Source organism: Enterococcus sp. 2STP (assembly GCF_032465635.1).
GTDB classification, from domain to species: domain Bacteria; phylum Bacillota; class Bacilli; order Lactobacillales; family Enterococcaceae; genus Enterococcus_B; species Enterococcus_B lactis.
In genome coordinates this window covers 57,672-99,018 of the sequence record NZ_JAWDJH010000025.1, presented here as the reverse complement: position 1 = coordinate 99,018, position 41,347 = coordinate 57,672, and the positions used below count along the sequence as shown (strand labels likewise).

The window sequence follows — 41,347 nt, the reverse complement described above, 5'->3', positions numbered from 1 at the left end:
CTTTTATAATATGTACACAGCATATCTCTAATTCTCATATGCCAAAAAATATATTTTTATTTATTTTTGTTTCTTTATTATTAATATTGCCTCTATTTATTGGAGCGGTATCTCCGTTAAGTATCTTTATTGCTACTTTAGCCGAAGATATTTATTTTATTTATCTCGGATTCCTAACAACTAAACCAATACAACAAATAAATTTGAGTGCGCAGCATTTCCTTGTTAAGAATAAAAACTTTGGGATAACGGTGATTTTAGGAGCAACAATTACCCTCATCGGTAACGTGTATAATTTCTTTCGTTGGCCGATATCACAAAACTATTTTTACTTCTTACATGGTTACAATATAAACAATGATATTCTTTCAATTTTACTATGTTTTTGGTTATTAAATTTTTTCATACAAAAAATTCACGTAATTCCTGCTACTATCTATAATACACAAAGTTTTGATAAGTTTTGTTCAGAATTTACGCTAACCTCCCGGGAGAGAGAACTTTTGGCTGAATTATTAAATTCGCTAACTTACCAGGAAATTGCTGATAAATTATATATATCAAACGGAACAGTAAAAGCTCATTTTCATAATATTTTTATAAAGACAAATACAAAAAACAAACACAATTTACTACAGTTTTACCAAAAATATACTGATAAATTTTCTTGATAGAAATATATTAGTGATGTTAGTATCATATCTTAAACATCTTTTCGTAAAGACAGAAATAAATTAAACTTATCTACGAGAAGATGTTGTAAACGGCCAAGTTAAAATGTAGAAAAGGGGGGGACGTTTTCTTGCACCTTCATTCTATAAAATACCTAACTGTTTACGATAATCTATCGAGCTAAGTCCAACCAGCGAGCATTTGATTTGTTTCTGATTGTACCAAAGAATATACTCGTCTAACTCAGCGATGGATTGATCAATAGAAACCAAATTCCAATCATGACTATAAAAAAATTCATTTTTAAGACGACCTAAAAATCCTTCACAGGCTGAATTGTCTGGAGAATATCCTTTCTTTGACATTGAACGAATTAATTTGCCTTGTTTCATTCGTTCAATCCATCTTGGCCAGCGATAATGTGAATGAACAATAGGAGAGTTCCCTGGACTCAAAGTAGCCACGGCGTTGTCTAACATAGAATTGACCATTTCAGCATTCGGTTTTGTACTTATAGTCCAACTGATAACCGCACCCTCAAAACAGTTGATTATAGGGGATAGATACACTTTTCCTGAAGAAATGTATTGTTTATTTTTCTCTGTAGATAATTTATTTCTAGCTGAGTAATATAATGAATAAAAAATAGAGATCAAAAACTTAAAAATTTTTGACCTCTTTTTTATTCCTCATTTCATAGCTCTTTTAGTAGGTCAATTAATTAGGTCAGAAAGTTACTTTTTTAAAGGTCAACAGAGTATACCCTGTTGGTCGCACTTCTTATTCTAGTAATTCTGTTTTTTTAAATTTTAATCCTTCCTGGTATCCATGGAAGTAAGCTTCATTATCTTTTACTTTGTGCGAAGTGTCTTTTCCAGGAACTAAGCCGAGATCTTCCATGTAAGTCTTATTGCTGGGCTTTGGCTAACGCGCTCATTGATTCCTCATCATTTGCATCCGCCGCAAGCGCCAGTAATTTTTGAATCTTTTCTTTTCTCTTGTCTGCCATTTTCTACTCCTAAAGGTAAGCGTGTGTTAAGCTTACTTCTTTTTTCTGAACGCTACTTTCCATTGTTGCTAGTTCTTTTTGTGCTTTTTTCGTTCGTTTTAGCCCTTCTTTATACACCGTTGTAGTCTTATTATAACCTAACAATTCCAACTGTTCTAAGTCTTCCTCTAATTTCTCTACCCACATTTTTTTATGGGCTAATAAATTGTATTTCATGGTGATCTTCCTTTCTTCCTTTACTTGCACTAGCACTCTGTCTATAAAGCCAGTTCCCATACCAGGTTTTTATCCTCATAGAATTTTGGATCGATATATCGGGTTAACTTATCGGATTCAAGCGTAAAGCTTTCTTCCTCGAATACAATAGAGATATTGTCCAATACAGTTCCTTCAAAGGCTAGCGCACCTAATCCTGTATGATTGTTTACCCAAACGACTTTTTCTTCAGTAATTCCAAAGTAATCACGTACTCCATCGTAGCCACAAAGGCAAATGACCTTTGCTTGGTCAAAGAAGTAAGGCATTTTAAAGTAACGATCATCTACTACCGCAATTTCAGATCGTTCAAATTCTACAACACCATCTTCAGTTGCGGTTAACTGTGTTAAAATATCTGCTAACGATAGTCTGGTTTGTTTTTTCTTAATTTTTATCTCCACCTTTTCCATTGTTTTAAAAGTGACGTCACTTTCTGAATACTAGTATGTCAAATCCTACTTTTTTATCCTTTCAATAAATACCGCCACCGTCTTCTTTCTTTGAGTTCTTTTTGATAACTATTCACCAAAATATTTACCCGTATTTCTACATTTTTTGATAAAACAAATATCTTATATATTTCATGCATGATAAAAAATGATAGATACATAGGCATAGCCAAAACTAAGGCTTGCAGTATAGTTACTCCATAATCTATAGACAAAATACTGATTGATAGAAGGCCATAGCATATCAGAGAAGTAATGATCGTTATGTTGGTAACCTTATCCTTATATTCCATCATTCTTAATAAAATAATTTTAGTTAACTTATGTTTTCTTCTTTTTATCTTTTTTAGCTTGTTTAAGTCACTTTCTAACTTCATATTTTCCTTAAACACTTCGTTATAACGGCTAGATTTGGTATTTAGCTTATCTAAGTGATATGAAGATATTGCTATTAAATTTAGCAATTCAAACAATGAAAAAATAAGCCAAAGAAGAATATATGAAGAACATTTTAATGAATAATGGACATATTCAACGTATCGATCCCCAGCTAATCCTAAAGAGTGAACCTTGTACTCAATAAACTGCGTATATGCCACTCTATACAAATGACCACTAATTATCATGCCTACAAGACAAATAATAGATAGTATACTAAGCTTTAATTTGTACGAATTCTTTTTAGTTTTTAACATTTATTTCCCTCCTTGCTAAAAGAGATATCACTTATATGGATCAATTTAAAAAGTGACGTCACTTTTTTAGTGCTGGTACATCAAATCCTGCTTTTTCTTGCGCGATCAGTAGATCTAACGCAATACACATAATCTTAGATTCACTTTTCCCGTACTTCTGCTTTAGTTGCTGCAATTCTTTTTGTCTCTTTTCATCTAATGTCACGGATAACCGTTTATTTCCTATTGCAATTGGCATTGGTACTCTCTCCTTTCATCGAAATAACCCTATGAAAAATATAGCTGCAATCAACTTGAATATTAGACTCACAAGGGCTAACACAAAGCGCCAAAAGATCAAACAAAATATCAGTATTCCTAAGAATACTACGAAATTTAAATGTACAGCTGCACCATGACGCATAAGTATCTCGCCAATACACAGTACGAACAACAGAGGAATGATTTTATTCATATGGATCTCCTTCTTTCTCTTAGGTTATCGGGCTTTGCCCGCTTATTTCGCACCACCTAAGCGGCGGGGGCGGTTGGAGCGATTGGTGCGAAATAAGAACCATTCCCTTAATTTCAAGGTTTTTGTTCTTATTTCACACATTCTCACTTTTCGGTATAAATGGTTATTGACCTTTTTTCCTTTCAAATCGTTGATATGGCATTCGTTTACGGTCAAGTTCATTTTGGATTTCTTCTGTATCGTCGTAAGTGTAGGTGTCTAAAAAATCAGTTAAAGTCGTGTACCAGTCGTCGCCTGGGTTATCTACTTCTTCTACTTCCCTCAAAAATGCTTCGGGTACAGCGAGTTCATAATCCATTCCCATTAACACGATAGATTCCGTCCCACACGTCAAAAATCTAGTAAATACAAGGTAATAATCGTCTACCGTCGCATCTTTGCTGTTTAGCTCTTCCATTTCTTCTTCCATTAATTCCATGCTCTCAAAAATTGAATAATATTCTGATTCTGAGTAATAGTGTTTCCTGCAAATCGTGTAGCTGACAAAGTTTTCGACCAGCTCACTCCTTTCTAGGTAAACATTCATGATGTATTTTTCTGTTTCTAGTCGTAGAAGCTCCGTTCCTTTTATTACCGTTTCAGGACGACGTTTGTACACGTCTAAATGATTATGGCTGACTGTAACCTTCGTTTGACTCGTTTCGCTTTCCATATACAACTGCTCTTCCACTCTTTGAATAAAGTACTTCATTTCTTCCATACAACTAAAGTCCTTTTGAATCCGCCTGATTACTTCGTTCAAATGTTCTTTGCTTGTTAAAAAGTGAGAAACATCTTCCATTGTTAGTTGATAAACCACATTACTCATTTTCGTTGTCCTCCTTTTTCATGATGTAACATGCGCCATACTTGTTGACATTTTCAAAGTAGTCCAACCATTCACTTGAAACAGTCTTGGCTTTTTTCGTTTCGACAAATTTCCCATACGTTAGTTCTAAAGCTTGGTATTCAGAAGGTTTGATAGTGTTTGGCTTGACGCCTGCTTCCAAGCATAGTAAGGCTTGGAAAAACCATTTTCCATTTTGCTTTTTCAGTTCTTCAAGCGTTCGATAGTAGGTCGCAATGAGATTCATTTCGACACCCGATTCAATCATTTCTTCCACAGCTACCGACAATCTTTCCTTATAATGTTTTTTTGGAACACGTGTCTCATTGTATAGGAATGTCATATCCTCCATTTTTTGTGCCATTTTATCCAAAGGTAATTTGACAAATTCGTCATAGTAATTTTGAGCCATATTTTTTTCTCCTTTTTAGTTCTCTAATTTTGTTAACCAATATTCGTTCTCATAAGTTTCCATGTTTTCTTGATAATGCAGTTCATATCCTGCAATCTTCACTAGGTCTTCAAATAGCATAGTCGGTGCATCCTCTACTAAAGGGGTTTCTATCGTCCAGTACCGCGGAATAAGTAAAGCTTCTGCTACTTTTTCAGAAATGACTTCTTTGTCCACCAAAATTTGAACGACTTCTTTTACAGTCAATAATTTGTGTTGTGTTTTCATCAACGTTTCTTTCCTTTCTCATCAATCAAAATATAATCGCCATAAGACAAGGTATATTTTTTCCCGCATGTTGGACATTGATACAAACGATAGCTTCTGATACATTTCGCTCTTTCTCCACAATCGCATTCGACAGTATGTGGTGCATGATAGTTTGGGAATAATTCGCTGAAGGGAACACCCCAATAATCAAATTTCTTTCGCATGATTGATTCTGCCTCCTCTTAGGAAAGGTTTTACTTCCTTTCGTTAGTTCTTTCTTTATTGATTTGTTGGCCAGAATGAATCAACTAAAAGCGACAAGGACAAGGGCGCGCAGCGTGCCATTTACCCTTGTCCTTGTCGCTTTTTGGTGATAAAAGGCAACTTGTTGCCGGTCTGGCAAATCAATAAAGAGATAACGAACAGGAACGAACCTTTTGGTGAGAGGAAGTTTTTTCTATTTTGTCTTGCTTTGCAAGACCCTTTATCTTAGTGAACGTTGTACGTTCACTTCCTTTCTTCTCGAACGGCGGTGGCGGTTGGAGTGAGAGAGAGGTTTTTTAATTGAGAAGGCGCTTGCGCCTTCCTAAAAAGGCCTTTTCATTTTTCTTGTTTCTATGTAAAACAAAAAGAGCTGCAGTCCTACATTAGGATTGCAGCTCTTCTTTTATATGCCCATCGATCGCGTAAAATGATCGGGGTTTCTAATTTGCATCGATTCAATGACTAATTGATTCCGTTTATTGAAGTGACCTGTCACTGAAATAGTATACTTTCCTTCTTCCAAAATCAGCAATTTATCCGCTATTTCTATATTGGCCACCACACAATTAATCGGTTCATGATTTGTACGTAATGTAAATCGCACAAGCAATGGCTGTGTCTTGATTACCCGAATTTTATCCAGTAAACCAGTATAATGTTCCATCGCGATCACCTCGCTAAAATTATAGCAAAAACAGCTAAAATTGAGAATTTTTATTCGATTTTAGATATACTATAATAGTCAAGACAGTAAAGTTTGAAGACGGTGGCGACTTCTGGAAAGGTGGTGGTGCTTATGAATGTAAGTGCTAAAATCTATGAAAGGAGTAAGCCTTTTGTCCGCATATGAGACAATTCAAACCATTCTTGGTTTTGGTATGTTTACCATTGCTTTGATTAGTTTGATTGTAAATATGCTTAAAAATGACAAAAAGAAATAACCGTCTACTTTAGCAGGTCAGCGGTTATTTCCAAATAACTAATATTCTGCCACCGTTCTTTAATCGGTGCTGTTAATGAGGGGTTGTTAGCGCAACTCCTCTTTTTCATGTTCATTATAGCAATATTTCGCAAGAAGTTCAACGATTTCCCGTTAACCCTACATATAAAGCGGTAGAATAGCCGTAAGTATAACAGCTGTCGCTGCTATTGTGACTTTAGTCAATCGCCAAAAGGAATTATCCTTTCCTGCTCTTTTTAAAAGATAAGAACAGACAAGATACACGAATACAAGAAATAGTGATCCTTTCGCAATTCTATTTACCAAAGGATCTTCAGTGATACCCAAAGAAATCCCGTCTATAAATGCAATAACGGGTATCAATAGATCCATCGTTAGACTAATGTTTTTTGCCATGCTTACTCCTTCTTTCTCGAACTAAAACGGTAGATCATCATCGCTAATATCGATTGATTGTCCACCAAATGGATTCTGTGAAGCGTTCAATCCATTGTTATTAGGCGTCGCTGTATCCCGTTGTTCAAAAGTGGTGGTGCTTGGACTGGTGGACGATTGATCAGCGTGCGCACGGCTTTCTGTCGCTGCTTTGCTTTCTAATAGTTGGAAATTATCGGCCACAACTTCTGTCACATACACACGTTGTCCTTGTTGGTTATCGTAGGTTCGGATTTGAATCCGTCCGACAACGCCGATCAAACTGCCTTTTTTAGCTAATGTCGCCATCGTTTCTGCTGGTTTGCGCCAAATCACACAGTTAATAAAATCAGCTTCTCGATTGCCGTTTTGATTCGTGAAATTGCGGTTAACAGCTAGTGTAAAAGTCGCTACTGCAGTACCACTTGCGGTATAACGTAAATCTGGATCTTTGGTTAAGCGTCCTACTAAAGTTACATTATTGATCATCTTTATCTCTCCATTTCTCTGTTCATCTGTTGGTGTCTTTGATAAGCTAGTTTTCGCTCTTTTTCTTCGACGTGAATCACTTTTTCCATCAAATTACTAATCGAATCCATTGTCTCTTTATACGTGATCGACGCAGCATAAGGATTGCTTTTTTGATATTTCTTCCAAGTATCTTTTAGCTCGTCACTATTTTTCAGTACATCCATATCCTTTTCATAGTAAATCTTTAACGGATCAGTTTTTCCTCGACGTGTAAATGTATTTCTCACACTATCTTTCAAGGTCTTCTCATCGATCTTCTCCATTTTAGGAATAGTATAGAGATCATAAAAATCTTTTCCTCTTAAATTATCTGTTAAAAAATCAAAGGTTGCACTTAATTTTTCAGCAATAATTTGTTCTGTAGGATAGGATTCCAAAGGAATCGTTCGATCCTCAAACATCAATTTATGACTGTGAGTGATCGTTGCAGGATAGATCGAGTCACCTGTAGTAACATCTACCTTAAAATCTGGCCGCATGTTTTCCAAATGTGCCAGTACACGTAAGCTAAACCCTGGATAATAATCAGCTTCCCTCGTTTCTTTCATTCCTTGAATCTCAAATTGAATGCCTTCTTTCGTCGGCGTTGAAAAAATATCGTTTAGAACCGTTGTCAATGTTTCTTTGGTTACTTTCATTTCCCGTAAAGTCGTATCAATGTCTTTAGTTGTACGATTTTCAATGCCATACTTTGAGCCAATCAAGAAGCCGCCTTTTAACACAAAATTTTCACGATAAGGAGACTCTGAGATTTTTTCCAAGAATTTTTCCATCATAAAATGTCTTAAAACAAGCTGCGGATCAACTTCTTTTTCTCTAGAAATATTCTTCACTTTTGCTTTTAATTGCGTAGGTGTCATGTGTATTCTCCTTTAATTTAAAGCCATAATATAAGAGCGCATCGTTTTATCTGTTGGCAAAATTCGTCGATACTCATTCAATTTTCTAAGATTTTTTCTGTCCGACTCCATGTAGTTTTTGATTGCTTTTACTTTGATTTCATCCTCAACGTTATACCAGGGATTCCAAATGTCACACAAGGTTCTTTCTGGATCATAAGCTATAACAGGATTCCCATAGCGACTCTTTATTTCGATCTTGCCTAATTCATACCATTCCGCTTTTGAATAGTGTAACTCAACCGCGAATTCCTTCAACCCCTTTTCAGAAACGTGATAACCGTAAGGTACGGTTAGATCGATCTGTCTAGGGATCATATCCGTTAAATCATATAAATCCAACGCGGTGATATGCGAAATAATGCCGCGTTCATATTTTTTTTGCGCCATAAACAATTCATCAGGAAATTGACCAGGTAAGGTGAAAAAACCTGGATACTCTCGATCCAGCTCCCCTCGATCTACCATACGTTTGATCGTAACAGGAGAAATGCCCGCTTTTTTAGCATCCTTCAAAGCCAAAGTTCCATTAAATTCTTCTAGTAGCTTATATACCATTGCTTTTGTCATTTTCTCCCTCCTTTGTATACGTATAAACTTATAAATATAGTATAACATAAGTTTATACGTATACAACAGTCAGGAATATTTTATCGATCTAATTCGATTTCTTTTTGAATCCTCTGCTGGTTCTTCAATTGCTGCAGTCTTCTTTTCTTGGCACGTAATTTCTCTTGTTCTGAACGAATTTTTGCTTTTTGATTTTCGATTTCTTGTTGTTTGTGTGTTGTATTTCGCATAAGATAACCCCTCCATTATTTTGTAGTGCGGCGTGTTCTTTTCTTATAGTTCGTTTTTTTCTTTTCAGAAAATTCAAAGCTCGTTGTGAAGTTTTCTTTTAGAACAATCGTTGCTTCAAACGAACCCTTTTGACCTTTTAATCCTTTCACTGGTTGGCTTGTTCGGCCTTTTTGAATGATCTCCTTCAGCTGTGTCGCTGTTAGTTTCTTTTTGGCAATCGTTGTCCAACATTTAAAATCACAGGCTTCAGACGTACAAGCTGCCACCTTTTGATAGAGTAAGACTTCTTGTTCCTGGCATTTTGGACAAGTTCCTAAATGACGCGCGGCTTCTTGCTTTTCACTGGCTGCTTTCACTTCTTGTAACGTCGATCCAAAATCAGTGGTTTGGATTTGCCCTGGTACGACTTCCAATAAGTGAGAGACAAATTTTTGGATATTGGCTAGAAAAGTGGTTTGTGTTCCTTTTCGTTCACCGATCTTTAACAAGTAGCTTTCCCATTTGGCGGTCATTTCGGCGCTCGTAAGTAGCGGCTCTTTTTCCACAGCTTGGCAAAGCAAAATCCCTTTATTCGTCACTACGAGCTTATTTTTCTCTACCTTGATATATTCCTTTTGTTTCAAAGTTTCAATAATATTCGCCCGTGTCGCTTCTGTACCGATTCCTTCTACTTCTTTCAATATGGATTGCGCTTCTTCACTATCCACGGTTTTCCCAGCTGTTTTCATCGCAGTGATCAACGTACCTTCGGTATAAGGTTGTGGTGGCTTGGTTTCTTTTTCAAGGACTTGTAGATCTACCGTCACCGTTTCTCCTTTTATCACTTTAGAAAGTAGCGGTTCTTCTTCCTTCTCTTTTCCGTCGCTCTCTTTGCCAAATAACTTCTTCCAACCTAGATCTATCGGTACTTTTCCGATTGCCTTTAACTGAAGCTGCTGAACTTGCGTCAAGATCGTTATTTCTTCATAAGTATATTTTTCCGCAAACATGGCCACCGTTGTTTTTAACACTTGTTCATAAATGGCCTGCTGCAGTGGACTTAATTGTTCAAAAGCCGCTGCTGACATAACCGTTTTTGTAGGAATGATCGCGTAATGTTCCTGGACTTTCTTATTATTCACATACCGACTATTCGGTGTATGAATAGGGGTTGGAATTTCTTCAGCCCTCAAAAAATCCTTGTATTCGTCTAAGTGATCCAACAGATACGCATATTCCCCTTCCGTAATATAAGGGGTATCCGTTCGCGGATAGCTTAGATATTTCCCTTCATACAACCCTTGCATGGCTTCCAAAGTGTCTTTGGCACTAGCTTTCATGAGTTGATTCATTTTAGACTGAAGGCTAGATAGAGAAAAAAGACGTGGACTTGCCGCGCTTTTTTTCTCTGTTTCAACTTGGCGAATCAAGCCTGGCTGTTTTCCCAATTGAACCCCCTTTTCTTTTAAATAGGCTTCAAATGCTTCTTGCGTCGCTTGGGTTTCATTCGGATCAAGCTTCGCATCAAATGTGCCAATTTGAGTGATTACTTGGGCTTTTCCTTCAAAATATGGTTCTTTCTTGAAGTTTCTAATCTTTTCCTGCAATTGATAAATCATGTAAAGCGTTGGGGTTTGGACTCTGCCTAAGGAAAAGCTTCCTGGTATGCCTTTTTGCTGCAAGAGTAAACTATACAGTGGGCTGCCGTTCATGCCGATCAACCAATCGGCGATCTGGCGTGCTTGTGCTTCTTCAAATTTTGGATAGGTCTCTTCTGCGTCTCGTAACTGTTGGAATCCTTGATAAATGGCTTCTTTTTCTAAGGAGTTGATCCAAAGTCTTTTAAAGGTCTTTCCTTGATTGGCGCCTGCTTGTTGAATGATTGACCAGGCAATCAGCTCCCCTTCACGATCGCTATCAGTCGCGATCACAATCGTATCAGCTGACTGCAGCTGTCGTTTGACGACACTAAACTGCTTTTTCTTATCTTTAGGAACATGATAGTGGTATTGATTGGGGAAAATAGGCAAATGTTCTAATACCCATTGTTTCCATTTTTCATCGTACATATCGGGCGAATCTAACTCGACTAAATGACCAAAACCATACGTGATCACAGTTTCTCCTGTAAACAATCGATCTTGGATCTCAAAATACCCATCTTTTCGGGTAGCTTTAAAAAAGCTATCGGCATAAGCCTTCGCTTGTGACGGTTTTTCTGCTAAAATGACGGTTTTCATAGTGACGACTTCACTCCCTTTCGTGTTGTATGCCTTGTTGAAACAACATCGCACGTTTTTGCTTTCTGATTTCTTGTTGCTGGATCTCATGCTTCAATTGATCATTCCAATCCTTTTTCACTCCAGGTACAAATTCATGTTCATGCTTTTTATAGCCTTTGTAGTATTGTTCTGCTTTATAGGAAAGAAGGATTCCTGCATTAACGTCTTTTATGTTGGCTTTTCTACTATAAAAACGATCAAAGTTGTATGTTCCATCTGCGCGTTCACATACTTTCAGTTCCTTCGCGACCGTGGTACATGATTCTTTCAAATCAATTGTTTCTATTTGTTCGTCCTTCGCCAACATCTTTCCAAACGTAGATTGAACATCATGAGCAGACACCAATTGATTTGTCAGCTGTAAATTAGTTTCAGTTTTGTGTATGGCCATAATTGCTTCAGGTTCAACATTCATTTCTTTTGCGACTGCTTCATAAGTAGCTTTGTATTCTTTAGGTACTTGCCAATCATTTGGAATTCCTCGCTCACAACGAATTTTCTTATTGGTAAAAGGATCAACGATTCCCTTCAGCTGTTCTTTTTCATAAAAAATATGTCCTGCACGATCATTGTCCACACATACTTCAATCGATTGAGGAAATGTTTGTTTTCGACTTAATTCAGAAATCGACTCTTCAACGTAATGACTGATTACATGATGTTTTAACCCGTCCATCGAAACTAACCAGGCATCTTGTAGTTTCTCCCGATTCAATGCAGCGTAACTTAACAGATCAATACTACTTTCAAAGAATTTTAAATGCTTCGGATCGCCTATTTTTAAATTAAATCCATGATTTGGCGTAGGATTCTTGTCAATATGTTTATACGTTCCCCGTTTACCGAAACGATTAAAATCGACGATCGTTCCTTGATAACTTGCCCCTACTGTCTCTTTTGTCTGTGAATCTTTCCATAAAAAAGCAACCGCATGATCTAAACGGTCGTCTCCAACTAAAAAATTTTGCCGTTCATGTTTCGGCTTTAGTTCAGCAATTAATCCTTCTTTTTCTGCATAATCAATCAGCCAATCGGGCAATTTTCGTTCTTCCTTCAGATAACTTCTTCCTTTTTCCGTGAGTGGTTGATAATCAATCGGGTGATCTTTGTACTTTTCTGTCTCAAAATGAAGATTCTCCACGCGTTCGAGTTTATTTTCATTTTTCAGAATAAAGTTTGTTGCTGCTTTGAAGCGTTCTTTTTTATCTGTAATTGATGGATCGACAAAAAATAGATCTGCTAGGTCGATAATATCTCCATGAATATTACGACTGTTCCAGCTAAAATACTGCTTTTTCCGCTCAAAAACAAAAGAAAGGTGATCCTCTAATCGATAATCATTTCCTTTATTAACAACAGCTAAACCATTATTTCTTGCAAAATCTACAATATCAATTTGTTTGCATCGATCAATGAGACTCATTTTTTTCTCTGTCATTTTCAAACCTCCCAAAAGAAAAAAGACTATCCATTTTTCAGATAGTCTTTCTTGCTTGTTTTATACGCGTTCTTTTTGTGACAATTGTTGTTCATAATAGATTTCATTTTTTCGTTTGGCCACTTCTGACACTGTCTCAAGTGAAAATCGGAATGGATTTCCTAGCGCAAATTCTTCTGAAGGTAACGCCGTTTGGATCTCTTTTCCATAACTTTTTCCTTTTAAAATTACTTGATTATGCTGCGGATCTTCAATAAACGCCGCATCCTTCAAATGTAACGTTCGACCCGTATCTTCTTCCATTACTTTCCCGTCTTTCTTGTCGATCCAAAGTGAACCAACAGGAACAATATTCTTTTGTTCTGCCGTTTCTACAGTATTTTTATGCTCCTGCTTCACTTCTGCTGGTTGGATCTCTGGTTCTCTTTCTCTGTATTGATTGATTTCATTAGAAATGGTTTGAATGAATTCATTTGCGACACGGCTGACATCATTCATGATTTTCCCACGTTCCGCAGCTTCCTTATCGTCCAACGTCTGACCATTCTTCGTCCATGCTGCAATATAAGGAATAGCTTTCTCCGACGTGTCCATTCCAAAATGTTTGCACACAATATAAGAAGTCATTTCTGCCTGCAATTCTTTAGTTGCGGTATCTAATTCTGAAAATTTGTGCATTCTTGCATGGGCTAATTCATGAATACTTGTAGCTAAATGCTGCGTAGGAGTATTTCGAGTATTCATGACGATTTCTTCTTCGCCAGTAAATTCGTTACGAACATACGCCCCACGTGCTTGTCCTAACTCTCCTTGATAAACTTCACTTTCCGTCATATCTCGAATTTGAATTCCAATATTGTTGGCTACCGCTTGAATCCCAGCTTGAAGTTCTGACTGCCCTGTTTTATCCAATTGAAAATCAAAGACACGGTTCGGGAAGATTTTCGGATAGTCTTCAGGTTTTAACTGAGTTTGTGTGATATCAAACACTTTTTCAATCGTGTAGTAAGGTTTTTTGATCACTTCGATTTGACCACTTTCGATTCGTTTTTTATCTTCTGGTGTAGCTTCTGTTTCTCGAACAAAGCCACGTCCTTTCTCATAAAATCCTTTGACCGTTTTTCTGACAAAGATCTTGTTCCCTTGTTCCCCTTTTTTGATATAGATTCCTTCTTTTTTCAACGCGGCACGACCTAAACAAGCCGTTGCACCTGGAAATTGTTCCTCAATCAGTAACTGATTTCTAAAGGATCGTTCTGGAAAACGAGACATAAAGTTCAAAAGTTCTTTGACGTCTTCAGGAGAATGGGTATGTTTTTTCACCGCATCCAGTGCCTGTTGCGAAAGGGATTTAACTTCTTGTTTAATCTCTTCTGCCGTTCGTTTTTGATAGCCCTTTTGTTTTGTTTTTGTTTCTTTCGACTGCATTTGTTCTTTCGAAACAGGTTCATTTTTGACCGATTGTTTTTGTTCCTTCTCAGGTACTTGTTCGCACAATTTTGCTAACTCTAAATAGATTGGTTGATTACTGTTGACGCCATCCCCTAGATCCATTCGGATCTGATCGACTACTTCTCCGTTCTTCACTTCTTCAAAATAGAATTTATAATAACCTGCTTCTGCGGCGTATTGGTTATCCAATGTTTTGAGTTGATCGATCAATTCGAATGTTACGATCTCCCCACCGTAACTTTTCAATCCTTTTTCTGGATCATTTTCGTTGAATTCTACTCGATAAAAATGATCGTTTTCTTTCTCCTTCAAAGAATCAGTTGGTACAGCCTCTTCAAGTAATTCACGAACAGCTGCTTTTTCCTCTTCCGACGTGGCTTGGTATTTTTTAGATTCCTCAAATTCCCCGTTTTCATTCAGTTCTAAAGCGACTTTTCGATAGCCTTTCAGAAAATAAATGGTCGGTTTTTTTTTCCATTGCGTCACTCGTCCACTGTCAATGATTGCTTGTACTTCAGGAAGAAGGTTTTCTTTTCCTTTTTCTGATCTTTCTTTCAGCTGTTCTAATGTTTCCAATTTCCGTTGGTATTTTCGGATCGTAGCGGCTGAAAAAGTCGATTCACCTTTTTCAAAGCGTTCGATTTCTTCTTTGATTCTTGGAATATTCTCAATCGTCATATCCAGTCCGCCGTACTTGTTATAACCCATTTCCTTTAGCTCTTCTTGTCTTTCAAGTTTTTCTACCTGTTTTTCTTGTTGCTTGATCTCTTCTCTCAGACTATGCACTTTATTTTCGATTCGCTCTTGTTGCCTAAACCAAGAATGCCCATTTCTCTTATCGTTCATTGGTTGACCGTTGGTCTTTCTTTGGTGTTCAACCATCTTTTCAATTTGTTCGTTTAATTCATTTTGCAATCGTACTAATTTTCTTTTTGATTTTCCCAAACGACTATTGTCTAGTGGTTCTTTTTCTTCTGCCATGTCCGTTTCCTCCTAAACAAATGGATAATCTTCTGCCGCATCGACGAACGTCTTCGTAGTCAGATTTAACGTTAAAATATCGCCACTTTGATAAGCTTTTGCCGCTTTGTCTGTGACGACAAAAGCTCTGTCCGTTTGAATTTCTGTCACAAAAACGAGATTGTCTCTGCTTTTTTCAACAACAACTCCAATCGTTGAATGAACCATTTCTGCTTCCTCCCTTCTCTTTCTTTTGATATAATGTAGTCGCAAATCGCACCACTCAATGAATTGGCGGAAAACAATTCATTGAAAAAAAGAGTCCTGGACAATTACGTTCAGGACTCTTTTACTTCTTTTATTCACTTAACAACTAACATTCTGTGAGTGAAATAGACTCTTCAATGCTTTTACACGGGAAGTTATTAATCCCCTCTTCATTCATTTCCCAAGTAGTATAATAAGGCGCTAACTTGCCCTCATATTCTTGAATGATAAAATATTTTTCACCCTTCACATGATTACAACAGTACACACCAGTAGCTGGGTACTCAACGACTAAAAATTGATTTGGATCAAACTGTTCGTTTCTCAACATTTCTCTTATCTGGAACAAATGCTCTTTTTCTAAACAATCGGGAAGTTGTTCGATTCGGTCTTCTTTTAGTGATCCTTCTATAACTTTCCATTGATCTAAATATTGTTTCATTGCTATTCCTCCTACTGTCTTTCTTGTTCCATTTGGATTCTTCGTTGTTGCTCTTCATATGCTTTGCTTGCGTGGTATTTTTCTTCATGGGCATTAATCGTTCGATTTAATTGACGCAAGCTACGCTGCGTAACAACTCTTTGTTGGAATTGTTTCCTGCGTTTCATGAATTCTTCGTAACTATACTTGTATTCATTCGTTGGCAACTGTTTAAGTGTTTGAAAGGTTCGTTCATTGTAAACAGATTGAAGCTGATCGACACCTTCTATTAACGGTTTTATTTGACTATCCTGTCGCTTTAGTTCTGTTAGGATGGCATTTCCTGTGCGCTTTTTTAAATCAAAGAGGGCATTTTTCTCTGCATCCTTTGATTCTCTCTTGCTTTCTCCGTAAAGACTTTTTGCTTCTTCTTTCAATGCTTTTGAAATCTGTATATATTCTTGATATCCAGGTTCTTTTGTTAAAACATATTGGGTTAAATCATCGAGTTTCTCTCTTGTGTATGGTGAAAGTTTGGTTCGATTTTCATCCCCATAATTCCATTCTGAACGCTTTTTAGGTAAGGTTTTATATACTTCATTTAATAAATTCATTGCGTGTCGATCATAACGCACTGGCTCTTTCACCACTTTTGTTAAGGTGTTACGCAAATCACTTTTCCGCGTCAACAAATTTCGTTTCTCCATGACAATCATTCGGTCTTTTTCATAAGAAAAACGTTCTAACTCATGTACATAATTAGTCTTCATTGCGTCTAATGTTGCTTGCCTTCTCTTTCCTTTCGGTACAACATAACTCACCCCATTTTCAACTTCAGTGTAAGGTTTACGCGTATTTTCTTTTTCAACAACAGCAAAATGAATATGGATATGTTTGGTATTGCGGTGAATCGTTGCCATCCAGTAGCCTGTTTCATTCAGTTGCTCTTTCTCGAATAATGTCTCCATCATTTTCCTTCCAGCTGCTTTTAAACCTTCTTCATCTAAAATATCTGTTTTGGGATCGTACAATCCTATTTTTTCAAGATACGAATTATCATGAGAGACAACATCTTGATAAATGATTGAACCTTTTTGTTGTCCTCTTTGGAAGATTTGCTTGATCTCCTTCAGATCACTTCCTTTCACTTCGTCTGAAGCCATAGAAAAAACTCCAGGAAGATTTCCTGAAGCTTTTTTGTGTGGCTCTGTTTGATATTTTTTTATTGCTTGGTTCAAGTGTTTGTATTCTTTTTGTTCACTTTGTGTAAGTTCTTTCTTTTGTTCTAACGCATAGTGACGTGTCATATAAGAAAGATATTTGGTAAAATCTTGTTCTTCTAACTTGTCAAAGTTGATCCCATTTCCCATCAACGATTGAGCTTCATTCGACGTTTCACTGAATTCTTTTTCAGTTTTACTCTCGGAAAAAGTTTCTCCTTCAGGAATATAGAAATCATTCAATGCACTTTTTATTCGTTGCAATTCTTGTTTTTCTTCTGGCGTACGTCGTTCTATTTCTTCAAGAGCCTGTTCCCTGGTCATATAGTCAATGTAAGTAGAAAATGACTTTTTATTCGGCAAAGTAAATTGACAAGTGAGAACCACTGCAGGCGATTGAGTCATTAGTATCCTCCTTCATTTTTATCTTTTTAAAAACTTTGTTGGATCAAATGGATCTACTCTGGCATGAACAGATTCATTTATTGGTTTCTTGATCTTAGGAGAATATTTCTTTGTTTGATTGGATTTAATTTTCCCTTCCACACGTTCTTTTGCTTCTTGATAAACAGTTGAATTAGTACCAATTAATATTCCTGTATCTTTCAAATGAATATCCGCAAACTCTGAAACCATTTCTGTTAAAATAGAAATTTCTTTTCCCATTGCATTCAACTTTGCATTCGTCATATTATTATTCTTTTCAATTTCTGGGTCGTAATTCATACATAAAAATCGAATTGCTTCAGAATAGTTTTTAACCGTAGGTTGAGTTTCCATAATATGTTTTAAAACTTCATCGTGCGCTTCATAAAATGTAATATGCTTTTCTATCGCTTTAACCATAGAGCATTATCTCCTTCCTAATGCGCGATTAATATTTCAATTAAATTCTTAACCTCGTTCGTGTATGCTTCCAAAACTTTTGTATTATGCAGCTGAACATCTGTAAATTTTTCCAATAAACGATCAAATTGATCTTTCTTGTAGTCCATTAAAGGACGCTCAAAGTCGTTTTCAATCAATAATTTTAAGTAGTCATTTCTGCTCCATTTTGAGTCTGTTTTTGTCCTTAACTCTTCACAACGTTTATCAATTTCATTAATGTACTTGGTATTAATATCTCTGATAATGATATCCATATGATTCTCCTTTTTACATTATGGATAGTCTATGGATGGTATCCATAAGCTATCCATAATATGGTTGTTTGCTATCCATAGACTATCCATGAAACTCAATTTTTGATATCAGATTTTTCCCTTAGAAACGTGGTAGGCACAGCCTACCTAGCACCTTTCGTAAGAAAGTGATATTACGTTTCCTTATGCTCTTTACAAAATAAGGTGTTTAAATGGAATTTTATGTTTTAGATTCCTTGAATTGTTCCCACTCATCAATCAATTGGCTATAAGTAGCCATTAATTTTTCTTGCTTATGTTGCTCTCGAATCGACAAAAAATCAGTTTGATTCGTTAATTCTAAATATTCTGTTCGGTATTGAATGTTCATCGTACCCGTTTTACTACATAGTAACTGATTATGATGTTCTTTCACTTTGAATAACTGCTCCTTCTTTAAGATTTTTAACTCCGTGCCAACTATAAGCACAATTCTGTAAAGAAGAATCATTTTCAAAAGATTCTCCTTATTTATTCATCTTTCATAGGAAGCTCTAAATCACCACTTTTCCTAAAACATATGGTTTGTTTTGTTGATTATTACTCCCATCTAACCTCAATTTCCCAATGCCATATCGTAGACTTGCTTCAACTTCATAAAAATTGTAGACCTCTTTTCTTCGGTCGATTGTTTTCGTCTCCTGTCCATCTTTTAAAGTAGATCTGATGCCCTTAACGGTTACTTCATGGATACTCGTGTGAACGATATCCGTATGGATCAACTCCTCATACTTTCCAAAATCAACGTAATACTCATAGCCGCTCAGCGTCGGAATCAGATCAATAACCATTTCTTTTTCGATTGATCTTTTAATGAGTTTTATAAATACACAACCAAACAAAGTGAGAATAAAGCCTACTTCAAACAAATACATATATCCATTTATAAATTGATCAATCGTCGTTAAGAAGTTCTTTATCCCCTCTACCGTTTTTCCAGATTGTTCGAACCGATCTGTTAGAGTCGTTAACATACTGCCTAAGATAAGTAAGTCCAATAAACTTTTGAAAAGTTTACTCATTGTTAAATTTTGCCTGATAAATTGGACGAGTAAGTAATTAAAAATAGAAAAGCACATGACACACATTAATGTCATTACTGCCGTGAAAATATTTGACGCCGCGATCTGTTTTGGCTCACTTAACAAGTAATAGGCCACCCCATAGACCACCACCAAATAGCCGATTAAAGTAACCATAAGTGAAGCCATATAAATAAAAAGTTTTCCTATTGGCCATAATTGCAATGCCCAAAATTCCTTTCGTTTGCTATTTCTTTTCAAAGGAAGCCATGTGTGTTCGATCCAGTCATTGGATTTTATTTCGATTTCTTCCTTAAATTCTTTCTTCTTTTCTTGCCAATGAGGGGACATAATTTCGTTGAGCTGTATACATAAATAAAGTAACATGACACACGATAACGTACTCATTAACCCCTTAAGTAACAGATCTTCGTCAGAGAACAAAAGAAAAAGCGTTCCGACGATCACGGACACACTGACGAGAAACCCAACGATAAATAGGGCGATATAGCTAATCCATAAAAACTTTTGATACGTTTTTTTCACATAGAACCCACCTTAATTTTTTATTTATTATCAGCTGTAAAATATTTTTTAGCAGCTATATATAGAGATTCAAAAGATCTCAATTTTAATGTGTCTAAATTCTTTCTACCATTTTTCAGTTCAGATATTGTCGTGTTAGACAAATTCACTTCTTGACATACATCTTTGACTTTTACAACTTTGAGATAGGCTTTAATCAATACTTTCTGCTCAGCGAAAATATCTTTGCCGACCAAGTTCGCTCGCTTCATTTCTTTCACTCCACCTGTTCTACTAAATATTTTCTTTTGTCATACGATCAATTTTTTCTTGAAGTTTTTGAATGATCTCTTCTTGATCTTTCATTTGCGTTTTCGATGTTTCAATTTCTTGCTGGTAACCATTAATCTTATTTTCAGTATTTTCCTGATCATCTGCGACTTGATAAGGCAACTGATCTTTTAATTTCTTCACTAATTCTTCATTCAAATCTATGGTTGCTTGGAAAGATTCAATTTGTTTTTGTGCTGCTTTTTGTTCTTTCTTGTATCCTTTCACTTTGTAATTGATCGAATGTTGTTCATAATCTTCGTCTTTCACGTGATCTTTGACCTTATCTTCGTGAATATAAAAAATCAGATCTTGCGGTTCTTGCATATCCACCTTTGGATCAATTTTTTCAGGAATAATGGTTAATCGCATAGCAATATATTCTTCTGGTACATGCGATAGCTTCACTGCAAAATAATCATCAGACACCTTAATCACTTTGGCTTTTATTGCTTGATAATCCCCTTTAGCTGTCTTTACTTCTACGCGATAATTAAGATTAGCCAGTTCTTTTAATAAGCTTTGATCTTCATCGTCGATCGCAAATTCAAAAACTAATTGCTGGTTCGCTCCTTTTTCTTTTGAAACCATCGTCAGTTCCTTCGTGTTTAAAAATGCGTTCGTGCTTACCTCATCTGGTATGTCTACCTTCTTATGCGTATAAATCGGACTAGCAAGAATTAAAAAGCCGAGAATCATAAAGATTCCCAGCCATCTAAGATAACTTTTCCGTTTTTTGAAACGTTGTCTTGCTCCTTTTTTCTTACTCATTTTCTTCCTCCTAACGAGTGAAATGACTAAAGTCTGTGACTTTCCATTGACCATCTACTTGTTTTTCAGTGACAGTTAATCCACCTTTTATTTTTTGCGGTTTGACATCTTTGAATTGAGGATTGCAGATTATATAATCAACAAATACGACAAAATTTTGTTCCTCTTTTACACTGCTTGTTTGAGCGTAAGTTTGCACGTCACCTAATGTAAAGGAGTAACTTCCGTAATCATCATGTTGGTGATCATCGTCTGCAGGACTTAATTTGTCGATCACTTCTTGGGTTGCTACATCTTTTAGTTTTTCCGTTAATTCATTTTTACTTAATGATTTATCAATGGCCAATTTACCAAACTCTTCTGCCGTCTTTCTTTGTGCTTCAGTTACTTCCTCTTTTGCTTTTGTGCCATCTTGTTGCTTCAGCTGATCGATTTCTTGGTTTTTCTCATTGATGGTTTGATTTAACTTGTCGATCTTCGCCTGTGCCTCAGAGGAATTTTTTTTGAGCTTCTCAGACGCGTTTTTAGCCACTTCTTCAATTTTATAGGTATTTGTCGCTTGTTCCTCTTTCAGCTGCCAAAACAACGCGATATTGCCGATTAAACTAACGCTAATTGCAGCTGTTAAGACGATTTTTAAAGTTTTATTTTCCATATTTTTTCTCCTGATCTATTTTTTGCTGCTATTCAAAAATGGTAATGGATCGATCCATGTACCATCATCTGTGAATGCGTGTCCTTGTGCTTGACGCCAATCCATGCGAGTGAAGCCTAAATGCAAGTGTGCTGTATCTCGTATCCCGATTACTTGACCAACTTTCACTTGATCGCCTACTTTCACACGAGAATTTCCTGTACTATTTGCAAATTCTTGATACACCATATTCAAGCCATCGTAATTAATCACGATCACACACGCGCCCAAACCTGAAATACCAGGATTGCCAACGTACACGACTTTTCCGCCATGAACCGCATGAATCTCACTTCCTGGATGATCAACTGAACCAAAATCTAATCCGTCATGGAAACCATTTGGTCGGAACTCTCCCCCTGGATTCGTTCCAAATAATTGCCCACCGCTAAAGGAACTTTTATCTAAACTGCTGCCAGGGAATAGATTCGTCCATTCACCAGTAATTGTGCCATTATCATTACCACCTTCACCCCAATGTTTCTTCGCGAATTCATCATATTCGGTTAATTTATTAGAAGTGATAATTGACATACACCCTGTATAATACGGACTATCTTCAGTAATTCCTGCAGCGGCATAACCGCCTCGTCCTAAGATCAATAAGCTTGCGCCAGGGCTTTTATTTCCTACACAAGCATTAAAATTTGATTGTGTGGCTACCATAAATCCGTAATATGAGAAGGCAGCTTTTGAGTTGGGAAACTTCATGTACCAGCCACCTTCAATGCCACCAATTCCACGCGCAGTTCCTTTTGGAAATAAACAGCCATCGAACCAAGTAATCCCAAAATAATTGAGATCATTTCTTGCAGACGCCGACGTACCAAACGCTGATTCATAACCGTATTGCGAAAGGATCACACTTGGTAATAATTTATACTTCACTGCTGCACCTACAGCATATTGCGCAATCTCATCAGAAAAAGGACCTCTTCCTTTGATTTCTTTATAAATGGGTAATCCTTCCGAATATTCTCCTGTAAAAGCTTCGCCACCACTACTTGAATCTGAATCAGAATTATCAATCGAACCCGCCGCAAGTATTAAAAATAGGGTCACGAACACCGTGATCAAAATAGTTATCAAACCTGCAGAAGTACCAAACAACCACAAAAATAAGCGTCGCTTTACACGACGCTTAACATACTGCTTGATTAAACTTTCATTTTGGTTTTCCATTATTTTCCTCCATCAAACAATTTTAATTGACGTTTGTTCGGACTAAAATGAACACGAATGGTTTCTTTTGAGCCAAAATTGATCACAGCGTCTCCTTGATTTTGTTGAGGAATGGATTCTAGTTCTGAGTTCGTCATTGATTTACCAACTAATCCTTCTATATGACGTAAAATAGATTCATCCATACGCATAAAAATCTTCGTAGAAGAAAATTCAAAGACTTTCTTCAGTTTCGAGAAGTTATCAGAAGACATATTTTCTGGCACCATTTCTTGGGGGGGATTGTGTAGCTAAAACAGTCATTGCTTCTACTTTACGCATTTCTCGTTGAAAGTTTGTGACATAATTTACCGTTTCAATAAAATCTGGATTAATCGCATTATGGCACTCATCAATCATCGCCAAGAAGCGTTTGAAGTCTTGTTCTTCCATTTGTTTTTCTTTAATTAAACGTCGTTGTCTTCTTCCTTGAATCAATGCCTGATTCCAAATCAACGTCATAGCCATGTACATTTGACATTGTTGTACCCCTCGATCTAAGCCTGTAATAGAGTCAATGTCAAAAAAGACCAACTGTTGTTGGTCAAGGTGTCGAATCGTACTATGACCATCAAAAATCATGCCGTACGTCTCACATAAGGATTCTACGATGGATTCCATTTCTTCTTTTCGATTCTTTTTCTCTTGGGAAGCACCTGGTAATTCCAGTTGTCCTAAAAAGTCTAAAAATTCTTTGAACGTCGGATAAGCTTCTGGATCTTTACCTGTGACTTGCGTATCAGTATTTAAACGCGAATTTGAGGAAGTAAAGCCGCGTGGTACTGTTCCATACTCTTCATAAAAACGATTTAAGTAGGTCTTAAATTCTGCTTTCATCGTTCCTTTTAGCTGAGGACTCACTAACTGTACCTGATAGACTACTTTGTCTAAGTGCGTTTGATAGGACGCTGCTTCATTGATCTTCAAATCTTTGACTGATCCATCGTCATATAACCTGGATGCTTCATCATACGTCCGTGTGGCAAATATCTCTAAAGGATTGATCATCCCGTCAGATCCGTCTAAACGCACCATAATACCGTTATATTCCTTTAAGAAAGGAATAAAGTCTTTTCCCTTTTCAAAGCCCCAAATAAAGTCTCCTGCAGCTAAATGGGCTTCCGCGATCATTTTAAGAACGGTCGATTTACCAGCTCCCATCATTCCTAGAAGCAAGGTATTAGTAGACAACCGTACACTATTTTTATACGTTGCATTCCAGACAAATGGGCCGCCTGTCATGGTTTCCCCATATTGTGTGCCTCCTGGATCTTTTAGCGTTTGGTGGTGGAACGGGAAACCTCCGCCAATGTTTAACGATGGTAGTGATTGCCCTTTGATATTTCCGAACCATTCAGCTTGTTCATCAAACATGGTAAACATCGATTGCCAATCTCGTTTGGTTTTATGCAGATAAGTCACCGCACGATAATCCATTCCTTTGAGATTTTCGATCAGTTCCTGCGCTCGTTCATCTACTTCTTGAATCGTGTTTCCGTAAACATGTACTCTCACTTTGACTTGCTTAGAAATTTCACCATTAGAAGTCAATTTTCGAGCATATTCTGCTAGTTCCAGGTATTCTTCTGCGCTTTTATTTCGGTCAGTCGCTTTTCGTTCGTTATCTGATCGATCATTTAATTCATCTAAGGCACGATTGATTTGATCAATCACTTTTTGCTTTTCATCTGTGCTAACATCTAGTGTGGCCACTGTATGAGGATTGTTCATGAGATTGGCCAACCAAAAAAGAGCAGGATTTTTTGTGTAGTGATAAACTGTCACACACCGTGAATAACCATTTCCATAGGTTACATACTCTTCATCGAAATTTAATCCACCTTGTGGCAACACTTGTTTTAAAAAATCTAAATCATATCCTTTGGATTTTAAAATTTCTATTTCCCGATTTCCTAGTTGCTTTAATGGATCAAGTACTTTTTGATCATTTTGTGGTGAAAAAGCTGTTTTAATCGCTTCTAACATGTACAGTCACCTCTTCTTTTTTGATTCTCTACTTGGTTAAAAGATTGCCCTTTTCCCAACTTACCCAGGCTTAAAGTGTGAGGAAATTTTCTAGTGATCTCTTCCTTCGGAACATCTTTTTCTAACCATATCAACGGATATTTCATTCTCTCTTCTCCATTCCTACTCATCATTCATATTGTTCATTCGATAAAGAATCTTGATCAATTCTTTTTTGTAGAGTGGTTTTAACCCTAAAATGCCACTAGATCGCATTAACTGACGGTTTCTGGTTTGTAAATCCTTGATTGTCTTTCCTTCAATGATGAAAAAGAAGCTTAAGTCAGGACGTTCTTGTTCTGCTCGTTTCAATTCCTGGATTTCCTCTACTAATTTCTTTTCATATTTTCTTAATCGCTGTAGATTTCTTCCTAAGGATTGTTCCATACGATTCTTATCTAATAACTGCCGCTTTTGTACGATTTGTTCCGTTAGATCCGTCTCTGTGGTCAAACTAACTAACTTAATTGTTGGCACATACGTACGCATGACGGTGGTTAACTGATTCATTCGTTCCAGTTTCTCTTGTTCATTTAATCCTTCCACATCTGTAGAAACTACACGATAATAACGTTGAAAATGATCTTCTTTAGTAATTAAGACTCCCTCTTCTGTACAGGATTTATAAGGAAATAAGTCCAAGATAGAGCGTTCTTCTGGTTTTCCAAACTGCAAAATGGATTTTCTGTCAACTGAATTTTGACCTTTGACTCGCATTTATTCATCCTCCTTATACGTACCATGATAATTTCGGTTAGGATCTAACGCATGATAATGGTTCTTGTCCGTAAAAAAAATAGACTCGATAATCGCAAAAATCTGGCGTTGACCTGGGTTATTATAGGGTCGCCAAACAATCACTAGAGCTATCGCAATCCATAAGCCATAATTCAAGAGTGCAAAAAAGAGTGGTAAGTGGACAAGATTATTGACTATTTTCGCCCAAAAAAAGCAACCACCCAGCGTTAATAGATCTAAAAATAAAAAGGCGAAAAACTTCCATTCCCCACTAAATCTTGGAGGATTTTTCATGTTAATATATTTATCCATAAACGATTTCTCCTTTTCATACATAGAAAAAAGGCCTAACTCGTAGGCCTTTTATGGTTTGATATCCTTCAATAATTGTTCTTTCAATTCATTGTTCCTGTTTTTAGTTTCTCGTGTCACATTTATTTTTGTTGGTGCAGTAAATGCCACATTTGCTGGCTTGTAACCCGTGTGAACTTTTTGAATAGGTTGTGGTGCAGCTTCTCTTGTCACAACATTTTGAACGGACGCATTCCCTGTCTCCCCACTTTCAGATAAATTGTAAGAAACAGTTGTCAGATTTCCATTTTCAGGCAAACGACTTGGTTTCATTTGAACATTACCTGCAGTTGATTGATGAACAAAACTTTGATCATTCTCCTTGAATTGATTCAAACGACTATCTTTCATTGGTAAATTTTGTGTCTTAGGTAAACCAATTTTCGTTGATTTTTCAGTTCCAACTTCGATTCCATTATCATTTGGCAGATCGATGGAATCATCATCCGTTTGTACTTCTTGATTTCGTTTTGGTAAATCTGAAATGCGCTTTTCATTTTCAGAATTAATGTTAGATTTATAACGATATTGTTCTGGATCTGTTTTTGGTAATTGACCATTTTGTTCTTCTTCTGAATTTTCGTTAGAATGCGATCCATCTTGGTGATCTTTGGCTGAAGAAATCGCTGCACCTTCTTGATTTTCTTTTTCACTTGTTGTATTTGCCTTCACTGCTGCATTGACTTGTCCTTCACCATACGCATCTTTTAGCCCTTCTTTGACTTCTGAAGCTTTTTCTTTTTGTTTTTCTAGTGCTTCGGATGGATTCTTCACAGCTTCAGCAAATTCTTTGGCTCTCGTGCCGTCTAATTTCTCTTCTAAGGTGTCTTTGGCTTTTTCTGTAAGATCTTCAGCTGTTCCTTTTAACCCACGTTCATTGACGTAACCAAGACCTTCTGCGGCTTTAGAAACACCATTCTTCGCTTTCCCAAACATTTCCGAAACTGTCTTTTTACTATTTGGCACAGTTGGCGCTTTATCGTCTGGTTGTTCTTCCCCGTTATCAGGAGTAACATCTTTTCGACTGCCAAATCCATTTTTACGAATATCATTTAAATTGCTTAAGCCACTCTTACCAGCACTTGCAAGGTTTTTAGCCCCGCTGCCTACATTTTTCGCAATATTTCCTAAGGCAAACATGCTAAGAAGAGAATTGCTGCCGTTTTTCAGACTCGTATCAACACCGAAAATCTTCGTAACTGATTGAGAGCCTTTGAATAGCGCAATGGTTAGTACAATTAAACCAACAACATACAAGAATCCATTGATCTTTCCTGCCGCATGCAAATCACCGATACCTGAAAGCATTAATGTGTAGATTCGTAATTCTAAAATCGTAAACGCCAATAACAGGAAGGATTGAGAAATATCTTCTATAGCACTTTTCATCCGTTGGCCTGTCTCAAAGTCCGTTGACGCGGCAATCACTAAATAGAATTTTTTAAATACCAGCTCAATAATGCAAGTAACGATCGTAAATAGGATAAATAAATAGGCCACCGCCAAAGAAGATTCACCAGCTAAAATAATCCCTGGACTACTAATGTATCGACGATACCCTGAAGTATATACATATTTTGCTAAGCCTTCATCATTAATTTTAACAGGGATTTCTTTTCCATTATCATCTAGTTCCAGTCGGTATTGTAACGCTCTTAACCGATCCTTTTGTAAATCTGACAATCCACTTTTATCACTATCCGCCATTTCAGCGGCTTGATCAGGAGTAATAATCCCATTGATATTCGCTGTTTTAAAATTTTTCGCTGTTAAAGCATTTCTTTTGTCTGTTGGCAAGGATTCTACTTTATTCGGGTCAGTTGCTAGTAATGTACTTACATCGATCACATTATTTTGAATAATTTGAAAAGCAGGTGAACCCGTTTTATCTGCTTTATTTGCTGCAGTGACGTCTCCATAAAAGTTTTTACTGATATTTAACCCTTCATCGATTAAAGAACTACCACCAAAAATCAAGATCATGGCCATAAATAAATTAACCAAGATATTTTTGACTTTTGGTGGGTGTTTACTCATAAAAAATTTCAAGCCTAAATAAATTAATGTGACGACACAAAAAAGGGCCAATACCTTACTAATCAAACTTTGAAACAGTTCATTAACACCAGCAGCGTTCAATAAGTCTTTTAAATCAAAGCTTTGATAAATAGTTTTTTCTAGTAAAGTATTGAGATTATATAACCCTTTGATCAATCCCCATAAAAAAGTATTACAAATCCAACTGAATACATCTTGATACTGCAGATAATTACCATAATCTTGTAAGACTTTTGTTACGGTTTTGGGGTCTGCATCCCCTTCTCCAAATAAACCTGACCACCAGTCGGCTATGCCAGAAAAAATTCCTCCAATGATCATTCTTTCACCACCTTTTCAGATTCCAATAACAATCGTTTCCCAATCATTTCAGAAATTTCTTCATTTTTGATCAACTTTTCAACATATTCTTGAAGACGATCCGTTGCTTGTTCTTCGTAAAATTGAATTAATAATTTTTGGGCTGTCTCATTTTCAAGAGATTGAACAATTTTATAGAACATGTTTTCTTCGATTTTTTCTCCCAATTGTTCATGCAGTCCATGATAGAGATCTCTAGCATCTTCATCTGGTAAGAAATAATCATAATCAATCTGTAAGGACTTCAAATCGAGATCTGCGTGAGTACAATAAATATCAATATCATGAATGGTTCGACCTAAGGTATCGAAATCTTCAAGATATTGATAAGCATAAGGACTATTGGATTTTTCAGAATTAAAAATTGGATACGGCCTTATCTTATTCCCTTTTAGATCTCGCCGTTTCAATGGCGCAAGTACAATCGTTTCTCCTTCTAAAAAAGTAGAAATTCTTTCAGGAGTTAAGATACGATCTGAATCAACATTACGATTGATATGTGTATTCATACCTAAAGAATTTACAGTACTATTTTCTTGTTCAACCGTTTTATTTCCTACTTTTTTAGAGAATTCTTCAATGGTGTTATCGTCTGTAGACATAATATATACATGTGTTTGACAATTTTCTTTGATAATATCTGCATTATCTTCCCCATACTTCGCACGTAGTTGTTTATATGATTGAATAAATAGATCCCATAACATATTACGACCTGCCGTAACTGTCATGATTCCTTCCATGTTATCCATCGCTGGCATATTCCCAAATTCATCTAAAATGAAATGAATTCTTCGGTGACATTTATCACCTTTGGTCTTAACACATTGCGTGGATAACTCTTTATATAACTGGCTCAGAAAGATACTAACTACGATGTGGTTAGATGGATCATAATCAGGTGTAAGCATAAAAATAGCCATTGGCTTGTCGGTATAGTGCATCCGAATAGACTCTACTAGTAAGGTACTTTTACTTTCATCTTGTGTGAGAACCGCTTCTTTTTCCCATTCTGGCAAATGGGTTTCTCCCCTTTTTTTTCGATAAACGATATTACCCTCTTCGTCCCTCAATTCTCTTTGAGAAAATTCATACCAAGCAACATATTCTTTTCTTTGGTGATCATACTTTAAACAAACTTGATCCCCCTGCTCTAAATGACAATCAAAGTTGATTTCACAAAAACCTCGATAACCAACTTTTACTCGTTCTTCATGAAATTTCTTTCCTTTATGATAAAATTCCACTACGATTCGTTGATTTAAAAGACTTTCATGTAATTTCAAATCCAAATATTTGGGAAAACCAACCGATTTATAATCAATGGTTGATTGAGAAGTCATTTTCGCAATTTTTGTTAGGGTAAATGGATTCAATCCTGTGATCGCTGTTGATAGAATATTGCCTTTTGCTTTATCAGAACCAATTTTTGTTGCCCCATATTGTTTTTTCGCTAGATTTCCAGGTGGTAACTGATTCATAAATTCATCTAAAGCATTGAGTTGCTTAAATTCATTAGTAGGATCTTGATAATTAAAACCGCCAATTTCAGAAAGAAGCTCAACAAGATTATTGGGTGTTAATTTGGAGTAATCTCCTGTTTGATCGGCTTGTTCTAACAACGCAAAAATAAGCGCATTGACAGCTTTCTGCGCGTTTTCGTTAAAGTATTTGTTATCTGAAGCATTGGCATCATAATAAATCGTATTTGTAAATGTATTTGCTAGTTGCGTAGCGGTATCCACGTCTCCTCGTTGCCAATATTTCACAATTAAAGCCAAAGGATTATCACTCATTGACTGTAACGGTTCAGTTAGATTATAAGCATAAACATCATAGCCTCTGACTTCTAATTCGTCTTTGCTGGCTACATACAACTCATTTTTAGGATCATTGACAACCATTGAACTTTGTTTTTCTGCACGAGACAAATTATCAATAGTTGCTAATACTTCAATTTGTCCTTTCCCTGATCGAGAAGTACCAACAATACAAGTATTAACGGTATCTGTTTGGATATACCAATATTTTTTATAGTGAGTGATAGGAATGCCACCATATCCAGGGAAAGTACCTTTCGCGTCTGGTATTTGAGGATAGATTTGTTGAATCTCTTTTAGTGTCATTAACCGATTATCCCCTTTTTGTCCATCCGCTAGCGGACGAAACCACATGTCCATTTTCAAGCCCATAAGGACAGCTGGAACAACACAAATCGTAGAAACAACTAAGCGTGTACCTAAACTCGTTGCTGGGGTCAAAGGATTCCAAAAACCAGCTGAATCAAAATGAAAGACCTGTGGCATTTCCTGTAATTGAAACAGATTCACTCCTTGTAAGCTTCCTTGAATGATTTCAAATCGACTGAAAGCTTCAGGTATTCTTGTCACTAAATAATCTAAAGGGAGATAGACTAAACCGCTATACATTAGTTTTTGTTTGACTCGCTTATCATGCTTACCTGGTAATCTTTCACCTGCTGGTGCATAGCGATAAAAATGTGATAGATATTTCTTTTTTTCTAAATTAAAAGGCTTGTCTTTTCGTTTCGTTGTTTCTCGAATCCGCATTATTTCACCTCATTTGATTCTGAACTTTCGGAAGAGTTTGATTGTACAGTTGAATCGCTTGATCCTTCTTTGGTCTTATTAGAATCACTCTCTTTACTGTTTTCCATACTTGGCTCTGTTGTTGACTGATTGGTACGATTCAACAATTCTTCTAATTGTTGTTCATACTCTTTTCTTGCTTGTTCCTGGGCTTCTTCCTTGATTGACTCCGTTGTGGCTACAGAATCAGCCTGTGAAGATTGATTGATATGATTAAAAGCAAATACTGTCCCTCCACCTAGAAGCAAGCTTAAACTTGCAATACATCCCACCATCCATCCGTTAAAGGAACGCTGTGGGGAAGGAGTTAGATTTGTTTGGTTGTTCATTGGCGTTTGAACAGCAGCTACTGAAGGCATTGGTTGAGGTTGTGCTAGATAATTTAACTGTGCTTGTCGCAATGTATCCATTTGTTCTTGACGTTCCTTACGAGCAGCTGCTTCTTTTTCCTTTTCTTGCTCTAATCGTTGTTTTTCTATCACCATTTTTTGTTCCGCAAGATCCTGCTCACGTTTTTTTAGTTCTAATTGTTCGCGCTCTTTTTCTTCTTGCCGTTGTTTTTCTTCTTGTTCTTTCAATTCTTGTTGTTGAATTTCGTACTCTTTTTTCCATTTTGGAATTTGTGTTTGTAATTCTTGCTGGATCTGTTCGTGTTTTTCCATGAGAGCTTCAGCCGTTATTTGATACAGTTTATTCAGTTGCTCATTTAATTCTTTGCTAATCTTTAGCTTGTCTGTACGCAAACCTCGATAAAATTCTTCTTTTCGTTCTCTTATGCGTTCTTTTAACAAGTTTTCTTTTTCTTTTGATAACGCTTCTTGATTCGTCTGAGTAAAATTGTTGATCTTTTCTACACACAAGGAATAAGCATTGTCGCGTTTCTTTTCGTACCGCTCTTTGATTTTTTGTACTTCTTCTTCAATCACTTGCTGTTCTTCTTTATTTAGTTCCTCTTTTGCTTTCTCCCAATTGGAAGACTGTTCCGCCGCATACTCATTAATTTCTTGATCTGTTTCCTGTTGGCGTTCTTCAAAGGTGGCTAATAGATCTTCTTGTGCAAGCTCATGCCAATTTGTTGATTGGACAGACTCTAACTGTTCTAAAAGTGTGCCTTTCCCCTGTGAAATTAATTCTTCTTTACTCTCTAAAAAAGCTTGATAGGTTTGGGGTAATTGATATTTCGAATAAAGCTCATTTAAAAATAATTGATTTTTTTCTTTCATCCATTCATGCTCTGGCGGATATTGATCCAAAATATAATCAAATACAGTTGCCTTTTGTATCTCAGATTCGTTTTTCTCTACCTCTTCACTGATAAGTGGTTCAATATATTCCTGAGAATCCCCTTCAGTCCATGTTGGCTCTTCATTCGCTTCGACTGGATCAATCTCTACTTCGGTCGTCTCTTCCATTGTTTCTTCAAAGGGATCTCCATCCAATTGATCCATTACCTCGTTCTCTTCCTCAAATATCGATTTCTGAGTCGGAATATCAGCTTGTTCGTCAACATTGTCTGTCTCTTTTTCTTTTGATTCATCCTTTGGAAAGATTGGGCGTTCCCATGGAACTTCTTCGTTTACTTCGACTTCACTCACTTGATTCACTTTTCTTTGGTCGCTCTCTAGCTCTTCTTCTAACACTTGTAGCAATTTTTCATTTCGATAAGACTCTTCCACACTCATGGTTTCATCCGTTTCCTTAAACACATCAAGGCGGATCAAATCCATCAATGTAGGATAGAAACCTTCTGAAATTTGATAATCCAGCGGTCCAAAAACGTATTCTGTACCAGCTTTCTCTATTTTTCCTTCTGTGTCATGTAACGTGAGAGTCAACTTAACAGAAGATTGACTTTCTTGTTCCAGTACTTTCCCTAACACATGTAGTTGTTCTTCCGTTTCAATGACAGAATATTTCATTGTTTTTGGTAAAAAAGAAATCCGCTTTCCTACTTCTTTCGTTGCTTTTTTTATTAACTCTTTATCTTTTTTGGTATTGCCTGCAATCGTAAAGTACATGAGTATTCTCCTTTCATAAAAAAGGAGTAAAAAGTACATAGCTACTTTTTACTCCTTCATTTTGTTTTTATAATCCCTGTGGGGTTTGTCCAAACATTCCAAATAACGAAACCACAATAGAGGCAGCAGCTAAAATAATTCCTACCCCCATCAATACATAACCGACGTGCATCTTCCCGTTTTCAGCACCTCTTCGTCCAAATAAGAAGAAAAGCCCCCCAATAACAATGGAAGCAACGGCCGCAACACCAGCAAAAATCATCAGATTATTTTTTAAGCTAGTAGCTGCACCTTGTAATGCTCTAAAAATATCAACCGCAGCTACTACTTTCGGTTGAGTTAAAAAATTCATTGTGATTGATTCAAACATAAGATTATTCGCTCCTTTTAATGTTTAATAATTTCATCGAAAACAAGTTTTTCGCGTTCACGTTGGTAGATATATCCTTCTAAGTCCTTATCTTTTCCCCGTAATAGGTCAAATTGTGCTTTTTCAAGAACTTCTTGTTTCCACTGTGTTTCAGAAACACCGCGACGTTCTAAGATTTTAGATGCGGCTTTTTCAAATGGCGTTTTCGCTTTAGCCACTGTGATTCCTCCTTCAGGACAAATAAAAAGACTAGCAATCACTCACTAGTCTTTTGTAATTTGTATTTATTTGATTGTGATCCATCATGAATTAATTTCTCTTTTGTTCGTTTTTCATCATTACTAGATCCAAGAAAAACAATTTTCTTTACGCCATCCTTCTCATAAGGAACAACAATAAATAAAGAATCAGGTTTATTTATAAATTGTCTTATGTCTGCAGAATCTATTATTTTGTATCTTTCTAAACCTTTATAGTCTTTTTGTCTCTTAACTGTTATTTGTACAGGGTCTGGATGCCATACACTCTCAGAGTATTCCCAAGTAGTATCATCTATAATTTTTAAATTATGAACAAGACTACCTACTTCTTTCTTCCAGACAGTTCCTGGTTTTAATACACCATTACCTTGGCTAGCTTGCTTATTTTTTTCACTGCCACATCCGCCTAAAATAACAATTATGGCAAACAAAGAAGTAAATATCGTTATTAACTTTTTCATTTTATTCCTTCTTTCGTTGTTTTATTTTAGTATATCAAATAACGAAAGTAGCAACAAACCTCATTTTGATACACGGGGAACGGATACTCATAATTTCCCACCTTTCTATAGAAACTTTTTCTCTTGATATTGTGATTTATTACAAAAAAGAGCTATAATAAAGAAAAAATCAAGAGGGAGCATTGCAATGTACGCTGATAAAGAGAAAATCGAATGGTTACTATTTGAAACTGGCAAGACAGCATATGAAATTAGCAAACATTCTTCAGTCGCAGAATCAACGATTGCGGATTTAATAAAGAAAAAAAGTGCGATTGAAAAAATGCGATTTGATAATGCTGCCAAACTAACCAAATACGCCGAATCCATTTCTTCATAGCATATAAACAGCCATCCTTACACTTTTCATAGGACGGCTTTTTTATTTCAAAATTTCCACGGTATACCGTTGACTACCTCGGTACACCGTGGTATATTATGAATGTAAACAAAATATTTAATCATTTAATAGGAGTTGAAAACATGAAATTATTAAACCCAAAAACTGTTATAGCTATTGGAACATTTGCTGCCACACTTGCTCTTGCTGGATCTGCTGACGCTGCTTCAACTAACGTCATGTATCGCCTTTATAATCCAAATAACCATGAACATTTTTACACCTCTAGTACAAAAGAACGTGATCATCTAGTGAAGATTAAGTGGGGTAATTATGAAGGCCCCGCTTGGGAAGCACCGACTAGCGGTGGTCATCTTGTCTATCGCTTATACAATAAAGGTCTTCGTGATCACCATTACACAGCTAGTTGGGATGAAGTGAAATGGTTGACCAAAAATTACGGTTGGACTTACGAAGGGCCTGCATGGCGTTCTGCCGAAAAAAATAATAAACCGATCTACCGCCTTTTCCTTCCAGGTGTCACCTCTGGTTCGCATCACTACACTGCAAGTTGGAAAGAAGTACAATGGTTAACCAAAGACTATGGCTGGAAATACGAAGGTATCGGTTGGTATGGCGCTGACACCTCTAAACCCAAAGTGAATAAATCGGCTCTAGAAGCTCTTTATACGAGCGTTAAGGGAACGAAAAAAGGTGACTATACCGACAATACCTGGAACGCATTCCAAACCGCTTTAAACAATGCTAAAAAAGTGTTAAATGACTCAAAAGCGACTCAAAAACAAGTGGATAGTGCCAAAAACACATTAGATTCTGCTTACAAGGGATTAAAGAAAAAACCAGCTCCTACTGTGAACAAAACGGAATTACAAGCCTTGTACAACCAAGTAAAATCAACTGCTAAAGGAGATTTTACAGAAGGATCTTGGAATAATTTTCAGACTGCTTTATCCAATGCTAAAAAAGTACTAGACGATTCTAAAGCTTCTCAAACCCAAGTAAATAATGCTAAAAATAGTCTTGATTCTGCATTTAAAGGGTTACAACACAAACCTAAACCTTCAGAATATGCGGTAACTGTCCGTCATATGAATCGACAAACTGGAACGCTGCTAAAAGAAGAACATGTCTCAGTAAAAGCTGGTACAAGTTACACTGCAAAAGCTAGAACCGACTTGACTAACTTTGAAGCACCACAGTATCAAGTAAATGGGAATGAAACACAAACACAAACGATTAACACAAATACCACATTTACTTTTTACTATGATGAAGTCTTTCTAGTTGAAGTGAAAGCTCGTCCAAATAAAGTCTCGGATACTGATCCAAATATCCAAGAACTCTATAATTACAGTAAGAGTTATCCCGTCGTTTATGGACAAAGCATCACAATTGAAGCACCTACGTTCACTAATTTTGTTCTTGACCCTAGAGAAAGCTCTAGCAACACTGTGACTTTAAACAACGTTACAAGTAATCAAGGAATCAATTTTGCCTATACTCATCAATACAACGTCACTGTGAACCATATAAACGTTGACACAAACGCTGTTTTATCTACTGAAACACAAACGGTTTACGAGGGAGATCGTTTCTCTACTTCTTGGAAAAATATGACCGATCAAAACTACTTCTTGTGTAGAAATGACGATTCATCTGTTACCGTTGATAAAAATGGACAACGTGTAATCAATAATGTTGACCAAAATCGAACGATCACTTTCAAATACAAAAATATCTCACTAAGTGATTTAAACAACTATGTGCGTCAAAAAGAACTTGCTTGGTTAAATAGCTACCGTCAACAAAATGGCGTTGCCCCAATGCAATTCAATGATATCGTTCAACAAGCTGCAGATATTCGTGCAAAAGAATTACAAGTAAGCTTCAGTCATTATCGACCTGGTGGCGGTACTTTCCAAGATCTCTTAGAAAGTTTAGGCTGCTATGGTGCTAAAGGAGAAAATATCAATAGTTTCTACCTTTACATTGACGAGATCCTTTCAGATACAGGAGCAGTAAATGCTATGGTTATGTGGAAAGATAGCGCTGCTCATAACGCAAACTTGCTTTACAACAATCAAAGCATCGTTGGTTTATCCCATGCTTATGAAGTTTCTGCAGACGGATCACTTTCTTCAGATAATGTATTTATTAGCGCCAACCCAATTTTCAAATAGAAAAACAAGGCTGATTTTCAGCCTTGTTTTTTTGCTTAATTAAACTTAAGAACCACATAACTTAAAGTAGCTAACACAAGTAATAGTAAGCTGACCACTAAAGTTGTTACTAAATGTGTAGAACCTGTTTTAGGAACAATGACCTGTGGCAAGTTAGGATCAACCCCAATTGTCACTACATTCGTTTTATTTGAAACATTATCTACTGCTGCTACAGCTTGATTATCAATATTTTTTTCTGATTGTAATGGAGTTTTAGCTGTAAATATCAGCTGAATTTCTCGTCCATCTAAAAGATTGTTACTTAAGAAATCAGCGGAAGCTTCCCACTTCAATGTTCTCGAATTGCTATCATAGGTTAGTGTGCCTTCAGAAGTAATATCTTTTCCTGTACTCTTATCTATTACTTGCGCAGAGCCTTCTTTATACGTCAAACGAGCTTCAATCGGATCTTGAATACTAAATTGCTTGTAGTGATCTGACGCAGCGTCTACGCCTTTTGTATGCCATTTTTGTGTGACTAGATATTGTACTTCAGACCCTGCATTTAAAGGAGCTGTAGGTGTACCCTTCTTACCGTCATTTCGTCCGTTTACATCTTTTCCATCTTGTTGCACTTCTTTCACTGGAATTTTAGGGAAATAAACGGTAATGATATTTGTATCCTTTTCTACTTTATTAATGATCGAAGTTCCCTGATTTTTGGCTACACTATTTTGATTGGCCAATTCATTAACTTTTACATTGATCACTAATTCGTAAGTTTCGCCGTTATACTTCATTCGATTTTTTAATGTATCAGCTTTCGCTGCATATTTTACCTGGTGTTTTGTTTTGTCATAAGTCACTTCACCAGATACATCGAATTTTTTATTTGATCCACATTCTACGTGTGCATCGACGTAGTCTACTTCTTTTGGTAAATTATCAATTAACTCAAATCGATCGTAAACCGCAAGTAAATCCACTCCTAAACGATTCACTTTTTGTTTGATTCGATATTGAATTGTATCTCCTACTTGCAACATTTTATCGTTCACGTTATTTCCGTTTTTATCAACCCCTGTTTTTTCAGGTTGATCAGGAACAACACTAAAGATTGTTGCAGAAGATAAAGTAAACCAGGTTTGAACATTAGAAGAACCAATCACAAACGTCGGATTTGCTTCAGATATTTTAAAGGACACAGTACCTTGACCAAACTTCGGATCTCCTAATTTATCATGCAAATTATTGAAATCATTATCCGCTTGTGTCAGCTTAGAGCTTCCTCCTGGGTGGCCACCTACCACGTTCAGATTGTTGTAGAAAGATTTAAATTCTGAAAGAACTGTATCTTTTCTGACATACCAATCTGTCGTATTCATTTTGTCATAGTGGGCATATTCTCCTTTAAGATCCGTGCTTTTTCCTCCTGCAGGGTTCAAAGAGTTAAAACTGATAAATGTATCTCCTGAAAATTGAACGGGGCTACCGTCCTCATATGTGGCTACTAGCTGCACATTCATTTGTGTTGCATGGTAAACAATTCCTGAGAAAAGGTTGTCTGAGATCCAAAGTACTGTTCTTTTTTTAGATTTACTCATTGCACCATTTGCATTTTTATAGCCATCGTCTCGAAAATGAGTCTTTGTATAGTTGTTATCTAGAATATTCCATGGCAACGTATCTGAATATAAGTGGATATTAGATAGAACTAACTTGATATTCACTTTTTTCCCGTTATACGTACCGATTTTTCCGTAGTCAATATTGACTTTGGTGTTGGTTGTTACGCCTTCTAAAACAAGGTTTGTTTCACCGTATTCTTTTTGGAAAGAAGGGTAACGTATATTTTTGTTTCCCTCCACTAATCCTACGTAGTCGTCCGTAAAACCACCTTTGTTGGCATCAACATGATATTTGTAAACTTTGGACGCTCCGCTTACAGTAATATTTGTTTTTGCATTAGGTACATCTTTTGGAATAATAAAATTATTCTTTACATTCTGAATTGGATTTGACGGATCGACAATAACTTTTTCAGCAAAGACATTGGCTGTTTTTAACCCAAACAATGTACCTAACATCATCATTATGGGAAAAACATATTTTACCCGTCTTGTCCACGAGTGTTTAAAATTCATTCCTTCATCCCCTCTTTTTTATAAATGACTAGTGAAATTCCGACAACAACGATCAAATTGATCGTTGTAAATAATGGATTCCTAACGAGCTTTTCCATAATATCTAGCGGCATAGAAGCAGCTGGTATGTTTAAAATTCTCATTAGGTATGGTTGGTAACTTGGTAAAATAGATAATTGAGAAAATAATAAACCGCAGTACAAAAAGACTGCGGTTAAACAAGAAAGATTGAATAATAATAATTTGATCCATTTCATCTTATTTCTTCCTTAATCCCTAGAAAACAAGTGAGTAACAAAATCCCAACAATGTTCAAAGAAATTTTTCTTTACGCCAGTAGAAACGATTTTTTTCACTTCTTCTTTAGGTTGCGAAGCTTCTGATTTAGGATAGATCCACACATCCTTTAAGAATTCACCGTTTTTATCAGAAACAGGTGTTAATAGAAAAATATCCTCGCTATTAGAAATGTTTTCAGGACTTGATTCATTGACAATATAATAAGCTTGTTTCTGATTTGCCTGTACTTCTACCGAGAATTCAAAGACACCTGTTTGTTGATCAATTGTCTTTGTTTCTCCATTAGAAACTAGCTTCAATTGATCACTAGATAGTTTTTTCACTCGATCTTTTAATTGGGATTCAATTTGATCAGTTGAGAGATCCTTAACATCCATCTTTTGTAAAATGTCCGATACATCATAAACAGAAAACTTCGCGCCATTTACTCCTTCTTGTTTTTCAAGCTTTTGCCCCTGGTTGTCTAATTGTTCGGAAGAAATAATCTTTTGAACGTGAATGGTCTGTTTAACTATTTGATCGTCTTCAGCAATTTTCGGTTCTTCGGAAGAATCAACTGTTGACGAATCGACGGTTTCATCGCTGCTTTGAATCGTGCTGCTATCTGACGTTTGGATTGTTTGTTCTGTGCTATCCGTGCTTTCTTGACTGTCTGCAAACGTTAACTGTGTGTAGGCAGAGAAAGAAAAAAGAGCGGCTGCACAAACAAATAGCCATTTTCTATTTCTCATGTTGGTTACCCTCCTTTATTTTTTCTTTTTATAAACAAATAGCGAACCAATAATCATGACTGAAAGAAAAACAGTACTTCCTAAAAGCCATTTCCAAGATAATTTTTGTTTTTTATTTTCTTCATCTTTTAATTCTGATTTTGTAAAGGATACTCGTTTCCCATACACTAGGAAACGGTGTGTGTTGATTCCCTTAGGCGTACATGTCATTAGCGTTACTCGATCTTCATTGGGATTTGGTTCTAAGTAAGTGACAAAGTTTCTTTGTAGTTCATCTTTTTGCACTTCCTCAATCCGATCGATTTGATAAGCGTGCTGCTCACCATCAACTTTGATATAAAACTTTTCTCCTTTTTTTACTGAAGGTAAATCATCAAAAAGATTATCTTTATAAAGTCCACTATGACCTGCGATTAAAGGATTTTTACCGTTTCCTCCTGTAATGTCACCAGTTCCTTCCGTAATACCTACACCATTTTCTAAAATTTTGTCGGACGTTCCGTCATAAATTGGTAGTTTTAAAGAAATACTTGGAATTGTAAGAATACCAACGGGATCACCTAACTCAATCTTAGCAACATCCAAAGAAGAATCCGTGCTTGCTGCCGTTCCTGTTCGATCGATTGCGGCAATCTGCTGATTTTGCTGGTATTTCGCCACGCTCGCTTCAGCAGGCATCAAAAGTAAGACACCTGCAGCTGAAAGTAACCAGAAAGCAATGATCCATTTACCCATGATTCGCTTTTTCTTAGGCTTCCTGATAATCATTGGTTTTGATCCTTCTAGGCTTTCTTTTTAAAGTAAACAACTGCAGAAAGTGCCCCTGCTCCTAGCAACAAGCAAGAGACCAATACATACGTTTGAAAACCGTTGCTACCAGTCATTGGTACGGAAGCTTTTTGATTGTTTTTGATCGTGATTCGGTTTTCTTCTTTGTATGAATCTTTGTCTACTTTGAAAGAGATCTCTTTCGTTAATTTTTGATAGTTTTCAGGCGCTTTTGTTTCTTCCAGTGAATATTCACCCTCAGTTAAACCAGTGATTTCAAAGTGACCTTCTTTATCTGATTTTAGGATTGCTGCATTTGCTACATCGTCTACCCATACTGCTTCTTTGACACCGTCTTTATCCGTATCAACTAATCCACCATAATATTTTCCTTCTGCGTTTTTAGCAGCAAATTCTGCACCTTCAAGCGGTGTTGCTTTGATTCCTGTTCCAAACAGTCCGCTATCAACTTTTAAGAATTTTGCGCCATAAGTCACAACGTCAGCTTTCGTTTTTTCGTGGTGTTCTTCCTGATTAAATGGATTGTTGTTATAAACGAAATCCACGCTATTTGTTAATGGATTGGCAACAGCTGCGCTGTCATTTACATACATGTTATAAGTCATTTGAAGATCTTGTCCGTGTAAACTTGCGACAGTATCACTTACTTGGCCATTATTCACGATAAAATCGATCACAAAGCCATTTTCTGAATTTTGGATCTTATAATCTGTATTTTCTTTTAATACCACTGATCCATCTTTATTTGTTACTTTGATATTTGCTTTAGCAGCGACATAAGAAAGTCCTTGTCCTGCTGTATCCCCCCATTTAAATACACTGTAAGGAGAAGTTTCGCTTTTCACGCCGTTTAC

At 36.4% G+C, this 41,347-nt stretch carries 46 protein-coding genes and 3 pseudogenes (1 of these 49 running past the window's edge); 4 read left to right on the top strand and 45 right to left on the bottom strand.

Annotated features, from left to right (window positions below; translation table 11 throughout):
* Nucleotides 1-671 (top strand): helix-turn-helix transcriptional regulator (locus RWU19_RS12075; RefSeq protein WP_316032196.1); only part of this gene is annotated, 671 nt, incomplete at its 5' end.
* Nucleotides 672-815: 144 nt separating this feature from the next.
* On the opposite strand, the pseudogene RWU19_RS12070 reads toward RWU19_RS12075, so the two are convergent.
* From RWU19_RS12070 to RWU19_RS12015, 12 genes and pseudogenes are all read right to left on the bottom strand, one after another.
* Nucleotides 816-1,292 (bottom strand): annotated as a pseudogene (locus RWU19_RS12070) (transposase); the annotation flags it as partial.
* A gap of 290 nt (nucleotides 1,293-1,582) precedes the next feature.
* A pseudogene (locus RWU19_RS12065) lies at nucleotides 1,583-1,681 on the bottom strand (DUF2786 domain-containing protein); the annotation flags it as partial.
* Nucleotides 1,682-1,690: 9 nt separating this feature from the next.
* Complete coding sequence (locus RWU19_RS12060) at nucleotides 1,691-1,897, bottom strand: hypothetical protein (protein ID WP_316002558.1); 207 nt, start codon at nucleotides 1,895-1,897, stop codon at nucleotides 1,691-1,693.
* Between the two features lie 41 nt (nucleotides 1,898-1,938).
* Nucleotides 1,939-2,340 (bottom strand): hypothetical protein, encoded by a 402-nt coding sequence (locus tag RWU19_RS12055; RefSeq protein WP_316002557.1) that lies wholly within the window; start codon nucleotides 2,338-2,340, stop codon nucleotides 1,939-1,941.
* Between the two features lie 62 nt (nucleotides 2,341-2,402).
* The gene (locus RWU19_RS12050) at nucleotides 2,403-3,083 is read right to left on the bottom strand and encodes a hypothetical protein (RefSeq protein ID WP_316002556.1); all 681 of its coding nucleotides are present in this window, start codon (nucleotides 3,081-3,083) and stop codon (nucleotides 2,403-2,405) included.
* 58 nt (nucleotides 3,084-3,141) lie between these two features.
* The gene (locus tag RWU19_RS12045; RefSeq protein ID WP_316002555.1) at nucleotides 3,142-3,321 is read right to left on the bottom strand and encodes a hypothetical protein; all 180 of its coding nucleotides are present in this window, start codon (nucleotides 3,319-3,321) and stop codon (nucleotides 3,142-3,144) included.
* A 15-nt stretch (nucleotides 3,322-3,336) separates the two neighbouring features.
* A complete protein-coding gene (locus RWU19_RS12040; protein ID WP_002338055.1) occupies nucleotides 3,337-3,537 on the bottom strand; it encodes a hypothetical protein in 201 nt (66 codons plus the stop codon).
* 163 nt (nucleotides 3,538-3,700) lie between these two features.
* Nucleotides 3,701-4,405: a hypothetical protein gene (locus RWU19_RS12035; protein ID WP_316002554.1), complete on the bottom strand. Its 705-nt coding sequence runs from the start codon at nucleotides 4,403-4,405 to the stop codon at nucleotides 3,701-3,703.
* The gene (locus RWU19_RS12030; RefSeq protein ID WP_316002553.1) at nucleotides 4,398-4,835 is read right to left on the bottom strand and encodes a hypothetical protein; all 438 of its coding nucleotides are present in this window, start codon (nucleotides 4,833-4,835) and stop codon (nucleotides 4,398-4,400) included. The genes RWU19_RS12035 and RWU19_RS12030 overlap by 8 nt, the downstream gene beginning before the upstream one ends.
* A gap of 15 nt (nucleotides 4,836-4,850) precedes the next feature.
* Nucleotides 4,851-5,102, bottom strand: coding sequence for a hypothetical protein (locus RWU19_RS12025; RefSeq protein WP_002287517.1), 252 nt, complete (start codon nucleotides 5,100-5,102; stop codon nucleotides 4,851-4,853).
* Nucleotides 5,102-5,308, bottom strand: a complete 207-nt coding sequence (locus RWU19_RS12020; RefSeq protein WP_316002552.1) for a DNA helicase UvrA — start codon at nucleotides 5,306-5,308, stop codon at nucleotides 5,102-5,104. The genes RWU19_RS12025 and RWU19_RS12020 overlap by 1 nt, the downstream gene beginning before the upstream one ends.
* Nucleotides 5,309-5,751: 443 nt before the next feature.
* The gene (locus RWU19_RS12015) at nucleotides 5,752-6,012 is read right to left on the bottom strand and encodes a hypothetical protein (protein ID WP_070828439.1); all 261 of its coding nucleotides are present in this window, start codon (nucleotides 6,010-6,012) and stop codon (nucleotides 5,752-5,754) included.
* A gap of 154 nt (nucleotides 6,013-6,166) precedes the next feature.
* On the opposite strand from RWU19_RS12015, the gene RWU19_RS12010 reads away from it, so the two are divergent.
* The gene (locus tag RWU19_RS12010) at nucleotides 6,167-6,289 is read left to right on the top strand and encodes a putative holin-like toxin (RefSeq protein WP_002295624.1); all 123 of its coding nucleotides are present in this window, start codon (nucleotides 6,167-6,169) and stop codon (nucleotides 6,287-6,289) included.
* A gap of 158 nt (nucleotides 6,290-6,447) precedes the next feature.
* Here the strand turns inward: RWU19_RS12010 and RWU19_RS12005 are convergent, their stop codons facing one another.
* From RWU19_RS12005 to RWU19_RS11870, 28 genes and pseudogenes are all read right to left on the bottom strand, one after another.
* Nucleotides 6,448-6,705: a hypothetical protein gene (locus tag RWU19_RS12005; RefSeq protein WP_081129236.1), complete on the bottom strand. Its 258-nt coding sequence runs from the start codon at nucleotides 6,703-6,705 to the stop codon at nucleotides 6,448-6,450.
* Nucleotides 6,706-6,726: 21 nt separating this feature from the next.
* Nucleotides 6,727-7,212, bottom strand: a complete 486-nt coding sequence (gene ssb, locus RWU19_RS12000; RefSeq protein WP_316002551.1) for a single-stranded DNA-binding protein — start codon at nucleotides 7,210-7,212, stop codon at nucleotides 6,727-6,729.
* Nucleotides 7,213-7,214: 2 nt separating this feature from the next.
* Nucleotides 7,215-8,114 carry a nucleotidyl transferase AbiEii/AbiGii toxin family protein gene (locus RWU19_RS11995; protein WP_316002550.1) on the bottom strand — a complete coding sequence of 300 codons (900 nt, stop codon included), beginning with the start codon at nucleotides 8,112-8,114 and terminating at the stop codon, nucleotides 7,215-7,217.
* A gap of 12 nt (nucleotides 8,115-8,126) precedes the next feature.
* Nucleotides 8,127-8,723: a type IV toxin-antitoxin system AbiEi family antitoxin domain-containing protein gene (locus tag RWU19_RS11990; protein ID WP_002293530.1), complete on the bottom strand. Its 597-nt coding sequence runs from the start codon at nucleotides 8,721-8,723 to the stop codon at nucleotides 8,127-8,129.
* 80 nt (nucleotides 8,724-8,803) lie between these two features.
* Entirely contained in the window at nucleotides 8,804-8,953 is a 150-nt protein-coding gene (locus RWU19_RS11985; protein WP_002359413.1) for a hypothetical protein, read from the bottom strand.
* Nucleotides 8,954-8,968: 15 nt separating this feature from the next.
* Nucleotides 8,969-11,173: a DNA topoisomerase III gene (gene topB / locus RWU19_RS11980; protein WP_316002549.1), complete on the bottom strand. Its 2,205-nt coding sequence runs from the start codon at nucleotides 11,171-11,173 to the stop codon at nucleotides 8,969-8,971.
* A gap of 10 nt (nucleotides 11,174-11,183) precedes the next feature.
* Entirely contained in the window at nucleotides 11,184-12,653 is a 1,470-nt protein-coding gene (locus tag RWU19_RS11975; RefSeq protein ID WP_316002548.1) for a toprim domain-containing protein, read from the bottom strand.
* Between the two features lie 60 nt (nucleotides 12,654-12,713).
* Entirely contained in the window at nucleotides 12,714-15,086 is a 2,373-nt protein-coding gene (locus tag RWU19_RS11970; protein ID WP_316002547.1) for an ArdC-like ssDNA-binding domain-containing protein, read from the bottom strand.
* Nucleotides 15,087-15,098: 12 nt separating this feature from the next.
* Nucleotides 15,099-15,293 carry a hypothetical protein gene (locus RWU19_RS11965; RefSeq protein WP_316002546.1) on the bottom strand — a complete coding sequence of 65 codons (195 nt, stop codon included), beginning with the start codon at nucleotides 15,291-15,293 and terminating at the stop codon, nucleotides 15,099-15,101.
* Between the two features lie 145 nt (nucleotides 15,294-15,438).
* The gene (locus tag RWU19_RS11960) at nucleotides 15,439-15,774 is read right to left on the bottom strand and encodes a hypothetical protein (protein ID WP_316002545.1); all 336 of its coding nucleotides are present in this window, start codon (nucleotides 15,772-15,774) and stop codon (nucleotides 15,439-15,441) included.
* Nucleotides 15,775-15,785: 11 nt separating this feature from the next.
* A complete protein-coding gene (gene mobP2 / locus RWU19_RS11955; protein ID WP_316002544.1) occupies nucleotides 15,786-17,378 on the bottom strand; it encodes a MobP2 family relaxase in 1,593 nt (530 codons plus the stop codon).
* 18 nt (nucleotides 17,379-17,396) lie between these two features.
* Nucleotides 17,397-17,819, bottom strand: coding sequence for a hypothetical protein (locus RWU19_RS11950; RefSeq protein WP_316002543.1), 423 nt, complete (start codon nucleotides 17,817-17,819; stop codon nucleotides 17,397-17,399).
* A 17-nt stretch (nucleotides 17,820-17,836) separates the two neighbouring features.
* Nucleotides 17,837-18,115: a hypothetical protein gene (locus RWU19_RS11945; RefSeq protein WP_181915541.1), complete on the bottom strand. Its 279-nt coding sequence runs from the start codon at nucleotides 18,113-18,115 to the stop codon at nucleotides 17,837-17,839.
* Nucleotides 18,116-18,335: 220 nt separating this feature from the next.
* Nucleotides 18,336-18,605: a hypothetical protein gene (locus RWU19_RS11940; protein ID WP_316002542.1), complete on the bottom strand. Its 270-nt coding sequence runs from the start codon at nucleotides 18,603-18,605 to the stop codon at nucleotides 18,336-18,338.
* Between the two features lie 43 nt (nucleotides 18,606-18,648).
* A complete protein-coding gene (locus RWU19_RS11935) occupies nucleotides 18,649-19,722 on the bottom strand; it encodes a hypothetical protein (RefSeq protein ID WP_316002541.1) in 1,074 nt (357 codons plus the stop codon).
* Nucleotides 19,723-19,742: 20 nt separating this feature from the next.
* Nucleotides 19,743-19,973, bottom strand: coding sequence for a hypothetical protein (locus tag RWU19_RS11930; RefSeq protein ID WP_002297493.1), 231 nt, complete (start codon nucleotides 19,971-19,973; stop codon nucleotides 19,743-19,745).
* Nucleotides 19,974-19,995: 22 nt separating this feature from the next.
* Nucleotides 19,996-20,802: a hypothetical protein gene (locus RWU19_RS11925; protein ID WP_316002540.1), complete on the bottom strand. Its 807-nt coding sequence runs from the start codon at nucleotides 20,800-20,802 to the stop codon at nucleotides 19,996-19,998.
* Between the two features lie 10 nt (nucleotides 20,803-20,812).
* A complete protein-coding gene (locus RWU19_RS11920) occupies nucleotides 20,813-21,457 on the bottom strand; it encodes a hypothetical protein (protein WP_316002539.1) in 645 nt (214 codons plus the stop codon).
* Between the two features lie 15 nt (nucleotides 21,458-21,472).
* Nucleotides 21,473-22,678, bottom strand: a complete 1,206-nt coding sequence (locus tag RWU19_RS11915; RefSeq protein ID WP_316002538.1) for a glucosaminidase domain-containing protein — start codon at nucleotides 22,676-22,678, stop codon at nucleotides 21,473-21,475.
* Nucleotides 22,678-24,703: pseudogene (locus RWU19_RS11910) on the bottom strand (VirB4 family type IV secretion system protein). Before RWU19_RS11910 ends, RWU19_RS11915 begins: the two are co-directional and overlap by 1 nt.
* Nucleotides 24,704-24,865: 162 nt before the next feature.
* Nucleotides 24,866-25,459, bottom strand: coding sequence for a hypothetical protein (locus RWU19_RS11905; protein ID WP_086310176.1), 594 nt, complete (start codon nucleotides 25,457-25,459; stop codon nucleotides 24,866-24,868).
* On the bottom strand, nucleotides 25,460-25,792 hold the full coding sequence (locus tag RWU19_RS11900; protein ID WP_316002537.1) for a hypothetical protein: 333 nt from the start codon (nucleotides 25,790-25,792) through the stop codon (nucleotides 25,460-25,462). It lies immediately after the preceding gene.
* A 51-nt stretch (nucleotides 25,793-25,843) separates the two neighbouring features.
* A complete protein-coding gene (locus RWU19_RS11895; protein WP_316002536.1) occupies nucleotides 25,844-28,210 on the bottom strand; it encodes a pLS20_p028 family conjugation system transmembrane protein in 2,367 nt (788 codons plus the stop codon).
* Entirely contained in the window at nucleotides 28,207-30,819 is a 2,613-nt protein-coding gene (locus tag RWU19_RS11890) for a VirD4-like conjugal transfer protein, CD1115 family (RefSeq protein WP_316002535.1), read from the bottom strand. The genes RWU19_RS11895 and RWU19_RS11890 overlap by 4 nt, the downstream gene beginning before the upstream one ends.
* Nucleotides 30,819-32,876, bottom strand: coding sequence for a hypothetical protein (locus RWU19_RS11885; protein WP_316002534.1), 2,058 nt, complete (start codon nucleotides 32,874-32,876; stop codon nucleotides 30,819-30,821). The genes RWU19_RS11890 and RWU19_RS11885 overlap by 1 nt, the downstream gene beginning before the upstream one ends.
* Nucleotides 32,877-32,943: 67 nt before the next feature.
* Entirely contained in the window at nucleotides 32,944-33,246 is a 303-nt protein-coding gene (locus tag RWU19_RS11880) for a hypothetical protein (protein WP_098040886.1), read from the bottom strand.
* A gap of 17 nt (nucleotides 33,247-33,263) precedes the next feature.
* Entirely contained in the window at nucleotides 33,264-33,506 is a 243-nt protein-coding gene (locus RWU19_RS11875; RefSeq protein ID WP_002305229.1) for a DUF5415 family protein, read from the bottom strand.
* On the bottom strand, nucleotides 33,503-33,967 hold the full coding sequence (locus RWU19_RS11870) for a hypothetical protein (RefSeq protein WP_316002533.1): 465 nt from the start codon (nucleotides 33,965-33,967) through the stop codon (nucleotides 33,503-33,505). The genes RWU19_RS11875 and RWU19_RS11870 overlap by 4 nt, the downstream gene beginning before the upstream one ends.
* A gap of 187 nt (nucleotides 33,968-34,154) precedes the next feature.
* Here RWU19_RS11870 and RWU19_RS11865 point away from each other — a divergent pair, with 187 nt between their 5' ends.
* Nucleotides 34,155-34,346, top strand: coding sequence for a hypothetical protein (locus RWU19_RS11865; protein WP_002300033.1), 192 nt, complete (start codon nucleotides 34,155-34,157; stop codon nucleotides 34,344-34,346).
* 143 nt (nucleotides 34,347-34,489) lie between these two features.
* A complete protein-coding gene (locus RWU19_RS11860; RefSeq protein ID WP_316002532.1) occupies nucleotides 34,490-36,547 on the top strand; it encodes a CAP domain-containing protein in 2,058 nt (685 codons plus the stop codon).
* A gap of 35 nt (nucleotides 36,548-36,582) precedes the next feature.
* Here RWU19_RS11860 and RWU19_RS11855 read toward each other — a convergent pair whose 3' ends face one another.
* The 5 genes in view from RWU19_RS11855 to RWU19_RS11835 are tightly spaced (at most 15 nt apart) and all read right to left on the bottom strand, a layout consistent with a single transcriptional unit that may run on beyond the window.
* A complete protein-coding gene (locus tag RWU19_RS11855; RefSeq protein WP_316002531.1) occupies nucleotides 36,583-38,673 on the bottom strand; it encodes an isopeptide-forming domain-containing fimbrial protein in 2,091 nt (696 codons plus the stop codon).
* Nucleotides 38,670-38,930: a hypothetical protein gene (locus tag RWU19_RS11850; protein WP_063627739.1), complete on the bottom strand. Its 261-nt coding sequence runs from the start codon at nucleotides 38,928-38,930 to the stop codon at nucleotides 38,670-38,672. Before RWU19_RS11850 ends, RWU19_RS11855 begins: the two co-directional genes overlap by 4 nt.
* 12 nt (nucleotides 38,931-38,942) lie before the next feature.
* A complete protein-coding gene (locus RWU19_RS11845; RefSeq protein WP_316002530.1) occupies nucleotides 38,943-39,704 on the bottom strand; it encodes a pilin N-terminal domain-containing protein in 762 nt (253 codons plus the stop codon).
* 15 nt (nucleotides 39,705-39,719) lie between these two features.
* Nucleotides 39,720-40,472: a class C sortase gene (locus RWU19_RS11840; protein ID WP_316002529.1), complete on the bottom strand. Its 753-nt coding sequence runs from the start codon at nucleotides 40,470-40,472 to the stop codon at nucleotides 39,720-39,722.
* Between the two features lie 14 nt (nucleotides 40,473-40,486).
* Nucleotides 40,487-41,347: the 3' end of a pilin N-terminal domain-containing protein gene (locus tag RWU19_RS11835; protein ID WP_316002528.1), read on the bottom strand. The gene runs 1,116 nt beyond the window's last position; only the last 861 of its 1,977 coding nucleotides appear in the window; its start codon lies beyond the right edge, outside the window — the gene reads right to left on this strand; the stop codon is at nucleotides 40,487-40,489.

Bases quoted from the DNA above. Each gene is read 5' to 3' on its own strand.
- RWU19_RS12060 (WP_316002558.1), bottom strand. From the start codon at position 1,897: ATGAAATACAATTTATTAGCCCATAAAAAAATGTGGGTAGAGAAATTA.
- RWU19_RS12050 (WP_316002556.1), bottom strand. From the start codon at position 3,083: ATGTTAAAAACTAAAAAGAATTCGTACAAATTAAAGCTTAGTATACTA.
- RWU19_RS12045 (WP_316002555.1), bottom strand. From the start codon at position 3,321: ATGCCAATTGCAATAGGAAATAAACGGTTATCCGTGACATTAGATGAA.
- RWU19_RS12040 (WP_002338055.1), bottom strand. From the start codon at position 3,537: ATGAATAAAATCATTCCTCTGTTGTTCGTACTGTGTATTGGCGAGATA.
- RWU19_RS12035 (WP_316002554.1), bottom strand. From the start codon at position 4,405: ATGAGTAATGTGGTTTATCAACTAACAATGGAAGATGTTTCTCACTTT.
- RWU19_RS12030 (WP_316002553.1), bottom strand. From the start codon at position 4,835: ATGGCTCAAAATTACTATGACGAATTTGTCAAATTACCTTTGGATAAA.
- RWU19_RS12025 (WP_002287517.1), bottom strand. From the start codon at position 5,102: ATGAAAACACAACACAAATTATTGACTGTAAAAGAAGTCGTTCAAATT.
- RWU19_RS12020 (WP_316002552.1), bottom strand. From the start codon at position 5,308: ATGCGAAAGAAATTTGATTATTGGGGTGTTCCCTTCAGCGAATTATTC.
- RWU19_RS12015 (WP_070828439.1), bottom strand. From the start codon at position 6,012: ATGGAACATTATACTGGTTTACTGGATAAAATTCGGGTAATCAAGACA.
- RWU19_RS12010 (WP_002295624.1), top strand. From the start codon at position 6,167: ATGAAAGGAGTAAGCCTTTTGTCCGCATATGAGACAATTCAAACCATT.
- RWU19_RS12005 (WP_081129236.1), bottom strand. From the start codon at position 6,705: ATGGCAAAAAACATTAGTCTAACGATGGATCTATTGATACCCGTTATT.
- ssb (WP_316002551.1), bottom strand. From the start codon at position 7,212: ATGATCAATAATGTAACTTTAGTAGGACGCTTAACCAAAGATCCAGAT.
- RWU19_RS11995 (WP_316002550.1), bottom strand. From the start codon at position 8,114: ATGACACCTACGCAATTAAAAGCAAAAGTGAAGAATATTTCTAGAGAA.
- RWU19_RS11990 (WP_002293530.1), bottom strand. From the start codon at position 8,723: ATGACAAAAGCAATGGTATATAAGCTACTAGAAGAATTTAATGGAACT.
- RWU19_RS11985 (WP_002359413.1), bottom strand. From the start codon at position 8,953: ATGCGAAATACAACACACAAACAACAAGAAATCGAAAATCAAAAAGCA.
- topB (WP_316002549.1), bottom strand. From the start codon at position 11,173: ATGAAAACCGTCATTTTAGCAGAAAAACCGTCACAAGCGAAGGCTTAT.
- RWU19_RS11975 (WP_316002548.1), bottom strand. From the start codon at position 12,653: ATGACAGAGAAAAAAATGAGTCTCATTGATCGATGCAAACAAATTGAT.
- RWU19_RS11970 (WP_316002547.1), bottom strand. From the start codon at position 15,086: ATGGCAGAAGAAAAAGAACCACTAGACAATAGTCGTTTGGGAAAATCA.
- RWU19_RS11965 (WP_316002546.1), bottom strand. From the start codon at position 15,293: ATGGTTCATTCAACGATTGGAGTTGTTGTTGAAAAAAGCAGAGACAAT.
- RWU19_RS11960 (WP_316002545.1), bottom strand. From the start codon at position 15,774: ATGAAACAATATTTAGATCAATGGAAAGTTATAGAAGGATCACTAAAA.
- mobP2 (WP_316002544.1), bottom strand. From the start codon at position 17,378: ATGACTCAATCGCCTGCAGTGGTTCTCACTTGTCAATTTACTTTGCCG.
- RWU19_RS11950 (WP_316002543.1), bottom strand. From the start codon at position 17,819: ATGGTTAAAGCGATAGAAAAGCATATTACATTTTATGAAGCGCACGAT.
- RWU19_RS11945 (WP_181915541.1), bottom strand. From the start codon at position 18,115: ATGGATATCATTATCAGAGATATTAATACCAAGTACATTAATGAAATT.
- RWU19_RS11940 (WP_316002542.1), bottom strand. From the start codon at position 18,605: ATGATTCTTCTTTACAGAATTGTGCTTATAGTTGGCACGGAGTTAAAA.
- RWU19_RS11930 (WP_002297493.1), bottom strand. From the start codon at position 19,973: ATGAAGCGAGCGAACTTGGTCGGCAAAGATATTTTCGCTGAGCAGAAA.
- RWU19_RS11925 (WP_316002540.1), bottom strand. From the start codon at position 20,802: ATGAGTAAGAAAAAAGGAGCAAGACAACGTTTCAAAAAACGGAAAAGT.
- RWU19_RS11920 (WP_316002539.1), bottom strand. From the start codon at position 21,457: ATGGAAAATAAAACTTTAAAAATCGTCTTAACAGCTGCAATTAGCGTT.
- RWU19_RS11915 (WP_316002538.1), bottom strand. From the start codon at position 22,678: ATGGAAAACCAAAATGAAAGTTTAATCAAGCAGTATGTTAAGCGTCGT.
- RWU19_RS11905 (WP_086310176.1), bottom strand. From the start codon at position 25,459: ATGCGAGTCAAAGGTCAAAATTCAGTTGACAGAAAATCCATTTTGCAG.
- RWU19_RS11900 (WP_316002537.1), bottom strand. From the start codon at position 25,792: ATGGATAAATATATTAACATGAAAAATCCTCCAAGATTTAGTGGGGAA.
- RWU19_RS11895 (WP_316002536.1), bottom strand. From the start codon at position 28,210: ATGATCATTGGAGGAATTTTTTCTGGCATAGCCGACTGGTGGTCAGGT.
- RWU19_RS11890 (WP_316002535.1), bottom strand. From the start codon at position 30,819: ATGCGGATTCGAGAAACAACGAAACGAAAAGACAAGCCTTTTAATTTA.
- RWU19_RS11885 (WP_316002534.1), bottom strand. From the start codon at position 32,876: ATGTACTTTACGATTGCAGGCAATACCAAAAAAGATAAAGAGTTAATA.
- RWU19_RS11880 (WP_098040886.1), bottom strand. From the start codon at position 33,246: ATGTTTGAATCAATCACAATGAATTTTTTAACTCAACCGAAAGTAGTA.
- RWU19_RS11870 (WP_316002533.1), bottom strand. From the start codon at position 33,967: ATGAAAAAGTTAATAACGATATTTACTTCTTTGTTTGCCATAATTGTT.
- RWU19_RS11865 (WP_002300033.1), top strand. From the start codon at position 34,155: ATGTACGCTGATAAAGAGAAAATCGAATGGTTACTATTTGAAACTGGC.
- RWU19_RS11860 (WP_316002532.1), top strand. From the start codon at position 34,490: ATGAAATTATTAAACCCAAAAACTGTTATAGCTATTGGAACATTTGCT.
- RWU19_RS11855 (WP_316002531.1), bottom strand. From the start codon at position 38,673: ATGAATTTTAAACACTCGTGGACAAGACGGGTAAAATATGTTTTTCCC.
- RWU19_RS11850 (WP_063627739.1), bottom strand. From the start codon at position 38,930: ATGAAATGGATCAAATTATTATTATTCAATCTTTCTTGTTTAACCGCA.
- RWU19_RS11845 (WP_316002530.1), bottom strand. From the start codon at position 39,704: ATGAGAAATAGAAAATGGCTATTTGTTTGTGCAGCCGCTCTTTTTTCT.
- RWU19_RS11840 (WP_316002529.1), bottom strand. From the start codon at position 40,472: ATGATTATCAGGAAGCCTAAGAAAAAGCGAATCATGGGTAAATGGATC.